Genomic DNA, 56,624 nt, shown 5'->3' with positions numbered 1-56,624 from the left:
ACGCGGTGGAGTACATGTAGGTGCTCAGCAGTTCGGAGGAGTGGTACGGGCCGCCGCGGGTGAGCGCCCACACCACGTCGAACGAGCGCAGCGAGTCGATGACGATCACCGACAGGACGACCGCGTTGACGCTGCGCAGCTGCGGCAGGGTGATGTGCCGGAACTGCTGCAGGCGGGTGGCGCCGTCGACCTTCGCCGCCTCGTAGAGCACGGGGTCGATGCCCTTGAGGCCGGCCAGGTACAGCACCATCACGTAGCCGACCTGGCGCCACAGCGCGGGCACGATCACCGCGTAGAAGGCGGTGTCCTGGTCGGCGAGCCAGGCATGCTTCCAGCCGCCCAGACCGATCGCTTGCAGCACGTTGTTGATCAGGCCGTCCGGCTGGTACATGGCCTGCCACACCAGCGCGGTCGCGACCAGTGAGAAGACCACCGGGAGGAAGAGCGCCGCCCGGTAGAACCCGATGCCGCGCCGCTCCTGCTGGAGCAGCAGCGCGGCACCGAGCCCGAGGGCGGCGGAGAGCCCGCCGAAGAGCAGCAGCCACAGCACCGTGTTGATCGCGGCGGTGCGGAAGACCTCGTCGTGCACCATCTCGCTGAAGTTGCCGAGGCCGACGAACTTCGGGGCCGACAGACCGTCCCATGAGGTCAGGGAGAGGTAGAAACCCTGGAGGGCCGGCCAGAAGACCCAGAACGCCTCGGCGAGCAGCGGGACGAGGACGAAGGCCAGGACCACCGGGGGCACCCGCGTGGCCCTGGACCGTCGTGTGGAGCCGATCAAAGCCATTGTCACTGGCTCCAGATCTTCTGTGCGCTGCGCTGCCACGTGGTGAGGATGGAGCCGATCTCCTTGGGCTTGGCCAGGTAGTGCACGAGCGCCGTGTCGGCGGTCGGCTGGAGCGCGTCGCTGGAGTCCCGGTTGAAGAACTGCGTCACGTCGGTGGCGCTTGCGATGAGTTTGCGGCCCTTGAGGACCAGCGGGGTGCCGGCGTCCTTGGCGTCCGGGTGCGTGGGCAGCGCGGTGCCGGAGGAGTTCTTGAGGTACAGCTCCTGTGCCTCGGCGGAGGCCAGGTAGCGCAGCAGCTCCTTGACGCCGTCGGCGCGCTTGGTGCGGGCGCTGGCGAAGTAGCCGTCCGTGGGCGCCTCCTCGGCGACCGGCACCTTCGGGTCGATGATGGGGAACTGGAAGAAGTCCAGGTCACCCAGGGCGTCCTTGGGGGCGGCGTCGGCGAAGAAGGTACCGATGAGCATCATGCCGGTGCGGCCCTGGAGGAGCGAGGTCGTGGCGTCCTGGAAGGGGATGGCCGTGCCGTTGGGGTCGAAGAACGGGCGGGCCTCGTCCCACTTGTCGAAGACCTTGCGGACCTCGGGGTCGTCGAAGCGGTGCTTGCCCGCCAGGAGTTCGCGGTGGTACGCGGCGCCGTTGATGCGGATGTTGAGGTAGTCGAACCAGGTGGAGGCCACCCACGGGGTGTCGCCGCCGGCGCCGAGGCCGATCGGGGCGACGCCCTTGCTCTTGAGCTTGTCGCACAGGTCGAGGAACTCGTTCCAGGTCTTGGGCTCCTTGACGCCCCACTTGGCGAAGTTCGACTTCCGGTAGAACACGCCCCACCAGTAGTAGCTGGTGGGCACGAAGACCTTCTTGCCGCTGGAGGCCGAGGTGCACAGCTTCTTCAGCGCGTCGGAGTAGCCGGCGAGCTCGGGCTTCTCCCATATGTCGTCGAGGCCGAGGAGCAGGTCCTTCTTGGCGTACGACTCGGCGACGGAGCCGGGGTACCAGGTGTAGGCGTCCGGCGGGTTGGCCGAGGTGAGGTAGGTCGGCAGCTGCGTGCGGAACGTCTCCGACGCGACCGTGTTGAGCTGGGCCCTGGCGTCGCCGCGCTTGTCGAAGGCGGCGACGACCGCCTGCATCGCGGTCTTGGCCTGCGGAGAGGAGAGGTTGGACTGCAGGGTCACCGGGCCGCCGGACTTTCCTCCGGAGGCGGACGGGCTCTGGGTGACGCAGCTGCTGAGCAGCGCGCCGGCGCCGACAGCGCCGGCTCCTACGAGGAATCTGCGGCGGTTGGCGTTGAAGGCGGTCATCTATGTACTCCCTAAGTGCCCACGGAACGGAACTGAGGCCCCCTGACGGCCCGGCTCCCCCTGCGGCAGGCACAGCCTGTCGCAGGGGTCCGGGCACCGTCAAGATTAATTACTAATTTATTTCTTGGAGGGTGTGCCTCCGGGCCGAACAAAGCCAGGAGGCACACCTGTTGGTGCCGGGTGGTGAGAGGTGGGGCGGAGCGAGCGCGCCGAGCTCAGAGCTCGGTCTGGTGGACGCGGCCGTCCACCCCGCGGTAGGCGGCCAGCACGCCACCGTCCGGCCCGGCTACGGCGCCGAGCGCGCCGTCGAAGGCACCGCTGACGAAGTCGGTGTCCTTGCTCCAGCCGGCCCAGCCGCCGTCGGCGGTCCAACGGCGCGTCCAGAGCGTGTAGTCCCCGGCCCGCGCGTACAGGTGGACGGTGCCGCCGGAGGCCACCAGGGTCGGGCTGCCACTGGTCGTGCCGCCGAGGGCCGTCCAGTCCGACCAGGTGCCGGAGGTGTCTCGGATGCGTGACCACACCGAGTCGTCAGAGGTACGCACGGCGACGTGCAGCCGCCCGGCGTCGTCGACGACGGCCGACGGACGCCCGTAGACCGGCCGGCTCTGCGGGGCGCCGAGCGAGGTCCAGCCGGAGGCCGGGCCGCGCGACCACACACTGCCGTCCGCGCCGCGCGCGAACAGGGTCCAGCCGTCCGGTCCCCCGAAGGCCGCGGTCGGCGCGTCCGTCAGCGTCCCGCCGAGGCTCTGCCAACGCCCCCAGCGCCCGTTCGCGTACACGCGCCGGTAGGCGGTGTCGTCGGTGCCGCGCACGAAGACGTCGATCCGTCCGCCGGCCGAGGCGTACGCCGCGGGCTGGCCCAGGATGCGGCCGTGTGTCGGACCGCCGAGATCGGTGGTGGTCCGGGACGTGGACCAGTCACCGCCGCGCGCGGTCTGCGCGCGCAGCGCGCCGTCCGTGCCGCGGGTGAAGACGGTGAGCGTGTCGCCGTTGCGCACCAGGGCCGGGCTCGCCGACGAGCGGCCGGGAAGCTGCGCGCCGGGAGCCTCGTCAGTGCCGGTCAGCTTGAGGAAGGCCGTGCCGTGCGCGGGGACGCGCACCGTGTACGAGCCGGTGAAGGTGCCACGCGAGGCACGGGCCCGCAGGTCGCGCACCGCGACCTTGCCCGCGAGGCCGGCGTCCGCGAAGGTCACTGTGCGGTCCTGCGCCTGGTCGGAACGGTTGAGCAGGACGACCGCCCGCTTGCCCGCGCCGCTCAGCACCTTGCTGTAGACGTCCCCGGCCGAGTCCGTCGCCACCCGGGCACCCTGAATGCCCAGCGGGTCCTGGTCGACGGCAATGATCTCGGGGTTGCGCAGGGTGTCGATCATCGACTGCGGCAGGGTGCGCGGGTCACTGCCGAGCACGAGGGGTGAGGCCATCTCGGCCCACATCACGAACTGCGTGGTGGACTCCTCCGCCGTCAGCTCGTAGCCACCCTCGGCGAGCTTGCGCATCGGGATGAGGTAGTCGGGGTCGTTCCAGTGCCCGGGCCCCTGGGCCTCGGGGTGCCAGGCGTTGGCATCCATGTTGCGCAGGATGTTCGGCCACTCCCCCGCGGTCGGGGTGCCCCAGGCGATGTCGGTGCCGGTGCGCCAGGAGTCGGCTGTCGTCGGACCGTAGACGAAGGTGTTGTGTGCGTCCTGCTCGGGGGTGTGCGGCATGCCCCAGTCGTCGGTGAGCGGGTTGCACAGGTTGAGCAGCATCTTCCGCCCGGACTTGGCTACGGCGTCGCTGAACTCCTTGAAGGCGGGGCCCGGGTCGAGCCCCGCGCCGATGCCGCAGAGGAAGTCCACCTTGATGGCGTCGACCTTCCACCCGGCGAACTGGCGGGCGTCCTGCTCGTAGTGGCCGCGACTGCCCAGGCCGCACCACTTCCCGCCGTCGTACTCACCCGCGTCGGTGTAGATGCCCGCCTTGAGGCCGCGCTTGTGAAGGTACGTCACCAGCGCGGGGACGCCGGAGGGGAAGCGCGTGGGGTTGGCCACGAGCCGGCCCGTCTCCGGGTCGCGCGGCTGGTCCGCCTGCCAACCGCCGTCCAGCCAGACGATGTTGTAGCCGCTGTCGCGCAGCCCGCTGCTGACGAGATAGTCGGCGACCTTCTTGACCTGGTCCTCCGTCGGCGCGCCGAGCCCGTAGTAGGTGTTCCATCCCATGTACGGCGTGGGGGCGAGGCCGCTGTCGTAGTACTGCGGCGCGCCCTGGTCGTCCGCGGCGTGTGCCGCCGGAACCACCGACCCGACCAGCACCACGGCACCGAGCGCCACCACGGTCCGCCGCGGTCGCGCCATCCCTGCACGATGCGAAGTCACTGAATTCTCCCGAGAGTTGGGGGTACGGGGCACCCCGCTCCGGTCGTACCTGGGCGTCGGTGCCACGGCGGAAACTGTGCCCAGGCCCCTCAAGCCTGTCAATATTAATTGCTAATTAACTTAAAAACTGGATCTCGCGGTGACGTAGACACCACCCCCGGGACGGTTTCCGCAGGCCCCGGCGGTGCCCCGTCCCCGGCTGATCGCCGACGAGGCGGGCGGACACGGAATTGTTTGGAACCCTCACGCGCTGATGAAGCCAGCGGGCATGGGATGCCGCCGGTGTGCGAGCCGAGCAGCCCGAGTGACCGAGGCGACAGACATTGGAGGGGCCGACATGGCAGCGCAGACGCAGAGGGCCGTACTGGCGGGCGGATGCTTCTGGGGGATGGAGGACCTGATCCGCCGGCTCCCGGGCGTGACAGCGACCCGGGTCGGATACACCGGGGGTGACGTGCCGAACGCGACGTACCGTAACCACGGCACCCACGCGGAGGCCATCGAGATCCTTTTCGACCCCGAGAAGACCGACTTCCGCGCGATCTTGGAGTTCTTCTTCCAGATCCACGACCCGAGCACCAAGAACCGCCAGGGCAACGACATCGGTCTCAGCTACCGCTCGGCGATCTACTACGTGGACGACGAGCAGAAGCGGATCGCCGAGGACACCATCGCGGACGTGGACGCCTCCGGACTGTGGCCGGGCAAGGTCGTCACCGAGGTCGAGCCGGTCGGCCCCTTCTGGGAGGCCGAGCCCGAGCACCAGGACTACCTGGAGCGTTACCCCGATGGCTACACCTGCCACTTCCCGCGCCCGGGATGGCGACTGCCCGCCCGCGCGGAGGGCTGACCCCACGGAGACTGACCGCGCGAGGTGGCAGTCGGCTCACCCAGCGTGAGGAAGAAGGGCGCGTGCGTCGGCGACCGGACCGGTCGCCGATGTCCGGGATGCACAGTCGCCGATGTCCGGGGTGCACATCAGGGCATGGTGCGTCCGGGCATTCGGGTCTGGTCGTTCGAGGGCCGTGTACCGCCGACATGGTCAGGGGCGTTCATGCTGGCCAGCAGACGCAGGCGTTCTTCGGAGGCGCTGCCGGGCCGTGCGTGGTAGGTGATCAGCGTTTGCCCGCCAGTGCCCGGGACCAGCAGCTTTTCGTAGTGCAGTTCCAGCGGGCCGGCCTGGGGGTGACGAAGCAGGCTGGTGCCCGTGGTCTTGTGCTTGACGTCCTGCCGGGCCCAGAGAGTACGGAAGCGCTCGCTGCGCAGGGAGAGCTCTCCGACGATCTCGACAAGGCGCGGGTCCTCGATGTCCGCGCCGACCACCGAGCGCAGGTACGGGACGACCCGGGCGGTCATGTCTTCCCAGTCCTGATGGAGTTCCCGCATCTCGGGTTCCAGGAACGCGGCCAGAATGCCGTTGTGTCCCGGCGCGTTGAACGGTGAGAGCGCTATGGCGAGGCTGTTGGCGGCCAGGACGTCCATGTATGTGCCGTGGATGTACGCCGGGGTGAGTGGCCAGGAGTCGATGAGCGTGCGCATGCCGTCGCCGACCTGCTCCGGCTTGCGGGGCTGTTTGCGCCGCGGGCTCTTGCGTGTGGCGATCTCCAGCAGGTAGGTCGTCGCCTCCTCGTCCAGTCGCAGGGCCCGGGCGATGCTGCGCAGGACCTGCTCCGAGGGGTTCCTGTCGCGGCCCTGCTCCAAGCGGTTGTAGTAGTCGGAGCTGATGCCCGCGAGGAAGGCGACCTCCTCGCGGCGCAGCCCCGGGACACGCCGCCGGTTGCCCTGGTCCCGGGCTTCGTCGGGCTGGACCAGTTCCCTGCGGGCGCGCAGATACCGGCCCAGTGCGTTGGCGTCCGAGGCGGCTGTCATGGTTCCAGCGTACGAACGCGTTCCGGGTTCATGGGTGGCCCTGTCAGTCCCAGTCTCGCCCGGTCCTGGTTCGTCCCCCAGGGGTCGGCGCAGTATGACGGCGCAGTTCGAACGACCGGAGGAACGCATCACATGTCCCAGCTCTTCACGACCCCGCTCGGCCGCGACAGCACCGCCTCGGAGGTGATCGAAGGCGTCGACCTGTCAGGCAGGCGGGCGATCGTCACGGGCGCGGGCTCGGGCATCGGAGTCGAGACCGCCCGCGCTCTGGCGGCAGGCGGCGCCGAGGTCACGCTCGCCGTCCGCCGTCCGGAAGCCGGCGAGCAGGTCGCGGCCGACCTGCGCAAGGCCACCGGGAACGACGCGATCCACGTCGCCCGCCTGGACGTGGCCGACCTGGAATCGGTGCGGGCGCTCACCGCCCGCTGGCAGGGGCCGCTGCACATCCTGATCAACAACGCCGGCATCATGATGCCGCCGGCACTCGAGCGGGGCATCGGCGGCCACGAGCAGCAGTTCGCCACCAACTACCTGGGGCACTTCGCCCTGACCCTGGGGCTGCATCGCGCCCTCGCCGAAGGCGACGGCGCGCGCCTGGTCTCGGTCTCCTCCAGCGGCCATCTCTTCTCTCCCGTCGTCTTCGACGACATCGACTTCCGCTTCCGCCCGTACGACGCGCTCCTCGCCTACGGCCAGTCCAAGACCGCCGCCATCCTCCTGGCCGTCGAGGCGCAGCGCCTCTGGTCCGGCGACGGCATCACGGCCAACGCCCTGCACCCCGGCGCGATCGCCACCAACCTCCAGCGGCACACCGGAGGCCTGCGGACCCCCGAGCCGTACCGCAAGACGATCGAGCAGGGCGCCGCGACCACCGTGTTCCTCGCCGCTTCCCCGCTGGTCGAAGGCGTCGGCGGCCGCTATTTCGAGGACGTCAACGAAGCGCCTCGCGTCCGCACCCGACCCACCCAGTGGGGCGTCCCCGGCGTGGCCCCCTACGCGCTGGACCCGGCGAACGCCGAGCGCCTGTGGGAGCTGGCGAGCGACATCGTCCGCTGACCGGCAGAAGGCCCGACCAGGGGCGGACATGGGTGATGGAGTTCGGGCCGGCCCTAGGGCCTGTCCGGCGGATCAGGTCGAAGGAAAGTACGGGCGCCTCATAAGCGCAGGTGAGCGGGGTCTGGTGCGTCCAGCTGCAAGGCGGAGGAGGGCGTCGACGCGATGGGGGTCCCCCCTGCTCGAGCGAAGCCGAGAGCTCGGGGGAGTCGGCAACCGACGACAACGCCGCTGGGGGCACCCCCTACTCGAACAGCTTCGGGGAGAGCGTGCCAGACCCCGCGTCTCCGGCATGATCCGCCGGACAGGCCCTAGGGGAGGATGGAATCGACGTACCCTCCGTCGACCCGCAGTGCGCCGCCTGTGGTGGCGGACGCCAGGTCGGAACTCAGGTACACCACCATGTTGGCGATCTCCTCTGGTTCGATCAGGCGCTGCAACAGCGACTGCGGGCGGTGTTCTCGCATGAAGGCTCGCTGCGCCTCGTCCCAGGGAAGGTCACGGTCGACGAGTTGGTACACGAAATCCTCCACACCAGCGGTGTGGGTAGGGCCGGCGATGACGGAATTCACGGTGACGCGGGTCCCTGAGGCGTGCTTGGCGAAGCCACGGCTGACCGCGAGCAGGGCGGTCTTCGACATGCCGTAGTGGATCATCTCGGCGGGGATCACCACTGCGGAGTCACTTGCGATGTATTGGACGCGGCCCCACCCCCGTTGGATCATCTGCGGCAGGTAGGTACGGGTGAGACGGACGGCGGCCAGCACGTTCACTTCGAAGTAGCGACGCCATTCGTCGTCCGTGATCTCCAGCGGGTCCTCGGCGCCGAAGATGCCGAGATTGTTGATGAGGATGTCGACGTCCGGCAGGGCTTCCCGGGCGCCGACGGCGCCTTCCTCGGACGCGACATCGGCGGTGACCGGAAGGAAGTCGCCGTCCGGCACGTCGGCTCTGAGGTGTTTGATGGCGTCCTCGACCCTGTCCCGGTCGCGTCCGTTGACTCCGACCCGGGCGCCGGCTCGCGCGAGTCCGGCCGCGATCGCGGCTCCGATGCCTTGGGTGGATCCCGTCACCAGCGCGGTCCGTCCCGTGAGGTCCAGGCGCATGTCTTTCCCTTCCCGACGTGGGTTCGGCGACTGTCAGCCGTCATGGCACTTCTTCTCCTCGGAGTGACCGATCATGTCCGGAAACCCTGGGATGGGGCAGTACGGGTGACTGCCAGCGGCTCGTTCTCGTGTACACCGGGCTGCGCATCCGGGCGATCGACGGCACCTGGGAGCGGGTGTCCACCGCCCCGCTCCCCCGGGCCGACGCTGAAGGTGACCCAATTAAAAAAAGGTAGCGCTCATAAGGCTCGTCGAGGACCGAGCCTGCCTCGTCGTTGTCGCGCGGACGCCAGGTGAACTCCTGGTACTCCAGCCGTAGATCACGATCTTGCGGCGTGGCTGTCCAACCTCGAGCGGGTTTTGGCGCTCACACAGACGCGGGAAAGCCGAACCGTTTGACAAGTCCCGGATCCCCGAACGCGTTGATTGTCGCGATGCCCGCCGGGGTCACGGTGAGCAGGAGGATGCCGTAGGCCTGACCGTCGCGGTATCCGACCGCCGCCGGCCGGCCGTTCGCGCTGGTCGGCAGCAACCGCCACGTGCCCGGCGAGCCCAGGACCCGTTGTACGAGATAGGGAACGCAGGTGGCGCGGCCGGAGAACCAGGTGCGCCAAGGCGTCGCCTCGACCCTGGCATCGACACGCAGCAGCTGTTCGAGCGCCGCGCCGTCGGCCTCCTCGACTGCGGCGATGTAGTGGGCGAGGACGGTGCTCAGTTCGCCGGGCTCGACCGCTTCCTCGACGTCAGGTGGCGCCTGTTCCAGTCGCGCACGCGCGCGCTGCAGCGTGCTCTTGACCGCCGCCGTGCTGATGCCCATCACCTGCGCGACGTCCGCCGCCGGCCACGCCAGGACGTCGCGCAAGATGAACACCGCCCGCTGGCGGCCCGGCAACTGCTGGAGCGTGGCGATCAGCGTGATCCGCAGGCTGTCGCGCGCCGCGACGATCGCTGCCGGGTCGAGCATCGAGTCGGGAATGGGCTGAACCCACTGCGCTTCCGTAGCCATCGGTGGGTTCATGGGGTCGTCGGCAGGTCCGCCGAGGCCCGACGGCAGGAAACGCCTACTACGGTGCGACAACGCGGAAAGGCATGCGTTGGTGGCGATCCGGTGGAGCCAGGTACGCACCGACGACCTGCCCTGGAACTCCTCGTACGAACGCCAGGCACGCAGGTAGGTTTCCTGGACCACGTCCTCGGCGTCGTCCACCGATCCCAGCATGCGATAGCAGTGCGCCAGCAGCTCACGCCGATAGGGTTCCGTGTCCGTTGCGAAATCTCCCATCCCGATCGACATTACGGGGCGTAGGTGAGCGTGACGACGCCTGTCGCACTCGGCGTTGCGGCCACGAACCGCAGCGAGCCCGGCAGCGCACTGTCGAAGAGCCGCTTTCCCTCGCCGACGACCAGAGGGTGGACGCCGAGGTTCAGCTCGTCGATCAGATTGTGCTGGAGCAGAGTTCGCATGAGCGTGGAACTGCCGTACATCACGATGTTGCCGCCGGGCTCCTGCTTGAGCTTCGCGACCGTCTGCGCCGCTTCACCGGTGAGGGCGATGGCGTTCCAGGGCAACGGGCCGCGCAGTGTCCTCGTCGCGACGAGCTTGGGAATGTTGTTCATCGCCTCGGCATACGGCCCGGTGTTGCCCGACCAGGCCTTCTCGATGATCTCAAAGGTCGCCCGCCCCAGCAGAAAGGTGTCGCTCGCCAAGAGCGCGTCGGTGGCCCGCCGGCGCGAGGCGTCGTCGAAGTAGTCCAGTGCCCAGCCGCCGCGTTCGATCTCACTGAATCCGCCCGGATCCTGGACCACGCCGTCAAGCGTGACGAATGCCCCCGCGATGAGCTTGCGCATGATGGTCTCCGTCCTCGGGGGTCGGACGTTCCGGCCCTCGAATATGAAGACTCGGGTCAGCTCCGAAAGGAATCGGTCGGTGTGTCGGGACCGGTCGGGGATTTGCAGCAGCCGCCGTCAGGCTGCCCCCTGCTCCAGCCGTAGACCGCGGCTTGTTGGCTGTTGGGCGACCTGTCAGTGCTATTCCTCGTTGATGACGATGCTGAGACATTCCTTGAAGGGGAAGCTCTCCAGCCGGGGCCAGCCGGGCTCGGTGTGAGTCACCTCAGAGGCGAGTTGCTCGTCGGTGATTGACTGCTCCCCTCCCTGAAGGGAAGGGGATTCCTTCCCTTCAGGGCTGAGCGGGGATTTCTGGCTCAGGCTGCCTCTGGGAGCAGCGCTCCCGGTGGTCTTACGCCCTCGACACCAGCCGGGTTCAGACCTGCCCGGACGAGCATCACGCGGGCGGAGTTCTTGTCTCTGGGGGAGACGACTTTGCACGCGGTGCAGGTGTAGGTGCGCTCGGACAACGGCAGTGCGTGCTTGGTTCTCGCTCCGCACGATGCGCAGTCCATGGTGGTGTGCGCGGGATGCACGAGACGGATGTCCCGTCCGTGCTTGCGGCCCATCTCGATCAGAGCCTTCTTCGTGGCGCCGATCGCGGCGTCCGCCGCCTTGCGCGCCATCGAGGACCTGGCGAGGAACTTCGGCCTGAAGTCTTCGACGGCGATGGCGTCGTGGTCGGTCACGGCCTTCTTCGCCCACTTGCGGCCGGTGTCCTGCCGCTGCCGGGCGATCTTCGCGTAGGTTTTCGCCCGCCACTTCTTCGCCTCGCGGTAGCCCTTCGAGGCGGCCTGCCCCTTCTTCGGCCGGCGCCGGGCCATCATCCGGTCGTAACGCGTCAGCCCAGCCCGCGCCTTACGGCCATACTGGGCGTGCGGCAGATCATGGGCGTTTGAGGTGGTGGTCGCGGTCTCCCTCACCCCCCAGTCCACGCCGAGCACCCGGCCGGTCTCCGGCAGCGGCCGCACCTCGGCGCGGACCACGAACGATGCGTACCAGTGCCCGACGTTGTCCTGGTACACGCGCATCGAGGAGGGTTCGCCCGGCAGGTCGCGCGACCACACCACCCTCAGCACGATCCCACCCGCCAGATGCAGGCGGCCGTTCTTCAGCCGGAACCCGCGCCGGGTGTAGTTCAGCGTCGGCAACGCCTCGCGCTTCTTCTTCCACCCCGGCATACCAGCCCGCTGCCGCTGAGGCAGGCGTTCCCGGATGTCCTTGTGCGCCTTCGCACGGGACCTGCCGAAGTCCCGGATCAGCTGCTGCTGAACAACCGAGCTGCCCTCACGCAGCCACGGCGTACGCGCCCGCGCCCCGGTCAGCATCCGGTCGAGCTGCGCCGGGCCACAGGTCCGCTTCTCCCCCGTGGCCTTGTTGCGCAGGTGGACCGCCTTGGACTTGGCGACACACTCGTTCCAGACCCACCGGCACCGGTCCCACTCCGCCAACAGCCCCGCACCGGCGCTCGACGACACGCGAAGCCGGTACGTGTACCGGGCGTGCCCGGCCCCGTCAGCTTCACTTGGCGTCGTCATGAGGCCACCGTAGCGTCATGATTCGTTTCTCACTCCGGATCCCGGCAGACCTGCACGAACAGGTGACCGCCCGCGCCGCTGCAGACCGGCGGTCCCTCAACTCCGAGATCCTCCACCTCCTGGAGGTCGCCCTCACCGCTCCCCGGCCAGAAGCCGGATCGCCCGGCGGCGATCCGGCTTCTCGTGCCCCGCTGCGCGGGAAACCGGATTCCTCTCCGGCCTGAAGGACGGGGCATCCTCCGGGAATCCCGGTGACTACATGACGTGGCGGACCATCACCTGGCGTTCGCGTCGGACCGTGAGGACCTCGTCGAGCGAGGGTCGTGCCTCGCGGTCCCACGGGATACCGTCCCACCCGGGCGCCTCGTCCCACGGCAGGTCCAACTGGTGCCACGGCACGGCGTCGACGAGGATCATCCGGCCGACCCAGGCAGCGCCGGCGAAGTTGAGGTGCCGCACGGTCTGGATGAAGGACCACTCGTCATCGATGCTGCGGTGGAGCACCGCTTCGGTGAATGTCCTCGCACGCGCGACGGTGCCCTCCCAAAGCCGCTCCAGGATTACCCACGCCTCGCGGAATCCGTCGGCGTCGTCGGGGCGCATCCTCGCCCGTTCGGGCATGCGACGGTTGAGTTCGGCTTCGACGAGCGGTGCGATGTCGACGCCCTTCACGACGACGTTCTTCAGCGCGCCGCTGATCTCGACGTCGACCAACTCGACGCCGCGCATGCGGCTCTCATTGAACAGGGCGCCGCGGACCTGCGCCCCGGTGAAGTCAACTGCGTGCATCCGGGCGGCATTGAGGAACACCTGGGTGAAGGTGGCGTCCCGGAGGCTCACGCGCTCGAAGAGTGCTCCGGTGAGGTCCTGCTCGCGGAACTCGGTCATGGACATCACCCTAGGACCAGCCGGCGCGACGACCTACAAGCCTACGTGGCCGAACAACTCGGCCAGGCAGGCGGCGTGTTGATTCTCGACGACACCGGCTTCGTGAAGAAGGGCATGACCGAACGCGCATCTCCGGCCTGCTCGACGGCCGGGACCACGGTGGCCTGGGGCACTCACCGATTGGCGTACAGCTCGTCCAGTCCCCCCGAGAGTGCGGCGCGTACCTGGCGGGTGACCTCGTCGACCAGCACTTCGGGTTCATCATTGAGCAGCCCCGTCATGGCCGCCTCGGCCACGTCGCCCGCAAGGATTTTCGGGGAGTCGACGTCCGCCGCCAAGTCGGTGTCGACGTAGCCGGCATGCACGCCGACCACCAGCGTGCCCTGCTCCCGCAGTGCCAGCCGGAAGGCGTTCGTCAGCGACCATTGAGCGGACTTGGAGGCCGCATAGCTCGGATACCGTCGATTGGCCACCCACGACGCCACGGACAGCATGTTCACCATCGCTCCCCCGCCATTGGCGGCCAACACGGGCGCGAACGCACGCGAGACAGCCCAGGTGCCGAAGTAGTTGACCTCCATCTCGCGCCTGGCACCGTCCAATGAGCCCTCCAGGAGGGACGGGCCACCGGTGACCCCGGCGTTGTTGATGACAATGCTGACATCATCGGCGGCACGTGCCGCTTCGGCGACCTGCTCCTCGTCGGTGACGTCCAGTCGCAGCGGAGTGAGCCCGAGGGCCAGGACGGCCTTCGGGTCCCGGACACCGGCGTAAACCTTGGCTGCGCCGTGAGCGAGCAGGGCTTCCGTGAAGGCCATTCCGATGCCGCGGTTGGCTCCCGTGACTAGGGCTACCGAACCGTTGATGTCCATGATCATCACTTCCGTCGGCGAATGCGGAAGACTCCCTTCTTCAAGGCTAGTACTCCCGTCGGACTTCTGTATTTCGCCTGGTCAACGACTTGACAATGCCCACGCCGCATGTGATGCGACGCCGCCGCCATCGGAACGAGTTCACGGCGAGGAACGCGTGGGCGAGCATGGCCAGCGTGATGTGCTGGGCTCTCGGCCCCGCCGGCAAGCGTTCCCGGTTGCCTGTCAAGGACTTGGACAGGTGGAGCTCGCGGTCGAGCAAGGCGTGGCCACGGGCAGTGGCGTAGCGGCCGAGTTGTTCGGTCCGGCTGCTCGTGTGATGTTGTCCGGCTTGCCGATGGCGGCGGGCGGGTCGTGGACTGGCTGCGGGCGCTTGGGCCACCCGCCTCGGACCCCGCTGATGAGTTTCTGTCGGCTGCCGGGTCAGTATGGGCATGACTGCTACGAACCAGCCGCCGGTCGTCTCCCGCTCGGAGTGGCTGGCCGCGAACGACACCCTGCGCGCCCGGGAGAAGGCACACACCCGGGAGGGCGATGCGATCGCCGCCGCACGGCGACGGCTTCGCACGGCCCTGTGGACGTCCTCGTCGACACCTGGCCGTGCCACCCCGTGAACAGGCAGCGGGTCGTGGGCGCTGTCCCACGACCCGCTGCCCCGGCCGTTCCGCCGCTCGCACCCGAAGCCACGTCAGAACCGACTACTTCGCGGCGTCGGCCGCTTCGTCCGCCTCCGCCCTTGCCAGCACCGCGTCCAGCGTGGCGTACTCGGCCTCCTCGACAGCCGCGATCGCGAAGTCGATGGCGTCGGCGGCATACTCCTCGGCATCGTCGGCGGCGTTCCGCAGACGCTTCACATCGCGCTCCGCCTTCCGCCTTACGTTCCTCCAGCTTCTCGCGGACCGAGTCCACATGCTCCTGCCAGGAAGTCTGCACGTGGTTCCAGGTTCCGGCGACGTTCGCCTTCGCCCGTTGCCCACTCGCCTGCAGCCTCAGCGCGCTCTGCGCGGCCTTGTCCTTTGCGTCGGCCACCGCGGCCGACAGCTTCTGCCGGTCCTCCGCGGCACTTGCTGACACGGTCCGCTGCGCTTCCTGCGCCTTCTGCGAGAGCTCGGCGAGGCGGCCGGCCCGGCCCGCCCGAGATTGCGGCGGGCGCCTGGTTCTTCTGCGGCGTCCGGTCTGACATGGCGCATCCCTTCCTTGACGGATGTGTGCTTTTCGATGACGGGGCCTTCTGTGGTGGATACCGGGGGAATCAGGGGGAGCGGGCGAGCCGCCTCGGCGGCGAGCGTGACCGCGCCGGCGCCGCCACGCACAAGGTCGGCACCAGCGCCGTAACCTCCGGCCATGTCAGCGGTCCGAACGCCGGGATACGCCGGCGAGACGACTCCTACGACGACAGCCGGCCCGGCTCGCTTCGGTCGATCGACTTCACGAACGGCATACGGATACGCATTCGGCCTTGTATGCAGTCAATTGACCCAAGGGGGGTACCTGGCCCGCGCGTACGCTGGCGGGCGTCTCTCGTGAGCAGCAGATCAAGGAGTGGCCATGGCCCCTGGCAACAATGGGTTCGACGTACATTTTCCGAACGAACAGGCCGTTCTCGCACGGATGCGCGGGACCCAGGACCGGATCGCGGACGCGATCACCACCTTCGCCGGAACAATGCAATTCGTGTATATCCACGCGGCGTGGTTCACCGTCTGGATTGCCTGCAACGAGGGGCTGTTCGGCCAATCCGCGGTTTGGGACCCGTACCCTTTCGGACTACTCACCATGATCGTCAGCCTTGAGGCGATCTTTCTGTCCACCTTCGTGATGGTGAGCCAGAACCGCCAGGCGATGCGCGAGAAGGTCCGCGCCGACCTGGACTTCGAGACCAATATCCGCTCCGAGATCTGGTCGGCTCACATCGGACTCGCCCTCGGAGTCGACCCCAAGCAGATCGAACAGGAGGTGCAGACCCTCCTCGCGCAGAACCAGGCGAAGATGACCGGCACCGAGCAGTCATCTCAGTAAATACGGTGAGACAGAGGCGTGGAGCCGCAGCGTGGTCCTGCGTCCTCTCTCCCCCGGCCCGCATCCCCACATACCGTACGGCGTCTGGGGAGGCATGTCCGAGGGGCAACGCAGACGGCTTCGGCAACTGCGGTCCCGCAGGGTCGTTGCGGCCGAGTCCGAGACGCCGGAGTCTGAGTGAAGGTGCTGCATAGGGAGGGCGTGCGATGACGGAGAACATCGGCGGGGCGGACCCCGAGCGACTGCGGCTGGCGGAGGCCGACGCGGGGCGGGCGGCGTGGCGGCGCTGGGGGCCGTATCTGAGCGAGCGGCAGTGGGGCACGGTCCGTGAGGACTACAGCCCCGGCGGTGACGCCTGGTCGTACTTCACCCACGACCAGGCCCGCTCACGAGCCTACCGCTGGGGCGAGGACGGCATCGCGGGTGTCAGCGACGACAAGCAGCGGCTGTGCTTCGCGCTCGCGCTGTGGAACGGCCGGGATCCGATCCTCAAGGAGCGGATGTTCGGCCTGACCAACGCCGAGGGCAATCACGGGGAGGACGTCAAGGAGTACTACTTCCACCTCGACTCGACGCCCACCCACTCGTACATGAAGTATCTCTACAAGTACCCGCAGGGCGCCTTCCCGTACGACGATCTCGTGACCGTCAACCGGGCCCGCCGGCGGCACGATCCCGAGTACGAACTCCTCGACACCGGCGTCTTCGACGAGGACCGCTACTTCGACGTGTTCGTCGAGTACGCCAAGGCAGGCCCCGAGGACCTGCTGATCGAGATCACCGCGCACAACCGCGGACCCGACGAGGCCACTCTCCATCTGCTGCCGACGCTGTGGTTCCGGCACACGTGGTCGTGGGCGGGCGGCACCGCCGTGCCCGGCCTGCGGCGGACCCCGGGCGCCATCCGCGCCGTGCACGAGGAACTCGGCACGCGGTGGCTGTACTTCACCGGCGAGACGCAGACGCTGTTCACCGAGAACGACACCGACAACGAGCGCATCTTCGGCAGTCCGAACGCCACCCCGTACGTCAAGGACGGTATCGACCGGTACGTCGTCCACGGCGAGACGGTCGCCGTCAACCCGCAGCAGACCGGCACGAAGGCCGCCGTCCACCATGTCCTCACCGTGCCCGCCGGCGACAGCGTCACCGTACGGCTGCGCCTGACCGACACCGAACTCGCGGACCCCTGGGCCGAGTTCCACCAGGTGCTCGACACACGACGGACCGAGGCCGACGTGTTCTTCGAGGGCGTCGTCCCCGACGGCCTGGCCGATGACGAAAGGCGCATGGTGCGGCAGGCGCTCGCCGGAATGCTGTGGAGCAAGCAGTACTACTACCTCGACGTCGAGCGCTGGCTCGCCGAACACGGCGTCGATCCGCTGGCCGCCGACCCCCGTATCCGCAACAGCGCGTGGTACCACATGGTCAACGACGAGGTCATCTCGATGCCGGACACCTGGGAGTATCCCTGGTTCGCGGCCTGGGACCTCGCCTTCCACGCCATCTCCCTGTCCATGGTCGACATCGGCTTCGCCAAATCGCAGCTGGAGCTGCTGCTGCGGCGCCTGTATCTGCATCCCAACGGCCAGATCCCGGCGTACGAATGGAACTTCGGTGACGTCAACCCGCCGGTGCACGCCTGGGCCGTGCTCTTCGTCTACGAGCTGGAGAAACACCGCACGGGCCACGGCGACCGCACCTTCCTGGAGAACGCCTTCCAGAAGCTGATGAAGAACTTCACCTGGTGGCTCAACCGCAAGGACGTCGACGGCAACAACGTCTTCCAGGGCGGCTTCCTCGGTCTCGACAACATCGGCGTCTTCGACCGCAGCGCCCCGCTGCCCACCGGCGGCCACCTCGACCAGGCCGACGGCACCGCGTGGATGGCCCTGTACTGCCAGAACCTCCTGGAGATCGCCATCGAGCTGGCCGGCGACAACCGGGTCTACGTCGAGCACGCGCAGACCCTGTTCGAACACTTCGCCTGGATCACGGTCGCGATGAACCACATCGGCGACGACAACCAGAGCCTGTGGGACGAGGAGGACGGCTTCTTCTACGACGTCCTGCGCCTGCCCGACGGCGGCGCGACCCGGCTGAAGGTCCGCTCCCTGGTCGGGCTGATCCCGCTCGCCGCGACCAGCGTGATCGGCGGCTGGACGGATCAGCGTTTCCCAGAACTGGTCCAGGGCGCACGGGAGTTCGTGCGCGGGCACCCGGCCGTCGAAGCCCTTGTCTCCTCCCACCACGTCCTCGGGCCTGGCGCGGCGGGGCATCACCTGTTCGCCCTGTTCGACGAGGACCGGCTGCGGCGCATCCTGTCCCGCATGCTCGACGAGGACGAGTTCCTCGGCCCGCACGGCATCCGCTCGCTGTCGCGGTACCACGCCGCGCACCCGTACAGCTTCGAGGTGCACGGCGAGCCGTACGGGGTCGGCTATCTGCCCGCCGAGTCGGACTCGGGCATGTTCGGGGGCAATTCCAACTGGCGCGGCCCGGTGTGGTTCCCGGTCAACGTCCTCCTCGTCCGCGCCCTGCTGAACCTGCACGCCTACCACGGCGACGACTTCACCGTGGAATGCCCGACCGGCTCCGGCCGGCGGATGAACCTCTACGAGGTCGCGCACGAGATCTCCGACCGGCTCACCTCGACCTTCCTGCAGGGACCCGACGGCCACCGACCGGTGCACGGAGCCCAGGACAAGTTCGCCAAGGACCCGCACTGGAAGGACCTGATCCTCTTCTACGAGTACTTCCACGGCGACAACGGCGCAGGACTCGGCGCCTCCCACCAGACCGGCTGGACCGGCCTGGCCGCGGTCACCGCCACCTTGTTCCATCTCGTCGGCGCCGGGGACTGGGGCGCCCTGAGGGAGGAGCCGCTGTCATGACGGTGATATACGAGATCAACACCCTGGTCTGGCTGCGCGAGTTGAGCAAACGGTACGGCCGTCCGGTCGCGTTGGGCAACGTGCCCGGCGAGGTCTGGGACGAGGTCGCACGGCCGGGTGTGGACACCGTATGGCTGATGGGCGTGTGGGAGCGCAGCCCGGCGGGACTTGGGATCGCCCTACGGGACGACCGCCTGCTCGCCTCCTTCCGCGACGCCCTGCCCGACCTCACCCCGGCGGACATCGCCGGGTCCCCGTACTGCGTACGGAACTACGTCGTCGACGAGAACCTCGGTGGCCGCGAGGCACTGGCCGCGGCGCGGGCCGAACTCGCCGCGCGGGGCGTACGCCTGCTCCTGGACTACGTCCCCAATCACGTGGCGCCCGACCATCCTTGGCTCACCGAGCGCCCGGACTGCCTGGTCCGGGGCACGCCGGACGACCTGGCCCACGCACCCGAGGCCTTCCTGGAGGCGGGCGGGCAGGTGTACGCGCGCGGCCGCGACCCGTACTTCGCGCCGTGGCCGGACGTCGTCCAGTTGAACGCCTTCAGCGACGACCTGCGGGCGGCGACGGTGGACACGCTGGCGGCGATCGGCGACCAGGCGGACGGAGTGCGCTGCGACATGGCGATGCTCCTCATGAACGACGTGTTCGCGAAGACCTGGGGCGACCGGACGGGCACCCCGCCCGCCGAGGACTTCTGGCCGTACGTCATCCGCAGGGTCCGCGAGCGCCACCCCGATCTCCTCTTCGTCGCGGAGGCGTACTGGGACCTCGAATGGGACCTCCAGCAACAGGGCTTCGACCACTGCTACGACAAACGGCTCTACGACCGCCTGGTCCGCGAGGGTGCCGGTTCCGTCCGCACCCACCTCGGCGCCGGCCTCGCCTACCAGCGCCGGCTCGTCCGCTTCCTGGAGAACCACGACGAACCCCGGGCCGCCGCCGCCCTGCCCGACGGACGGGAACGCGCCGCGGCCGTGGCTGTCGCCACCCTGCCCGGCGCGACCCTTTGGCACGAGGGCCAATTCGAAGGACGCCGCGTACGCCCGCCCGTGTTCCTCTCTCGCCGGCCCCAGGAACCGGCCGACGCGTCCCTGCACGACTTCTACGACCGCCTGGTGACCGCCGCGGCCCCCGTCCGCGAGGGCGACTGGGAACTGCTGACCTGCACGGGGTGGCCGGACAACGACACCCACCACAACCTGCTCGCCTGGTCCTGGACCGGCGACCAGGAGCGCTACCTCGTCGTGATCAACTACTCCGACGGGCCCGCCCAGGGGCGGGTGCCACTGCCTTGGACCGACCTTCACGGGCAGTCGTGCAAACTGACCGAACTGCTCGCCGAGAACACCTACGAACGGGAGGGCGACGAACTGGTCGATCCGGGCCTGTTCGTCGCCCTCGACGCCTGGCACTGGCACCTGCTCTCGCTTGGCCGGTAGGCGACGGGTGGCCCTTGAGGCCCGGCCGCCGGGGCCACCCCCTCCCTCATGACGCTCATGACGCCTGTCGTGTCCTCGCGGGCTTCTCGGAGTCGGCGGCGGCCTGGACCTCTTCAGCGGTCAGATGGGCGTCGGTATGCTCCATCGCCCGGATCGTGCTTGGCTGTCCGGCCAGGAATCCGGTGCGGACGAAGTCGTCCCCCGCCACCGCGTGCAGCATCCAGTTCGTGGCGACGCGGGTCCTGGCCACGAGCGTGGGCAGCGCCAGCAGGTGGTAGCCGCGCGTCACCAGCTGTGCCGGAAGGCCGCTGAGCGGGATGCCCAGCGGCCGGGCGGTCACCGGCACCGACCTGCCTGCCGGGTGCGGCCAGGGTGCGGTCGTCGGCCGGGTTCGTGCGCCGGCCACTGGGTGCGGGTCGGCGCTGCGGGCTCGTGGCGGATTTCTGACATTGATCCGGCCCTTCGATCTTGGGGGGGGTCCCTCCCGGCCTGCCACGAGCCCGCTCAGTCGGTGAGGCCCAGCGCCCCCGCAGCCTGGATCGCCAGCCAGACCTCGGCCAGGGCCCCCGTCGACGTCAGATCACGGTCGGCGAGAGCGCCGAAGCGGCGCAGCCGGTAGGCGAGGGTGTTGGGGTGGATGTGGAGCGCCGCCGCAGCCGTCTCGGTACGGCGGTCGCGCTCCATCCAGGTGCGGGCGGAGACCAGCAGCTGCGAGTCATGGGCCTCGTCGTAGCGCAGGACCTCGCCGAGCACGTGCTCGACCAGCGCGGTCAGGACCGCGGGGTCGTCGGGCAGCCACCGGCCCGTCGAGTCGTCGCCGTATCGGACGACCGGGCGGCCCGACTCCACGGCCTTGGAGACCGCCCAGAGCGCCTCGCGCTGGGCGATCTTCAGTGCGGCGCCCGGCAGGAAGGGGCGGCTGATCCCGGCTGCAACGGCCGGCAGCTCACCGACGGCCACTGCCAGCTCCGGTGCCCCCAGGACGTAACGGTCCTCGCCTCGGGTGAGCAGCAGATGGGGTTGGTCCTCCAGACAGCGCAGCAGCGCCTCGTCGGTGGTGTGGCGCACCACGAGGAGTACGGTGTCGCCCTCGATCGCGTGCCGGGCGAGCCGGCGGCGCGCCGCCTCCGGGTCGAGCACCTCCTGCAGCAGTTCGGCCAGCGTCTCCGCGCCCTCGCGGCGCAGCGTCTCGCGCTCGTTGCGTACCATCGCCAGCCGCAGCGCCGCCACGGTGGCGATGTGCTGGACGACGGCGAGTCCCGAGGGCTGGGCGCCCTGACGCTCGTATGCGACGAGAAAGCCCGCCGGGCCCCCGGGCGCGGGCACCGGGAGGACGAATCCGCCGGGGATCGTCGGTGGGGCGTCGACGGAAGCGGGCAGGACGGCGGGATCCGGTACGGGAACGCCGGGCAGGAGGGGTCGGCCCTGCGGTGTGCAGAGGTAGACGTCGTAACCCGACAGGCCTTCGAGGCGGCGCAGAAGTGTCGGCGTGTCGAGGTTCTCGGCGACCAGCCAGCGCAGCGCGCCGAAGACCTGGAGCTGCGCGCCCAGCCGGTGCCGGGCGTCCTCCTGGGCCGCGGCCGCGATCTCCTGGGCGACAGCGATGAACGGAACGGCGAGCGGCACTTCGAGGACCGGGAAGCCCCGCTCCTCCGCCGCCTGGAAGAACGCGTCGTGCAGCGGGGGCATGTGCAACTGCGCGGAGAGCGCCAGAGCGGATACCCCGGCGTCGTCCAGCCGCTCCAGATAGGCGCGCTGTCCGGCCGCGGTACGGGGGATCGCCAGGCCCGCCGTCATGATCACCTCGGCGCCCAGGAGCCAGGGCGTCGGATCGGCGAGTTCGCTGGCGTGCGCCCAGGACACGGACCGGTTCAGACCGCCGCTGCCGGCCTTCACGGAGAGCTGGAGTGCCGGGAAGGAGAGCAGGTCTCCGACGGTGAGTTTGTTGCTGGCCACATAAAACAGCGTACGGCTCTGTGATGGACACAATTGTCGCTGGTCAGCTGCGGGCCCCAGACTGTGAAACCGTCCCCCTTGTATGAACGGAAGGTGGAGCGCCCGTGACAAGCTCGATCACCGAAATCGAGACCTACGGTGTCGAGCGGATCCCGGACTCGGACCGCACGGCCCGCCCGATCGACCTGTTCCGGCTCGCTTTCGGGGGTGCCAACACCTTCGCGACCTGTGTGCTGGGCGCCTTCCCGATCCTCTTCGGGCTCTCCTTCTGGCAGGGGCTCGCGGCGACCGTCCTCGGCCTCGTGGCGGGTGCGCTGCTGCTGGCCCCGATGGCGTTGTTCGGCCCTGCCAACGGCACGAACAACGCCGTCTCCTCCTCCGCGCACCTGGGCGTGCACGGCCGGATCGTCGGCTCGTTCCTCTCCCTGCTCACCGCCGTCGCGTTCTTCTCGATCTCGGTGTGGTCCTCGGGGGACGCGCTCGTCGGCGGCGCGCACCGGCTCGTCCACGTCCCCGAGTCGGACGTCACCTACGGCATCGCGTACGCGATCTTCGCCGGGCTCGTACTCGTCGTCTGCATCTACGGTTTCCGGTTCATGCTGCTGGTCAACAAGATCGCGGTGCTGGCGGCATCGGCCCTCTTCGTGCTCGGTGCCTTCGCCTTCGCGGGCGACTTCGACCCCGGTTACGCGGGAACCTTCGCCTCCACCACCGACCCGCTGTTCTGGCCGTCGTTCATCGGCGCCGCGCTGATCGTGCTCTCCAACCCGGTCTCCTTCGGCGCTTTCCTGGGTGACTGGTCCCGGTACATCCCGGCCGGGACGCCGCGCCGCCGGGTGATGGGGGCGGCGTTCCTCGCGCAGATCGCCACCCTGCTGCCGTTCCTCTTCGGCCTGGCCACCGCGTCGATCATCGCGTCCAAGGCCGCGAAGTACGTCGACCCGGCCGCCCCGAACTACGTGGGCGGACTGCTCGCGATCTCGCCCGGCTGGTACTTCCTGCCGCTCTGCCTGATCGCCCTGATCGGCGGCCTCTCGACCGGCACGACGTCCCTGTACGGCACGGGGCTCGACTTCTCCAGCGTCTTCACGCGCTTCAGCCGCGTCCAGGCCACCTTCTTCATCGGCGCCCTGTCCATCGCGTTCATCTTCGCCGGCCGCTTCGCGCTCAACCTCGCGCAGTCCATCTCCACCTTCGCCACGCTGATCATCACCTGCACGGCACCGTGGATGATCGTCATGACGCTCGGCTATGTCACCCGGCGCGGCTGGTACGACGCGGAGGCACTGCAGGTCTTCAACCGCCGCCGGCGCGGTGGCCGCTACTGGTTCACGCACGGCTGGAACTGGCGCGGCATGTCCACCTGGCTCGTCTCCGCCGTCGTGGCGCTCCTCTTCACCAACCTGCCCGGCCAGTTCGTCGGCCCGCTGGGCAACCTCGCGGGCGGTACGGACATCTCGCTGCCGGTCGGCCTCGCCCTCGCGGTCGTGCTCTACCTCGCCCTGCTCACGCTGTTCCCCGAGCCGCGCGCCGTGTACGGACCGGCCGGACCCCGCTTCGTCCGGGCGTCGGACGCCCCGGTGCCGCCGATCACCGGCGGTACCGAGGAGACCGTCCCCGAACCCGCCGTGGCCCACTGAGGCCCCGCCGTCACCCCCTCGTAACCGACCGCCCCGCCGTTCCGGCCCCGCCGCCGAACGCCCGTGACCAGGAGCCGTGCATGAGCACCACCACCGTCCAGGAAGTCCGGACCGCCGCGGACGCGCTTGTCGCCGCCTTCGCCGAGGGCCGCCTCGACGACTACTTCGGCGCCTTCACCCCCGACGCGACCTTCATCTTCCACACCACCCCGCAGCGGCTCGGCTCCACGGCCGAGTACCGCGCGCTCTGGCAGCAGTGGGTGGAAGAGGACGGCTTCCGCATCCTCGGCTGCACCTCGTCCGCCCAGCTGATCCAGCACTTCGGCGACACCGCCGTTTTCAGTCACGACGTCGAAACCCAGGTCGCCACCCATGCGGGCGAGGAGACGGTCCACGAACGGGAGACCATCGTCTTCACCCGCGCCGACAACGGCGGCTGGGTCGCCGTCCACGAGCACCTGTCCGCCCGTACCGCCGCCTGACCAGGAGAGACGTTCCATGAGCACCACCTTCCGCAATTACATCGACGGTGCGTTCGCGGACGCCTCGGACGGCCGCACGCTCGATGTGGTGGACCCCACCACTGGTGACGTCTACGCGACCTCCCCGCTCTCCGGGGCGGCAGACGTCGACGCGGCGATGGCGGCCGCGGCCGCGGCGTTCCCCGTCTGGCGCGACACCACACCGTCCGTGCGGCAGCGCGCGCTGCTGAAGATCGCCGACGCGATGGAGGCACGGACCGACGAACTGGTCGCCGCGGAGAGCCGGGACACCGGCAAGCCGCTCCACCTCACCCGCAGCGAGGAACTCGCCCCCGCCATCGACCAGGTCCGCTTCTTCGCGGGCGCGGCCCGCATGCTGGAGGGCCGCTCGGCCGGCGAGTACATGGAGGGAATGACCTCCATCATCCGCCGCGAGCCGGTCGGTGTGTGCGCGCAGGTCGCGCCGTGGAACTACCCCCTGCTGATGGCGGTGTGGAAGTTCGCCCCGGCGCTCGCGGCGGGCAACGCGGTGGTCCTCAAGCCCTCGGACACCACCCCGGCCTCCACGGTGCTGATCGCCGAGATCATCGGCGGTGTCCTGGAGGAGCTGGCACTGCCCGGCGGAATCTTCAACGTGGTCTGCGGCGACCGTGAGACCGGCCGCCTGATGGTGGAGCACCCGACCCCCGCGATGGCCTCGATCACCGGTTCGGTGCGCGCCGGCATCCAGGTCGCCCAGAGCGCGGCCAAGGACGTGAAGCGGGTCCACCTGGAGCTCGGCGGCAAGGCCCCGGCGGTGATCTTCGAGGACGCCGACCTGGCGAAGGCGGTCGAGGACCTGGTGGTCGGCGGCTTCTTCAACGCCGGTCAGGACTGCACGGCCGCGACCCGCGTCCTGGTCCACGAGTCGGTTCACGACGAGTTCGTCGCCGCCCTCGCCAAGGCCGCGGCCGACACCAGGACCGGGCTGCCGGACGACGAGGACGTGCTCTACGGACCGCTGAACAACGCGGGCCAGCTCGCCCAGGTCAGCGGCTTCATCGAGCGCCTCCCCGAGCACGCCAGGATCGAGGCGGGCGGCCACCGGGTCGGCGAGCGGGGCTACTTCTACGCCCCGACCGTGGTCTCCGGGCTCGAGCAGGACGACGAGATCATCCAGAACGAGGTCTTCGGCCCGGTCATGACCGTCCAGTCCTTCACCGACGAGGCCCAGGCCGTGCGCTACGCCAACGGCGTCGACTACGCGCTGGCCTCCTCGGTGTGGACCAAGGACCACGCGCGGGCGATGCGGATGTCGAAGAACCTCGACTTCGGCTGTGTGTGGATCAACACCCACATGGCCCTCGTCGCCGAGATGCCGCACGGCGGGTTCAAGAAGTCCGGCTACGGCAAGGACCTCTCCGCGTACGGCTTCGAGGACTACACCCGGATCAAGCACGTCATGACGTCGCTCTGACATCCAGGAACCCTGACATCCAGGAACCCGTCGGCCGTGCTCGAAGCCTCGGCTGCCGGATGAAGAGCTGTGCGACCTGGGGCCCGTCTGTTGGATCAGGCCCGGGTGTCCGGGCGGATCCTCCGGGGGCGCTCAGGTCGCTCGCCCATGCAGGCGGCTCGTGGATCTACCCACCGGGTCCGATGCGATAGGTTCCCGGTGTCTGGCCCATGGTGCGGCCGAATGTGTCGATGAACGCACTGGTCGTGGCCCATCCGCACTGTCGTCCCGTTTCGCTGACGCTCGCTCCCTCCGCCAGCAGCACCATGGCGTGGAAGACCCGGACGTTGGTCCTCCATTGCGGATACGTCATGCCGAACTCGGTTCTGAACAGCCGGGCCAGGGTGCGCTCGCTCACGCCGATGCGCCGTGCGAGCCAGGCGGCGGTCCGCGGCTGCCGCAGATCCTCGGTCACCAGCGAACACGCCTGCCGCAGCAGGGAGTTGGTGGGGGTGGGCAGCGTCAACGGCTCGACGAGGGCCCGCCGCAGCCGGTCCCGCAGCACGGCACGCAGACGCCGTGCCTCCTGCTCGGACAGGGACGGTTCACTGCACGCGATGATCAACTCGCGCACCAGGGCGTCGACGGCCACGACGACCGGCGTCCGCGACCTCAGCAGCATGTCGTGGGCGGCGAAGCCGAGCGTGTGCACAGAGCTGTGCCCGTGTACCCGGTGCTGATGCCAGGTGCCCGCGGGAATCCACATGGCACGCGCGCTGGACGCCACCCAGGACGCCTCACCCGTCCGCACCGCCAGCACGCCGGCGCTGACGTAGAGAAGCTGGTGATAGCCATGCTGGTGGCGGCCGATGACCTCACCCGCGAGGTGGGCATGGGTGCTGTCCTTGGGTTCCGCCGCCGCCTTCTCCGCCTGACTGTTTTCCGACATATGACGGCAGATTAACGGAAGCGGCGCACCGTGCGGTCCTGCGAGCGTGATGGTCATGCCCACGACGTCTCACACCCCGCGTGATCTTCCTCCCGCCGCCCCGCCGACGCTCAGGGCCCGGCTGGCCTCCGGTCTGCGCGGCGTCGCCCTCGACACCCGCCCACTGGCCCACCCCGTCTTCCGGCGCCTGTTGATCGGGCAGAGCGCGGCATACGTCGGGACCATGGTCACCGGCGTCACCATCCCGGTGCAGGTATACGCACTGTCGCAGTCGTCGCTGTCCGTGGGGCTGACGGGACTGGCCGGTCTCGTGCCGCTCGTGGTCTTCGGCCTGTACGGCGGCGCCATCGCCGACCGGTTCGACCGCCGTCTGCTGTACCTGGCCTCGGCATGCCTCACCTGGGTGACCACACTCGCCCTGCTGCTTCAGGCAGTCGCCGATCTGCGCTCGGTCCCCCTCATCCTCGCCCTCGTCGCCGTCCAGGCCAGCGCCTTCGCCGTGTCGTCCGCCGCCCGGGGCGCGATCATTCCCCGCATCGTTCCCACGCCTCTGGTACCCGCCGCGAACACGCTGTACTTCACCGCAGGCAATGTCGGGCAGGTCGCCGGGCCGCTTGTAGCGGGCATCCTGATCTCGCTGCCGAACGGCTACTGCTGGGCATACGGCGCCGACGCCGTCCTGTTCTCTCTGCTGCTGTACTCGGCCGTTCATCTGCCCCCGATCATGCCGACCGGGTCGGGGCCCCGGACCGGTGGGCTGCGCTCGGTCTTCGACGGGCTGCGGTTCATCGCTGCCGCCCCCGTTCTGTGGATGTCCTTCGCGGTCGACATCGCGGCGATGACGCTGGCCATGCCCACCGCCCTGTTCCCGGAAGCGGCGCAGGTGCGTTTCGGCGGAGGAGTGGGGCTGCTGTACTCGGCCATCGCCATCGGGTCGGTCGCGGCGGGGCTGTTCAGCGGATGGATCGGACGCGTGCGCCGCCAAGGCCGGGCGCTGGCCATCGCCGTCACCGCCTGGGCGGCGGCCATCGCCCTCGCGGGCACCGTCCACCACCTCCTCGCCGCCGCGGCCCTACTGGCCGCGGCCGGAGCGGCGGACCTCGTCAGCGCGGTCTACCGCGAGACGATTCTGCAGACCTACGCACCCGATGCCATGCGCGGCCGTCTGCAAGGCGTCTTCACCGTCGTCGTCGCCGGCGGTCCCCGCCTCGGAGACCTGCGCGCCGGCGCCATGGCCTCCGCCACCGGTCTCGGCGTCGCGTGGACGGGCAGCTCGCTGCTCTGCGTGATCGTCGTCAGCGTCGGCGCACTGCTTGTACAACCGTTCTGGCGCTATGACGTCACCTCGGCACAGCCGTGAGGACGGGCTCCGGCACCCGGACACGTACGGCACACATGCGAGGGGCCCGGAGAATCCGCACAACAGCGCCACACGGACTGCACACAGGCTTTCGAAAGCCTCGTTAGCGTTGCTGGCTGCTCGATCCCACGTGCGAACGTGACCAGGCCCGACGGGGCGACGGCAAGTCAACTCAGGAAGACCGCAAATGGACTACTGCTCCTCGTGTCGCCGGCATCTCAATGGCGCCCTGGTGTGTCCCGGGTGTGGTGCCTACGCTCCGGACATCGCACCGGCCACCGCCGACGGTGACGTCGTCCCGGCCTGGGCCGGCATGGCGACGACGGGCACAGCGGTGAGCGCGTCGGTGCCGTGGGAGTACACGGCCTCGGACACGTGGCACGACGGCCGTCTTCGTGACGAGGCAGCGGTCGGGGCCGACCTGGAGGAGGCTGCGCAGACCGACGCGTACGGCGACTTCGAGGGCGCGACGCCCGCACCGCAAGGGCGGGCGGCGCGGCGTCGCCAGCTGGCCCGCTGGAAGAAGAACCAGCGCCGGGCCGTGGTCGCGACTGCCGTCGCACTCGTCGGAGGTGGCCTGACCGTCGTCTCGATGGACCGGAACTCCGCCGGCCGAGCACAGGCGGCCTCAGCGCCGGAGATCACGACCATGGGCACCGCGGACGAACAGGCGGCTGAGCAGCCCCGCCCGTCGTCGACACACCCTGAAACTCGCCTGTCTTCGCACACTCCCCCCGCGCAGTCGCTCACGACCGACCTTCCGCGCCGGGAGTCCGCCGCTGCCCCGTCCCACGTCGCGCCGCCGAGCGCTCGGCCGTTCGATGCTGCCTCTCCTCATCCGACGGCGACGTCGGCGGCCCCGCAGCCTCGGACCGCCTCCCCGTCCTCCGTTGGAACGGTGCCCGACCGCACCACTACGGCGGCGAACGAGACGTCCGCGCCAGCCGGCTCCGATGACACGGCCTCGGGAACATCGCAGACGAGCCCCGCGCCGGCAACGACTTCACCCTCGCAGATCTGCCTGCTCCTGGTGTGTCTCGGTTGAATCGCCCCGAGCCGCGCCTCCCGCATACCGAGGAACGGCCGCCTGCTCGTCCGTGAAGGCATCCCGGCTCGAACCGCAAAGCGACTTGAACAAAGCGAGCCGAATCCACGACGCCGGCCGTCGCACATCCGCGTCGGCCCGTCGCGGTGCGACGCCGTGCCCACCTCGTACCCTTCAGGACGGACAGCCATGAAGGCGCAGGTCAGACCCTAGTTGGTCCGAGCTCCTGAAGGTACGCCTCGAGCTCGGCGGCCCCGGCCAGCATCGCGCGCCCGCGGGCGGACAGCCGACCGTGCCAGTCGCGCAGGGCGGCCTCCAGCGGCTCCAGGCCGCCGGCCGCCCGCACCTGGGCGATGAGCGGGGCGATCTGCTCCAGCAGGTAGCCGCCCCGCCTGAGCTGGTGGGCCAGCCGGGCATCCCGCACGTCGGCCTCGTCGTAGACGCGGTAGCCGGTCTGCGGGTCGCGGCGTGGGCTCACGAGCCCGGCGCGCTCCCATGTGCGCAGCGTCGCGGGTCGGATCCCGAGTTTCCCTGCCAGCGGCCCGATGAACGTGCCGTCGGTCCCAGACACCGCGGTCGGCTCGGGCTCGGACGACCCCGTGGGCTCCAGGTCGCGCAGGGCGCTCTCGACGGCCTGGAGGGTCCGGCGGTCGTCGAGGAGTTGGGCGTGGCTCTCGTCGATCAGGCGGAGCGCCTCCTCAGCCGCGCCCTGGTTCACCGCCCGCATGATCGACGCCGCCGTCTGGTGGCCGTGGCCGGGCACCAGGGCAAGAAACGCGCGCAGGGCCCCCGCGTGCAGCTGGGTGTAGGTGCGGTAGCCGTGGGGCGTGCGACCGGCGGCCGGAAGGATGCCGGCCTCCTCGTAGTTCCTGATCGCCTGCGTGGACAGACCGTGCCCGCGCGCCAGATCGACCGGCCTGAGTCGCTCGCCGTTTTGAAGGTTTCGTCCCATGAGCCTGCCGATATCGCGGAAAAGTCTCAACCGAAGGTTCAACGATAGCGTTGAAGGCATGGCCACTGACATCAAGGACACCGCCCAAGCCGTCGAGGCCGCCGCCGTCATGAGGCTGCTCCCGGCCCGGCCCCGGCTGCTCGCCCTGGGCGAGCCCACCCACGGCGAGAACGCTCTGCTCGACCTGCGCAACGAGCTCTTCCGGCAGCTTGTCGAGCAGGAGGGCTACCGGACGATCACGATCGAGAGCGACTGCATGATGGGCCTGGTCGTCGACGACCACGTCACCTCGGGCACGGGCACCCTCGACGAAGTCATGGAGCAGGGAATCAGCCACGGCTGGGGCACCTTCGCGGCCAACCGCGAGCTCGTGCGCTGGATGCGCGCCTACAACGTCCGCGCCGACAGCGACGGCCGACCCGCGTCCGAGCGGCTCCGCTTCGCCGGTTTCGACGGCCCGCTGGAGATCACCCACGCCGCGAGCCCCCGGCAGTCCCTCACCGCACTCCACGGCTACCTCTCGGCCCGGGTGGACGCGGACCTGCTCCCCTGCACCGCGGACACACTCGACCGCCTGCTCGGCACCGATGACCGGTGGACCGATCCCGCCGCGATGATGGACCCGGCCCAGTCCACGGGGCAGTCGGCCGAGGCCGGCCAACTGCGGCTGCTCGCCGACGATCTGGTGGCACTGCTCGACCAGCAGACGCCGCACCTGCTCGTGACGACCTCGAGGGACGACTGGGACCGGGCGCGCCTGTACGGGCGCACCGCGACCGGCCTGCTGCGCTACCACCACTGGATGGCCGACACCTCACCGGCCCGCATGACCCGGCTGGTGGGCGTCCGGGACCAGATGATGGCCCACAATCTCCTCGCGGTCGCCGAACGGGGCCCGGCACTCGTCCACGCCCACAACTCCCATCTCCAACGGACCAAGAGCTCGATGCGAATGGGCGGCATGCCGCTGGAGTGGTGGAGCGCCGGTGCGCTGGTGAGCGCCCGGCTCGGCGAGGAGTACGCCTTCGTGGCCACGGCCCTCGGCACGATCCGGCACCAGGGAGTGGACACGCCGCCGCCGGACACCGTGGAAGGACTCCTGTACGCGCTCCCGGAGGACCGCTGCGTCATCGACGCCCCGCGGCTGGCCACCACCCTCGGCGAGACGCGGCCCGCGCCCCGCGTCTCCCCCTGGTTCGGCTACGCCCCGCTTGACCCGGCCCACCTGGCGGACAGCGACGGCATCGTGTTCGTGAGGGACGTCCCGCAGAGCCGGCCCCGGCCGTTCAGCGGAATGGGTCGAGCCGACACCTGATGGCAGAAAGGCACTCAATGTGCGTTATCCGGCGACCGCGGATGATCCGGGCGCGATGGCGGTCGCGGTCAGGCTCCTCGGCCATCTCGAAGGCCATCCGGTCCCCGGTGTAGTTGTTGACCAGCAGCAGAACGCCCTTCGGGAACGTGACCAGCTTGACCGTCTCGTAGACGAAGTCGGCCGGCGGCGCGGCGAACACATCGCCGGGACAGGCCGCGTCGAGCATCCCCTTGCCGACGGTCATCACATGCGCCGGCTCGTGACCGGACCCGGAGCCCTGCACGATGGAGACCTTGGTTCTCCTGCGGGGCGTCGGCGCGCATGATCAGGTTGGACTCGGGGACGTACTTCAGCGTGTCGGGGTTGGTCAGGGCCAGCCCCTCCAGCATCTCCGCAACGTAGTCCTTCGGGTCGTTGACGAACTTCTTCATCCCGTCACTCCTTCATCCCGTCACTCCTTCGTCGTGCCGGTCCCGGATGCCGGGAAGCGGTCCGGGAGCCAGGTCCGTCGCCCGCCGTCAGTCGTGTGCGCCCCATTGGGCGGCGACGCGCTCCGCGATGACCGCGACCGCCATCGCGCCCGGATCCGGCGAGCCGATACTGCGCTCACCGGTGTAGCTCTGGCGGCCGCGTCGGGCCTGCATGGATGTCCTCGCGTCGGCTGCGGTCCGGGCCGTCGCGGCGGCCGGCCGGGCGAGTTCCGTCGCGTCGGCCCCCGGCCCGCCCTCGGCCAGCCGCTGTTCCAGGGCATCGGTATCAGCGCGTCCAGCAGTCGGCGAGCACGATCTCGAAGCCGCGAGCAAGGAAGTACCCCAAGTCCCCGTCACCCGCGACGGCGTCGAGGTCACCGAATGGCCTCGCCGACGTCGCAGGTGTCCAGCCGGCGGTGGGATGTGCCTCCCTGTACGTCTGCCCCGACCGCGGGTCACGGCGTCTTTTCTTCCAGCGTTCGCAGCGGATCCGCGGCGAGGCGCACCGGCTCTGCGAGCGCGGCCTCGTAGGCAGGGCGGGCGAAGACGTACGGGCCCATGGCAAGCTCCCCCCACTCCTTACGGAAGGGCTGCCGGAAGGATGACCAGGTGACGGTCCCGGGAGTGGTGGTCATGACCGTCAGCAGGGGCCAGCAGCCCCACAGACCGCAGGAGCAGCCCAGGACCGGTGTGGTGCCGGTGGAGGGATCGGCGAACTCCGGGACCGGGTCACCGAGGAAATGGCGTACGGGGTCGTCGATCTCGGACAGACCGAGGCCGCCGTGCTGGGCGAGCAGGAAGCGTTCCTCCTCTTCCGGGCCCTCATTCTCGCTCTCCTGGCGCCAGAGGCCGCGAGTGGCCTCGGCGGCGTACACGCGTAGATCCGTGCCGTCGACACGGAAGCCCCACTGGAGGTCCGACGGCTGCTCGCTGATCGGGTAGTTCAGGAACTCGATGCACTGCATGGCCGTCATCCTGAGGGGAGACGACCGTCCACGCGACATCATTTGGTGAGCGCGGGCAGGGGTTCTCGTGTCCGTGGCGCGTACCGGAGATGGTGCGGGACTTGAGAGCCCGCACACCAGCCGATGAGCCCCCTGACACGACCCGAGACGAAGATACGGACAGTGTTTGAAGCTCAGTAGGCCCTCCAGTGGCCCCCGACCAGTGCGGCGTGCGTGCGGCCGGGGGCGGGTCCCCTCAGTGCACCGTGACCGATGCGGTGGTGGCCGATCCGTCGGTCCAGCCGTGGCGATGGGCGGTCACCTTCACGGTGATCTTCTGGCCCTTGTCGGCCTTCACCAGCACGTAGGTGGACTGGGTGGCACCAGTGATGGTCTTGCCGTTGCGTTTCCAGGAGTAGGAGTACGAGGTGGCTGTCGGCGACCAGGTGCCGTGGGCGACCGTCAGCCTGTAACCGACCTTGGCGGTGCCGCTGCGGGAGGGCGCCTTGGTGGCCTTCAGGGATGGGCCGACGGTGACCGTGGCGGCTGGTGACGTGGAGTTGACTGAACCAGCGCCGTTGCTGACCGTGACCTTGCACGAGATCTTGTGGGTGTAGTCGTCCGAGGTCAGGGTGCGGGTTGTGCCAGTGGCGCCGGAGATGGTCCTGCCGTCACGCAGCCATGACCACGCGTCTGTCGTGTTGAAGCCGGACCAGGCCGCGGAGCACGTCAGCTTGGAACCGGTACGGGCGGTCCCGGTCACCGTGGCCTTCGTGGTGATGTTCGGCTTGGTCAGCAGGCTCTGCGACCGGCTCCACACGCGGGACGTGTAGCGGTCGGCGGACCCGGGGACGTAGACGGCCGTCCGCTCCAGCACGGTGGCCCGGCCGTCCGGTCCGGCCGCCACCTCGGCCGTCAGGGCGTACATGTCGGGGACGGCGGCGACCGGCGTGCTGTTGAGCGCGGTGGCCTTGCTCCAGGTGCCGCCGGCCCGGACGGCCCACTCCAGGTAGTGGTCGTCGCCGTTGTCGGTGCCGGGTGTCTGTGGCCATACGACCTGTACGGTCCCGTCCGCGCCGATGGACGCGTCCACCTGCCAGTCGACGTAGCCGGTGGAGAGCGTCTTCGGCGCGGACCAGGCGCCGGTGCTCGCGCTGCGGGTGACGGCCTGGACGATCGGCATCCCTGCGCTGCCGGTCCAGCCCGCCCACACGTAGGTGACATCCCCGTTCGGTGCCACGAGTGGACCGCTGTCGTCGTTGTCCTGAACGACCGGCGCGGCGGTCTGGACGGCCCCCCAACTGCTGGTAGGGGAGGGCCTGCTGAGGGACTTCAGCCTCTCGACCCCGTTGGTGGCGCTCTGCCACAGCACGGTGGTGGCGCCGTTCGCCGCCATCGACACCTCCACGTCGGTGGACTTGGCGTCCGCGCCGGGCAGGGCGGCTGGGCTGCTCCAGTCTCCACCGGGAGTGGCCCGGGTCACGATGGAATCGACATGGGAGTCACTGGTCCTGTCCCAGGCGTCCCAGACCGTCGTGGCCGCTCCATCGGGAGCCACCGCGAGTGAGAACTGCTCGATGGAGCCGTCGGAGAAGGACCCCAGACGGTGAGGCGCCGACCAGGCCGTCGCGCCGGGGGCGAGCGTGGCGGTCATCGCCTCGTAGTTCCAGAATGCGTCGCCCTGGTCCCATACGGCGGTGACGGTGCCGTCCGCCGCCGCGGCCAGCTGGGGCATCGACAGGTCCAGTCCGGCGTAGGCCGTGAGCGTGATCGGATCCGACCACCGAGCCGTCGCCGGGTCCCAGCCGGCCGAGACGGCGGCCAGCGAGCCGTCGGTGTAGGTGCCGGTCGTCCAGGCCGCCTCGGCGTGCCCGTCGGCGGTCACCGTCAGCACGGCCGGGGCGGTGGCGTTGCCGCTGGTGAACAGAGTATGGGGAGCAGCCCACTTGTCGCTGCCCGCGGGCCTGACGACGGCCTGAATGTCCCAAGTAGTGGCGCCGGCCGCCTTGTTGCGCCACAGGGCGAATGCCGTACCGTCCCCGGCCACCTGGACGTCGATCAGGCTCTGCTGACCGTCGGCACCGGTCAGGCTGACCGCGGGGCCCCATGGGCCCGCCGACGCCGTGTATCCGACGGCGCCGGCGGGCAGAGCGGTGCCCACCGCAAGTGCGGCCGCCGTTGCCGCCGCGCAGGCGGCAACAGTGGCTCGCGGTCTCGGTATCTTCACTGCCACTACGGCTCCTGTCTCGGACGGGCGCGCCTCTCACGCCCGACAATGCGGTTGAACCTCGGGGTGGGGGGCCTGTGATCGAGCGGAACCACGTCCGGTCAAAGCCTGGCGCCGGAACACTGCGTGGCCGCCTCCGCCACCTCACGCCGCCACAGTGCTCCCGCAGGTGGATGCGTTGACGACAGTACCCAGCGGGGGCTCGCACTCTCCCGCGCGCGGCAGTCTAGGAATGATCAAATCTTCACCCGCCACCCAGAGAGTCGACCCCTTATCGTCCCTGATCCGTCGGTACGCACCGAGACTTGAGACACGCTTTACACGACGCACGCAACTGCCGCCCATCCCGTCGCTGTCTGACAAGGAGTCGGGCCCCGTCAGGGCCGAAGAAGCGAGAGAGCGGGGCACGTCGTGGGACGGCGCAAGGGCGGCATAGGGATCGCACTCGTCACAGGTGTGATGCTGGTGGGCACGAGTGCCTGCGGCGGAGGCAGCAGTGACAAGGCGGGCGGGGACGACGCAAAGGCGTCGGGAAAGCCGAGTGCGAGCGCCTCTCCGTCACCGACGAAGCCCGCGGGCCCGCCGATGCTGCTGGAGACGATCACCCCACAGGCGGGAGCCACGGTCGGCGTGGCCATGCCGATCTCGGTGGTCTTCACCAACCCGGTGGCGGCAAAGGCACGGGCCACGGTGGAGAAGCACATGAAGGTGAGCGCCTCGCAGCCGGTCGCCGGCGCCTGGCACTGGTTCGGCGACAGGCGCGCCGACTGGCGACCGAAGACGTACTGGCCCTCCGGCACGAAGGTGAAGATCGACGCTGACATGAACGGCGTCAGCAACGGCAACGGACGCTACGGCGTGCGTAACTACACACACGCCTTCCAGATCGGCGACGACGTGCGCGCGGATGTCTCGGTGACGGGACACACCATGAAGGTGACCCGGAACGGCAAGGCGGTGCGCACCCTGTCGATCAATGCGGGCAGCGCCGAGTATCCGACGTGGAACGGCACGATGGCCGTCATCGACAAGCAGGAGAAGGTCCACATGACCTCCTGCAGCGTCGGCATCAGCTGCGACAAGGGCAGCCCCAACTACTACGACCTGACGCTGCCCTGGGACATCCACCTGACCCAGTCCGGCACGTACGTGCACTACTCGACCGGCGACCCGAATCCGGGCAGCGGCAGCGCCCGCGGCTCGCACGGCTGCGTCCACCTGTCCATGTCCGACGCCAAGTGGTTCTACGGCCAGGTCAAGCAGGGTGACCCCGTCACCATCACCGGCTCGCCCCGTGCCAAGGCCCCGGCCGACAACGGCTACGCCGACTTCAACCTGGGATGGGACCAGTGGCTCGCGGGCAGCGCGTCCGGGACGGAGACGACCGCGACGCTGTGATGCGCTGCGGTGGCGGCGCCAACCCCGGTGACTCGCCGCCGGGTCAGAGGTACTTCGTGAAGATCGGTGACAGGTGGGTCGTCACCTGATCGACGTATTCGGGGACGTCGTAGAGGGAGACGTGTCCGGCGCCGTCGATGACGGCCAGCTCCTTGGGGCTGTTCACCCGCGGCAGCAGCTGCTCGGCCTGCCACAGGGAGCCGGCCTTGCCGCCGGCGACCATGAGCAGCGGCTGGGTCAGCAGCGTCTCGACCTGGTGGAACGCGTCGAAGGTAGATGTTGGCGACGCTGGTGAACAGCATGCGGTTGTCGGAGCGGGGGTGCCGGGCGCGGGGTGTGCGGTAGTAGTCGTGGGCCTCGGCCATGTCGGGGACGGTTGTCTCGTCCACGGTCTCGGGCACGTACGGCACGTGGGCGGCGTCGGCGCCCTGGGCCTCGGCGGCGCGCTGCTTTGCCACCGCGTCGAGGGTGGCGAGGTGGGCGGCGACGGGCTCGGAGCCGTCCCAGCCCAGGCGGTAGGCCGCGCCGATGTCGATCGGGCTGACGGTGCCAACGGCCTTGATCCGGCGGTCGGTCATCGTGGCGTTGACCGCGTAACCGGCGCCGGCACAGATGCCCAGGACGCCGATGCGGCCGGCGTCGACGTAGCCGAGAGTGGACAGGTAGTCCACGGCGGACCGGATGTCTTCGACCCGGGAAGCGGGGTTTTCGAGATGGCGGGGCCGGCCGCCGCTCTCGCCCTGGTGGGAGGCGTCGAAGGCGAGGGTGACGAAGCCCTCGCGGGCGAGCTTTCCGGCGTAGAGGCCGGCCGTCTGCTCCTTGACGCCGCCGCCGGGGTGGACGGACACGATCGCCAGGTACGACCGGCCCTCGGAGAAGCCGTCCGGGAGGTAGAGGTTCCCGGCCATGGTGTTGCCGGCGTTGATGAAGGTGACGTTCTGCACGGTGATGTCCTTCGCTGATCTGTCCGGGAGAGTGGCCGTGAGGCCACCGCTCCCCTGATCGAGGTGAAAGCCCGCAGAGCCGGTCCGAAACCGTGCAATGCGCGGGCAGACCACCATGCAATCGGCGCATCGGCGAACGAGGGGGTCACTGCTGAAACGCGCCCTGGCAGGGCACCCCACCGAGCTCTGCGGCTACCTGGCCTGGAAGGCATGGACCACCGCAGCGAGATCCGCGAGTTCCTGACCTCCCGCCGGGCCAGGATCACCCCCGACCAGGCGGGACTGCCCAGCTACGGCGCCCGCCGGGTTCCCGGGCTGCACCGCGCGGAGGCCGCCCAGCTCGCCGGGGTCAGCGTCGAGTACTGCGCCCGCCTGGAACGAGGGAACCTCGCAGGGGTGTCCGACACCGTCCTGGACGCGCTCGCCCGCGCCCTGCGTCTGGACGACACCGAGCGGGCCCACCTCTACGACCTGGCCCGCGCCGCCAGAACAAGTCCGCGCCGACGCCGCAAACAGGCGTATCCGCAAGGAGTGCGCCCCAACGTCCAGCGGCTCCTCGACGCGATGACCGACACCCCGGCACTCGTCATCAACGGCCGCACGGACGTGCTGGCGAGCAACGCACTCGGCCGGGCCCTGTTCGCGCCGCTCCACGACACCACAACGCGGCCTCCCAACCACGCCCGGTTCATCTTCCTCGACGCCCGCTCCCACGACTTCTGGGACAACTGGGACCACGCCGCGGACGACGCCGTGGCCCTGCTGCACACCCAGGCCGGCCGGGACCCCTTCGACACGGACCTGACCGCCCTGATCGGTGAACTGTCCACCCGTAGCGAGGACTTCCGCGCCCGCTGGGCCCGCCACGACGTACGCCGCCACGCCACCGGCGTCAAACACCTCCGCCATCCCGCCGTCGGCACCCTCCACCTCACCTTCGAAGCGATGGAACTCGTCGCCGACACCGGCCTGACTCTCCTCGCCTACGGCGCCGAAGTCGGCACCGCCTCCGAAGACGGCCTGCGCCTGCTGACCACCTGGGCGGCCACCCGCGATCAGCAGCGGGCGGTTCCTGCTGTCGACGAGACCTAGGCAATCGGCCTGGACCCGTCCGGCGGCCCCACGAACGCCTCAGCCTGTCGCTGTCGCACCCGTGCGCGTCCCGACGGCCCGGAACTGTCGGAGCAGTGCCTCCCCGACCATCCCCGCTCCCCGCTCCGCGACCCGCACCCGCACCCGCACCCGCACCCGCACCCGCACCCGCACCCGCATGAAGAACGCACAGGACGGTGAAGGCGAGCCGGGACGGGCCGAGCGGCGGCGCCTGCGCCGACGCCGCAAGGCCCGCCTGAAGATCGCCCTCCTCGGGCGGTCCCGCGGTGGCCTGACCAGCATGTTCCACCTCGCGACCCACCGACGCCGCCGGCCGCTCGCGCTTGTCCTGACCGCCGGGCAGGCCGCCGACAACCGCGGCCGCGACATAGAGCGCAGCCTCGGAACCGCGTCATGATCGCTGCCGAAGACAGGCAGACGCATTGGCGATGGTCATGCACAACTTCCCCGTACGGAGGAGCGGGGGCCGACCCGGTCGATACGGCCGGAGCCGGTCGCAGCGACGGGGCGGCCCGGCGGTTCAGGGCTTGAGGATGAGCTTGCCCGTGGTCTGGCCGGTCTCCAGAAGACGGTGGGCCTCGGCTGCCTCGGCGAGGGGCAGCGGTTGAGTGGCCGGTGTGCGCACCTCGCCCGAAGCGACCCATCCCACCAGGCGGTGCAGCGCCTTGCCCGCCTCCGGCAGCCGGTGCTCGAACCAGATGCCCAGGTTGAAGCCGATCAGGGACTGGCTGGGAGCCGGGTCGTACAGCAGCGGAGCCAGTGCGGCCGGGTCCAGGCCCTCGGTGGTTCCACTGACCGAGCCCAGGACGACCAGACGTCCGAACGGGGCCAGGGCGCGCAGCGTCTGGGCCAGGCGGGCCGGGCCCGACATCTCCAGCGCGCCGTCCACCCCGACACCGCCCGTCAGTTCCCGCACCTCTTCCGGCCAGTCGTCCTGGGTGTAGTCGACGGCGTGGTCGGCCCCGAGGTCGAGTGCGATCTGACGCTTGGCCGGAGTGCTGGCGCCGGCGATCACCGTGTCGGCGCCCAAAAGCTTCGCGATCTGCACGGCGTACTGGCCGACACCCCCGGCCGCGGCGGGGATGAAGACGCTCTGGCCTTTTCGGAGCTCGATGAGCTCGGTGAGGATGACGGTCGCCGCCAGTCCCGAGACGACGATGCCGGCCGCGGCGTCGGAGTCGAGCCCTTCAGGAATCGGGATCAGGCTCGGGGCGTAGGCAAGCGCCAGCTCCGCGTATCCGCCGGAGCCGTCGGCACCGACGCTGCCGAACACCTTGGTACCGACCGCCGGGCCATCCACGCCGGGCCCAAGGGCGACGACGGCGCCCGCCACCTCGGCACCCGGCACGAAGGGCGACGGCGTGGCCACCGGGTAGACATCGCCGCGGCGGCGCATGACGTCGGAGAAATTGACCGCAGCGGACTCCACGCGGATCAGTACCTGGCCGGGCCCCGGCTGCGGATCAGGGAGCTCTACCTGCCGCAGCACCTCAGGGCCGCCCTGCTCGGTCATCTGGATTGCCTTCATCGCTGTACCTCACATCGGTTACGGATGATCTTGAACGGGACGAGAAACAAACTCATGGGTGGCGGCACGAGATCACTCCTGGCTCGACCCACCCATTAGCTGTCCTGGACAGGATAATGCTCGACATCATGGATCTATTCCATGGAGGTGGAGAGATCTGGGCGGCCGAAGCCGACACCCACGGAGCATCAACCCATCGGCGGCATCTATATGTCCCAGACAGTAATATGGTCGACACGAGACCAAGAACCACGCGGAACGCTCCATCGCCGCGGCAGCGACTCACACCGATTCGACTTGGAGACCAGCTGATGCGTACGCCCACACCCCCCGCCGACCCGCCGCAGAGCACGTTCCGGCTGGGCGGCACGCTCACCGTCCCCCGCCTCGGTTTCGGGGCGATGCAGCTCCCCGGCCGCTGGGGCGGCCCCGCGAGCGATCGCGCGACCGCAGTGGCAGTCGCACGTCTCGCCGTCGAACTCGGCGCGTGCCACATCGACACCGCGGCCTTCTACTTCACCGGCGACAACCGCGCCAACGACATCCTGCGCACGGCGCTCCACCCCTACACCGCCGACCTGTCGATCGCCACCAAAGTCGGTCCGATGCGCCTGCCGAGCGGGGAGATGCACGGCGAGGCCGGCCCCGCCCAGCTGCGAACGGAGGTCAAGCGCAACCTGACCGAACTCGGCCTCGACATCCTCGACCTCGTCTACCTGCGGGTGCTCACCTCCGCTCCGCTCGGCGACCGCTTCGCCGTCCTTGCCGAACTGCGCGACGAGGGACTGATCCGGCATCTGGGCGTCAGCAACGTCACCAGTGAACAACTCGCCGAGGCCCGTTCGATCGCGCCGGTCGCCGCCGTTCAGAACCGCTTCGGCGTCCTGGAGCAGAGCGACGCCGCGCTGGTCGACGAGTGCGCGCGAGCCGGCATAGCCTTCATGCCGTTCTTCGCGCTGGGTGGCGGCCACAGCCCACTGGACGATGGTGACCTGCTCGACGTCGCGGAACGTCACGGGGCCACCCCTTTCCAGGTGGCCATCGCCTGGGGGCTGGCTCGGTCCCCCTCGATCGTGCAGATCCCCGGCACCGCTTCTCTCAGCCACCTGCGACAGAACATGGAGGCCGCGCGCATCACCCTCGACCAGAACGACATGGCGCTCCTCACCCGGCGGTGACCCCTCACCGCGCAGCGGTGCCCGCCGGCCGTCGCGAACCGGTCCGAAGCCGCAGCACAGTAGGATGATCCATGACTTCACGACAGCCCGGACGGGGAGGCGCCCCCTCCGCCACCGCTGCCGGCAGCGGCCCCATCAGCAACGCCCTGATCCGGGTAACACGGCTGCACGTCATGCAGGCAAGGCAGTTGTTCCGGGCCGTCGGACTGCACCCCGGCCACGAACTGCTCCTGATGCACCTGTGGGACACCGGACCCCAGCGGCAGGCGGACCTCGCCGTGGTCTTCGACACGGACTCGGCCGCCATGACCCGCACCGTGCAACGCCTCGAGCGAGCCGGGTTCGTCCGCCGCCGACCCGACCCGAACGACGGGCGAGCCACGCTGGTGGAGACCACCGCCGCCGGCAACGGACTGCGACGCTCGGTGGAGCAGCTGTGGGCGCAACTCGAAGCGATCACGACCGCCCGGATGACACCCGCGCAGCAAAAGACACTGTTGGAAGGACTCGAACAGGTCGAGCACAACCTGGCCGCCGGTCACGGCTCCCCAGAGCACGAGCCCATCCGCTCCCAGGACGATCGTGCGGGTGGCAATTGATCAACCGCGTACTCACCCACGGCATGAAGTCCCGTCAGGAGTCTTGACCGACGCCGGCAGGGCGCCCACAGTACTCATTCATACGCATTACTTATGCGCATTACTGATACACATCAGTATCGTGCACGGCGGTCGTGCCCGGCCGGGTGAGGAGCATGGTGGAGCAGCCCAAGAAGCGGTCCCGGCGCGGTCGTACCCCCGCGGCGGCGGGACGCACGCCCCGGCCGCGGCAGGCGGAGGTCGCCCGACTGGCCGGGGTCTCCCAGGCCACGGTGTCGCTCGTGCTGTCGGACAAGGGGCAGGGCTCGGCGATTTCGGACGAGACACGGCAGCGGGTGCTCGACGCGGCCCGCAGCCTCGGCTACGTACCGGACCCCGCCGCGCAGCGGCTGGCCGCGGCCCGCAACAACCTGCTCGGCGTGTTCAGCTTCACGGCCACGTTCCCCACCGACGTGCAGCACTCGTACTACCCCTTTCTCGTCGGCGTGGAGCAGGAGGCCGCCGCGCGCGGCTACGACCTGGTGCTCTTCACGGGCTCGAGTTCCGGAGGCGCGGGGGCGTCGGGGCCCGACGCGCTGAGCAGGGTGCGACTCGCCGACGGCTGTCTCTTCCTCGGTCGGCACGCTCCGGTAGCCGAGTTGAAGCGGATGGTCGCCGACGGCTTCCCGGTCGTGCACCTCGGGCGCCGCGACGAACTCGAAGGGCTGCCGTGGGTGGGCGCCGACTACGTCAGCGCGAGTGGCGAGGTCGTCGCCCATCTGGCGGCTCTGGGGCACCGGCGCATCGTGCTGGTCCGCGAGGACGACGACGCTCCGGCGTCGACGGACCGGCAACAGGGCTTCCTGGAAGGGCTGGAGGCTGCCGGGCTCGCGGGCGGGCCCGAGGCCGTCTTCCGCTCGGCCGACTCCGAGGGCGACCTCACCCCCGGGCGACTGCGCCACTGGCTGGCCGAGGGCGTCACCGCGTTCGTCGCGGAGGAGACCGACACCGGGGCCGCTTGGCGTGCGCTGTGCCGGGCCGTCGACGAGGCCGGCCTCACCTGCCCCGACGACCTGTCGCTCGCCCTGCTCGGCAGTCCGCCCGGCGATCTCGCCGACGGTCCGCAGGCCACCGGATTCGACATCCCCCGGCCCGAGTTGGGCGCGGCGGCGGTCCGGCTCCTCGCCGCCCGCGTCGCCGGCGTGGAGGCCGACGAACCCCTGGTCGCCTGTGTCTTCCGGCCCGGTGCGACCACGGGGAGGCCGCCGAAGCAGGGCTGACCACCGCACGATCGCACCTCCGTGGCCGAGAACACCCAGCAAGGAGAAGCGTGATACCGGAAGCGGACATACTCATCGTCGGCGGTGGACTCGGCGGCGTGGCCGCCGCACTCGCCGCCTGCCGGGCCGGACGCAGCGTCGTGCTCACCGAGGAGACCGACTGGATCGGCGGACAGCTCACCTCGCAGGCCGTACCGCCCGACGAGCACCCGTGGGTCGAGCAGTTCGGGACGACGACCTCGTACCGCCGACTGCGCGAGGGCATCAGGCAGTTCTACCGGCAGTGGTACCCGATGCGCTCGGAGGCGCTGGCGCTCACGGACCTCAACCCGGGCGCCGGACGGGTCAGCAAGCTCTGCCACGAGCCACGGGTGGCGCTGGCCGTGCTGGAGGCCATGCTCGCGCCCCACCGGGCGGCCGGACGCCTGACCGTCCTCACCGACCACCGGCCCGTCGCGGCCGAGTCCGACAACGATGTCGTACCCCGTCGGCCGCCACGCCCTGGGCGACGAGCTACCTGTACTACGGGCCGCACAACGCGCCCGGCGGCATCTGCCTGGCCTACGGCGACTCCCTGGAAGGGCCCTTCACGGAATACCCGAACAACCCGATCGTCGCCAACAACTGGCAGCCCCACTACTCCGTCAGCCACGTCGCGTCCCCGCACGTGATGTGGCACGCGAGCACAAAAGAGCTGTGGCTGTACTTCCACGGCGAGAACACCACCACGCGCCTGGCCCGCTCGAAGGACGGCATCAACTTCACTTACGACAAGGTCGTCCTGTCCACGTCGATGCTGCCGAGCGGCACCACCGAGACGTCGTACGCCCGTGTCTTCCCGCACGAGCTGCCCTCTCGCGGCGCCCACTACGTCATGGTCTTCATGCTGAACAACACCACCGACCACCGTGACATCCACTGGGGTTGGTCGGCCGACGGGCGCAGCTGGACCTACGACCAACAGCCCCTGATCCGCCACTCCGACGTCAGTGCCGTCAACGTCGGCGGGCCGCATCTGCTGTACCGCGACAACAGCACCTACGTCGTCTACAACAAGGACAAGGAGAGTGGCGGCGACCTGATGATCACGGAGGTGGGCAACGACTTCAGCAGGCGTAACCACCTTGGAGTCTTCTACAACTCCCGCAGCAGCGCACCTGAGAACGGTCGCGCTGCCGCCCCCTCGTTCGGCACCGACGGGGGCGTGCCCTACATGATCTACGAAGCAGGGGAACGGCTCTCGAGCTCCATCGCCATGGCCCGCGGCTGACAGCAGCGTTCATGCTCCGTCGAAAGACATGCGAGCGATGAGTCCGTGTGCGCACTTCGTCTCAACGCCTGGGCCGCCGGCGGCCCGGGCAAAGGCAGAGGCAGAGGCAACGCCACTGCCTCCGAACACGGCCTACGCGGACTCACGCAGCCTCAGCTCCGCCCCCACCACCAGTTCGTCCTGGCCGAGCGGATCCTCGCCGGTCAGCAGCCGGGCCGTCTGTTCCACGACAAGCGCGCCGAGCGCCCGCGTGTCCAGGGCCACGGTGGACAGCGGCGGCTCGACGAGCGCCCCCAGCTGGAGGCCGTCGAAGCCGATCACCGCGAGGTCGCGAGGAACCGCGCGTCCGAGCCGGCGCGCTCCGCGCAGCGCGCCTATGGCGACGATGTCGTTGAAGGCGAACACGGCTGTCACGTCCGGGTGCTCGGTGAGCAGGACCTTCAGCGCGCTCTCCCCGCCCTCCACGCTCTGGTCGGCGCGGCTCACCGGGCCGGCGTCGAGCCCGCAGGCGGCCATCGCGTCGGCGAACCAGGCGTGGCGGATGCTGGGCTCGGACCTGCCCGCGTGGTCGAGCATGCCGATGTGCCGGTGCCCGGCCTCGACGAGGTGCGCGATGGCCGCGCGGACGCCCTTCTCGCCGTCGATCCGGATGGAACTGAACCGTTCGGTGCGGTGCTCCCGGTCGATGAGTACCACGGGAAGCCCGCGTGCCAGTTTGTCGATCTCGTCCTCGGGCTGGCTCAGATAGCCGACCACGGCGTCCACCTGGGAGGCGATCACCTGGAGCGTGCCGCGCTCCTCCTCGATGCGGTCACCGGTGTCGTAGACGACGACGTGCCAGCCACGGGACCGCGCCGCGTCCAGAGCGGCCGCGGCGACCTCGGTGAAGAACGGGTTGAGCAGGTCGGGGATCACCAGCCCGACGCTGATGGTGTCCTGCCGCACGAGCCCCCTGGCGAACCTGCTGGGGCGGTACCCCAGCGCGAGCGCCGCGTCGAGGACGCGCTGCTTGGTGGTGACGTCGATCTCGCCCTTGTCGTTGAGCGCCCGCGACACCGTCTGCCGGGACACTCCGGCGGTCCGGGCCACATCGTGAATCGTCACTCTGCGGGGTCCGGTCCCCGACGACGCCATCACTACCTCCGTACCTGTGCCGACGCCGGCGCGCCGTAGGGACACTGAGTATGCACCGGGCCGAAGCCATGGTGCGACCTTTTGCGCGGGCCCTCGACGATCATGGCCGTCGTGAGGCCTTCGCCGGTGGCGCCAGGCCATCACCGGTGGTCAGCGGCGTCATGTGTGCTCTCCTTAACCTGCCGGACCCATGGACGACTCAAGAGTCTTGACACTCGGCCGTGCCGCGGCGCAGACTCCGAATCAATTCATAGCACGCTCCCGTGAGCGCTCCCGTGAACGTTCACGTGAACGCTCACGGACTATCCCAACCAGAAGGCATTCCCCGCCTGAGCTGTCAACGTCGACCCGCCTAGCGCCGCCGCTAGTCGTTCTCTGGAACGGAAAACATGAGCAAGAGAGTCACGCGCACCCGTCTCGCCGCCGTCGCCGCGGCAGCCACTCTCGTCGTACTCGCCGGGTGCTCGTCGCCCGCTCCCTCGGACAAGGCGTCCGCGGCCTCCTGTACCCCCGCCAAGGGGGAGGTCACCCTCCAGTACTGGAACACCGTTCCGGGCATGGACAAGGTCGTGGACCTGTGGAACAAGAAGAACCCGGACGTCCAGGTCCAGACGAAGAACATCTCCAACGACCAGTACGGCACCCTCGGCAACGCCCTCAAGGCGGGCAAGGCGCCGGACCTCGCTCAGGTGGGCTACGACGAGCTCCCCAACCTGCGCACCCAGAACGCCTTCGTGGACGCCTCGGCGTGCTCGGCGGCCACCGCGGCCAAGTCGAAGTTCGTGCCGTGGACCTGGTCCCAGACCAGCTTCGGCGGCACGGGCGTCTTCGCCCTCCCGCAGGACACCGGCCCGATGGCCCTGTTCGTGCGCAGTGACATCTTCAAGAAGCACGACATCGCGATCCCCACGACCTGGGACGAATACGCGGCGGCCGCGCAGAAGCTGCACAAGGCGGACCCCAACCTCGACATCACGTTCTTCGACCCGAACAACGCCGAATGGTTCAACGGGCTCCTCTGGCAGAACAGCGCCCAGATGTACAGCTACTCCGGCGACAAGTGGCACGTCACCGTCGCGTCGGACCAGAGCAAGCAGGTCGCCGACTACTGGCAGAAGCTGATCGCCGGCAAGCTCGTGCGCACCGACCTCGCCAACGGTTCGACGCAGATGTACGCCGCGTACCAGAAGGACCAGATCGCCAGCTACGTCGGCGCCGCCTGGGGCTACAGCATGTTCCGCGACAACCTGCCCAAGCAGGCCGGCAAGTGGTCGATCGTGCCGATGCCGACGTGGGGCGCGAACGGCGCCTCCGGTGACTGGGGCGGTTCGACCGTCGCGTTCATGAAGGGCAGCAAGCATCTCTACGAGTCGGTCAAGTTCAACACGTGGCTGAACTCCGACCCGGAGGCGCTGGCGCTGGAGAACCAGCTGGGCGGCCTCTACCCGGCGGCCGACGCGGGGCTCAAGCTGCCCGCGCTGTCGAAGGGCGTGCCGTACTACAACAACGAGAAGATCTTCGACGTCTTCGCCGATTCGTCCAAGAAGGTCGACACCGAATTCGCCTGGGGCCCCGCCCAGAAGACGGTGAACCTGGCCCTCCAGGACGCGATGGCCAAGGCCGCGGCCGGTGACGGCACGCTGTCCGACGCGCTCTCCGCCGCCCAGGCCGCCGCCCTGAAGTCGATGAAGGCCCAGGCGATCCCGGCCACGGCGGGCAAGTGACCACGGAATGACCGACATCGCACCTCGCGCGGTGACGTCAGGTGGCCGCCGCCGTCTCAATGGCGGCGGCCCCCGGGCGGGCACCGTCATCGCGTTCCTCACCCCGTTCTTCCTGCCGTTCGTGCTGTTCTACCTGGTGCCCGTCGGCTACGCGCTCTGGCAGAGCTTCCGCGTCGTGCGCCGCACCGGAGGGCAGTACGGGACCTCGTACACGACTTTCGGCGCATTCGACCAGTACACGCAGGTGTTCCAGAACAGCGAGTTCTGGAACAGCATCGGCCGCATCGGGCTGTTCGGCATCGTGCAGGTGCCCGTCATGCTGTTCGTCGCGCTGGTCATGGCACTGCTGCTGGACACGCCCCTGCTGAAGCTCAAGGCGTTCTTCCGTATCACCGCGTTCATGCCGTACGCCGTGCCCGGCGTCATCGCCGCGATCATGTGGTCGTACCTGTACTCGCCGCAGCTCAGCCCGGTCGTCGACCTGTTCCAGCGCATCGGCCTGCACCCCGACTTCCTCGGTCCGGGCGCCGTGCTGTGGTCGGCGGCGAACGTCTCCACCTGGCTCTGGACCGGCTACAACATGCTGATCATGTACTCGGCGCTCCAGTCGATCCCGCAGGAGCTCTACGAGGCCGCCAAGATCGACGGCGCGACCAACTGGACGATCGCATGGCGCATCAAGGTCCCGATCATCGCCCCGTCGATCGTCCTGACCACGGTGTTCTCGATCATCGGCACACTCCAGCTCTACGCCGAGCCGGCCGTGCTGCGTCAGATCTCCTCGAACATCTCCAGCACGTTCACCCCGAACATGCTGGCGTACGCGGTGGCCTCCGGGAACAACTACCAGCAGGCCGCGGCCATTTCGGTGGTCATCGCCGTCATCACCTTCGTCTTGAGCTTCGGGTTCATGCGACTCACCTCGAAGAAGGCGGGACTGTGAGCAACCCATCCACGATCCGCGAGAGCCGGGGCAGCCGTACGGCCGTCATGGCCCTGATGTTCCTCCTGGCCGTCTACTTCCTGCTGCCGGTCTACTTCCTGATCGTCGCGGCGACGAAGCCGCAGGGTGACCTCGCCGCCACCAACGGGCTGGCGTTCTCGCACTTCAACCTGTTCGAGAACCTGCGCGTCCTGTTCACCCGCAGCGACGGCATCTTCGGGCGCTGGGCCCTCAACACCGTCATCTACGCGGTGCTGGGCGCGGCCGTGGGCACCCTGATCTCGGCCCTGTGCGGCTACGCGCTGGCCAAGTTCCGCTTCCGGGGCAAGGAGTTCCTCTTCTCCGTCGTCCTCGGCGGTGTCCTCGTCCCGACCACCGCGCTCGCCCTGCCGTTGTTCCTGCTCTTCTCGGCGACCGGGATCGTCAACACCTACCTCGCGGTGTTCCTGCCCAGCATCGTCAGCCCGTTCGGTGTCTACCTGGCGCGCGTCTTCGCCAACGCCGCCGTCCCGCAGGAGCTGATCGAGTCGGCGCGGCTGGACGGCGCGGGCGAGTTCCGCACGTTCTTCTCGGTGTCGTCCAGGTTGATGACTCCGGCCCTGGTGACCATCTTCCTGTTCCAGTTCGTGGCCATCTGGAACAACTTCTTCCTGCCGATGGTGATGCTCCAGAAGGAGTCGCTGTTCCCGATCACGCTCGGCCTGTACGAGTGGAACGGCCAGACCGCCCGGGCCCCGCTGCTCCAGGAGTCCGTGATCACCGGCTCGCTGGTTTCGATCGTGCCCGTGATCATCGTGTTCATCCTCCTCCAGCGGTTCTGGCGCACCGGGCTCGCCGCCGGTTCCCTCAAGTGACCGCTCTCCCCCGCACGTCCGCACAGAAGGTCCCCCTCACCATGCAGAACTCCGCCGTCTTCGTGCCCCATTTCCACTGGGACAGGGAGTGGTACGAGCCGTTCCAGGTGTTCCGGCACCGGCTCGTCACCGCCCTGGACACCGTGCTGGAGACGGCCGAGGCGAACCCGGACTTCCGGTTCACCGTCGACGGGCAGATGGCCGCGGTCGAGGACTACCTGGAGATGCGGCCGGAGAACCGCGACCGCCTCGTGGCGCTGGTGCGCGAGGGCCGCCTCGCCATCGGACCGTGGCTGATCCTGCTCGACGAGTTCCTCTGCTCGGGCGAGACGATCGTACGCAACCTGCAGATGGGCTGGGCCGCGGCGGAGCGACTGGGCGGTGCGATGCCCGTCGGCTATCTGCCGGACATGTTCGGCCACATCGCGCAGATGCCGCAGATCCTCGCCCGCGCCGGGATCGAGCACGCGGCACTGTGGCGCGGTGTGCCCGGTTCCGTCGACGGCCACGCCTTCCGCTGGCGCGCGCCGGACGGCTCCGAGGTGCGCACCGAGTTCCTCTTCGACGGCTACGACAACGGTCTCGACGTCCTGCTGGTGCCCGACCGGATCGGCCGCGCCCTCGGCGACTACGCGCGGATGACCGCCGCGCGCTGGGGCGGTGACCCGGTGCTGGCGATGGCCGGCACCGACCACAACGCGCCCGACCCGCGGCTCGCGGACTGGCTGCGGCGCGCTTCCGACGACGAGCGCGCCATCACGATCGCGACACTCGACGAGTACATCCGCGAGCACGTGCGGGACGAGGTGTCCGCCGTCGTCACCGGCGAGCTGCGCAGCCATGTCCGCGGCAACATCCTGCCCGGCGTACTCTCCGTGCGGCTCGGGCTCAAGCAGCGGATGGCCGTCGCCGAGCGCACCGTCGACCACGCCGAGCGCGTGAACGCCCTGTGGTCCCGGCGGGACGACGCGTCGTTCCTGTCGCTCGCCTGGCACAAGATCATCGAGTCGACGGCGCACGACTCGGTCGTCGGCTCGGGCACCGACGAGACCTGCGACCAGGTCGACGCGCGCCTGGCCGAGGCCGCGCAGACCGCACGAGCCGTGCGGGACGCCGCGCTCGCCGAGCCCGCCGCCCGGGTGCCGAGCGACGCACACCTCGTCGCCAACCCGCTGCCGTTCGCCCGTATGGCGCTGGTCGAGGTGGACGTCGTGGCACCACCGGCGGGAGCCGGCCTGGTCGCGACCGCCGCCGACGGCTCGACGCACCCCGTGCAGTTGATCTCGCAGGCCCCGACCGTGCTGAGCGACGAGCGCATGGACGCCTCCCAGCTCGAACGCGTCCTGCGCCGTATCCACCGCCGCGAGCTCTTCGGCCGGCTGATCGACCACTACGAACTCACCCCGAACTCGCTCGTCTTCCACCTCGCCGAGGTGCCCACCAGCGGACCGTTCGACCTGCTGATCCTGCGCCGCGAGGTCGCCGAGGCGGCCGCCGCGCACCCGGGCGAGTGGCGGGTGCTGACCCTGGAGGAGGCGCGGGCGACCGCGCTGGTGCCCGTGCACGTACCGGCCTCCGGGCTGGCGAGCTTCCGGGTCGCGCCGAGCGAGTGGCCGGCCGCCCCGTCGTCCACGCTCGCGAACGCCACGGCGACGCCCCGGGGCGTGTCCAACGGCCTGGTCGACGTCGAGGTCGCCGCCGACGGCACCCTGACCGTGACCGGGGCCGACGGCACCGTCCTGAGCGGCGTCGGCCGCCTCGTCGACGGCGGTGACCGCGGCGACAGCTACAACTACGCGCCCCCGGCGCGGGACGTACTCGTGTCGGAGCCCGTGGAGACGACCGTAGACGTCCTCGAATCCGGCCCGCTGCGTTCCCGGCTGCGGGTCACCCGGGTCTACGCGTGGCCCGCCGCGCTCTCCGCCGACCGCGATCTGCGCGCCGACCGGACCGTGGCGACTCCGGTGGAGACGCTCGTGGAGGTGCGCGCGGGCGAGCCGTTCGTCCGGGTCTCCACGTCGTTCCTGAACCAGTCCGCCGACCACCGGCTGCGTTTCCACGTGCCGCTGCCCGAGCCGGTGGCCGTCTCCGCGTCCGCCGGGCAGTTCGCCGTGACCGAGCGCGGGCTCACCGCCGAGGGCGGCTGGGGCGAGTACCCGCTCCCGACCTTCCCGGCGAGCTCGTTCGTGTCGGCCGGACCTGCGACCGTGCTGCTCGACCACTCCAGCGAGTACGAACTCGTCGACGGCGGTGCGGAACTGGCCGTCACCCTGCTGCGCGCGATCGGCTCGATCAGCGTCAACATCCACCCCCTGCGTGACGAGCCCGCTGCCACCGAGATCCCCGCGCCGGGTGCGCAGGACCTCGGGATGCGGATCACCAACCGCTTCGCCGTGCTGCCCTCCGCGACCGGCTGGCAGGGGGCCGACGCGGTCGCCCTCGCCGAGGAGTTCCGGGGCGACGTGCTCGTCACCCGCGGCACCGCGCCCGGCGGAGGCGACCTGCCGGGCGACGCGACCGGGCTCCGGGTCGACGGCAGGGATGTCCTCGTCTCCAGCGTCCGCCGCGTCACCGACGACGGGCGCGGGTCCGGAACCGAGGTGCGGCTGGCCGCGATGAGCGCCACCGGCTCGGTCGTCCGGGTGACGGGCGCGTTCACGGAGGCGACGACGGTCGACCTGCTGGGCAGACCGCTCTCCGCGCAGGCGGAACCGTCCGGCGACGGCCTCGAACTCGCCCTCGGCCCCTGGGAGATCCGCACCGTGGTCCTCCGCTAGCCCACCCAAAAAAACAATCTCCCCACTGCCACCAAGAAAGTTGTGACCTCTTGCCCTCCGAGCTTTCCGCGTACGTTTCGGACCCCACACCCGGGCGCGGTGCGCTACGCCCGGCACGCTCGTGGCTGGACTCCGACGCTCCCTCGCTCTCGCTGAACGGAGCCTGGCGTTTCCGGCTGTCGCCCACGGCGTCGGTGGCACAGGACTTCGCGGCCGAAGGATTCGACGACCACGGCTGGGAGAGCATCCCGGTGCCCTCCCACTGGGTGCTGGAGGGCGACGGAGCCCATGGCCGGCCGATCTACACCAACATCCAGTTCCCGTTCCCGATCGACCCGCCCCACGTCCCGGACGAGAACCCCACCGGCGACTACCGGCGTCATTTCGCCATGCCCGCCGACTGGTCCGACGCCGAGCGGATCGTGCTGCGGTTCGACGGTGTCGAGTCACTCTTCCGGGTCTGGGTCAACGGTGTCGAGATCGGCAGCGCCGGCGGCAGCCGGCTCGCCCACGAGTTCGACGTCACGCGGGCGGTGCGTCCGGGCGACAACGTCGTCGCCGTGCGGGTGCATCAGTGGTCGGCGGCCAGTTACGTCGAGGACCAGGATCAGTGGTGGCTGCCGGGCATCTTCCGCGACGTCACGCTGATCGCCCGGCCGGCCGGGGGCATCGAGGACGTCTGGCTGCGGACCGGGTTCCGCGACGGCCGCGGGCGTGTCGAGGCGGAGATCACCGCCGAGGCGTCCGCGTTCCCGGTCACCCTGCGCATCCCCGAACTCGGCGTCGAGCAGGTCTGGGCGACCGCGGCCGATGTGAGGCCGGTCGACGCCGGCGAGGTGGAACCCTGGTCGGCCGAGCGGCCCCGCCTGTACGACGCCACCGTGTCGACGGCGGCGGAGAGCATCGCGCTGCGCGTGGGCTTTCGGACGGTCGAGATCCGCGGTGACCGGTTCCTGGTCAACGGCCGTCGTGTCGTGTTCCACGGGGTCAACCGCCACGAGGCGCATCCCGTGCGGGGCCGGGTCTTCGACGAGGAGCACGCCCGCGAGGACCTGGCCCGTATGAAGCGGTTCAACGTGAACGCGATCCGCACCAGCCACTACCCGCCGCATCCGCGTCTGCTCGACCTCGCCGACGAACTCGGCTTCTGGGTCGTGCTCGAATGCGACCTGGAGACGCACGGCTTCGAAAAGGGCGGCTGGGCGGGCAACCCGAGCGACGACCCGGCGTGGCGGGAGGCGTACCTCGACCGCATCCGGCGGACGGTCGAACGGGACAAGAACCACCCGAGCATCGTGATCTGGTCGCTCGGCAACGAGTCGGGTACCGGTAGCAACCTCGCCGCCATGTCGGCCTGGGTGCACGCCCGGGACGCCGAACGCCCCGTGCACTACGAGGGCGACTACACCGGCGAGTACACCGACGTGTACTCCCGCATGTACGCGTCGGTGCCGGAGACCGAACGCATCGGCAGGGACGACACGGACACGCCGCTGCTGAACTGCACCCCCGCGCAGAGCGCGCGGCAGCGGGCCAAGCCGTTCCTGCTGTGCGAGTACGCCCACGCCATGGGCAACGGGCCGGGTGCGCTCGACCAGTACGAGGCGCTGGTGCACGAACATCCGCGGCTGCACGGCGGGTTCGTCTGGGAGTGGCGCGACCACGGCATCCTGGCCACGGCGCCGGACGGCACGCCGTACCACGCCTACGGAGGCGACTTCGGGGAGGTCGTGCACGACGGCAACTTCGTGATGGACGGCATGCTGCTGAGCGACGACGTCCCGACGCCCAGCCTGTACGAGTACAAGGCGGTGGTACAGCCGGTCCGTTTCGTCTTCGACGGCGACAAGGTCGCGGTGACGAACCTGCGGCACTCGGCCGACACGTCCGACCTGCGCTTTCGCTGGCGAGTCGAGCACGACGGAACGCCTGTGGACGCCGGGGACCTGGAGGTCCCGGTGGTCGCGGCGGGCGAGTCGGGGTGGGTGTCCCTCCCGCCGGTCCCGGTGGCGCCCGAGGGCGAGACATGGCTGACGATCGAGGCGGTCCTGGCGACCGCCGCGCCCTGGGCCCCCGAGGGCCATGTGGTGGCCACCGTCCAGTCGGACCGTTCGCCGGACGTCCCGGTGCCCGCCGTCCGGCACCGGACGGGCTGGCGACCGGACGCCGGAACGCTGATTCTCGGGGCCGCCCAGTTCGTGGACGGTTCCCTCGTGAGCCTCGCAGGCCGCGCCGTGACGGGGCCACGGCTGGAGTTGTTCCGCGCCCCGACCGACAACGACGAGAGCCCGTCGGACGGTGTGGAGGAGAGCGACGCGAGTGTCGCGGGGGTGTCCAACGCCGAGCTGTGGCGTCGCGACGGTCTCGACCGGCTGACCGCACGTCGCGTGTCGGTGGAGCGACCCCACGACAAGGCGGACGCGCTGCGCACGCTCGACAAGGTCTCCGCGGCGAACTCCGCCCTGTTCGTGATGGTGGAGTCCGTCTGGTCGCTGGAAGCCGGCGAGCTGGAACTCCGCGTGGAGATCCAGCCGTCGAGCGGCTGGACCACGGTGTGGCCGCGGATCGGAATCCGCTTCGACCTGCCCGACGGCGCGGCACCCGTCGACGGCGCCGAGTGGTTCGGGCTCGGCCCGTCGGAGTCGTATCCCGACAGTCTGCGGGCGGCGCGCACCGGCCGTTTCTCCTCCGGCATCGACGACCTCTCGGTCGACTACGCCCGTCCCCAGGAGACCGGACACCGGTCCGGGCTGCGTCGGCTGACCCTCACGAGCACGGGTGCGGAGGTGTTCCGTGTCGAGGCCCTGCCCGACACACACGGACGGCGGCCCGGCTTCACGCTCAGCCGCCACACGCCCCAGGAGCTCGCACGGGCCGGACACCCGTATGAGCTCCCCGCCTCGACGACGAGCCGTCTGACCATCGACGCGGCGCAGCACGGACTCGGTTCGCGGTCATGCGGCCCGGACGTGTGGCCCGAGTTCGCCCTGCGTCCCGAGGCCCGCACGATCAGGCTGCGCATCTGGGCGGGCTGACCTACCCGGCTCCTGACCGACGGAGCACCGAACCGCAAGGGCACCCGTGTCGGCCGACCGCAGCACAGCGGCCGGCTGGCACGGGTCTTGTGCATGAGCCACCGGTGACGCGCCTCCCCTCGATCACGTCGTTCACTAAAACGAACGATATGTTCACCAGGCCCAAGAGGTTCGGTATAGTGAACGCATGGTTCATTCAGTCGGGGCTTTTGGGGCCGGCATCCGCGTGCCCTGCACCGCAACCCACAGGAGCCGCTGATGACGCCCCCTCCGTCCGGCCGCCAGCCGGTCAGCAGTACCGCAGCCGCGGTCGGCGCGAAGATCCGCCTGCGCCGCCAGCAGCGCGGTATGAGCGCCGCGGAGATGGCCCGGCGCGCCGGGCTCAGCAAGGCCACCTTGTCGCAGCTGGAGGCCGGCAACGGCAATCCGACGATCGACACCCTGGACGCGATCGCGATCGCCCTGCGCATTCCGATCGCCGACCTGCTGGCGCGTGACGCCGACACCGGGCCGGTCTTCCGGCCCGGCACGGACATCGAGCCCGGCGAGGTCTCCCGGGAGCTGCTGCGCCGCATCAGCAGCGGCAACAGCCTGGAGATCTGGCGGCTGCGTATCCCTCCCGAGACGGAGCTGCCGGGCGTCCCGCACGCCACCGGCACGATCGAGCACCTGCTCATCGCCACCGGGCACGTCACCGCCGGCCCCGTCGACGCCCCGCAGGATCTGGGCCCCGGCGACATGCTCGCCTTCGCCGGGGACGCCCCGCACTTCTACCGCACCGGCGCCGAGGAAGTGGACATCACCGTCGTCTTCGCCTCCCCCATCAGCACCTGAGTACCAAGGAAGAACCTTCCATGAGCACCGCCATCGCCACCACCCCCTCCAGCCGTGCCTTCATCAGCGACAACATGGCCGGGGCATCCCCTGAGATAGCGCGGGCGGTGGCCGACGCGGCCGCCGGGCAGGTCCTGCCGTACGGCAACGACCCCTTCACCGACCGCGCCCGCCGCAGGCTCAGCGAGATCTTCGAGCGGGACGTCGACGTCTTCCCCGTCTCCACCGGGTCCGCCGCCAACGGCCTGAGCCTGGCCGCCCTCACCCCGCCGTGGGGCAGCGTGCTCTCCCACCCCGGCAGCCACATCAACACCGACGAATGCGGGGCTCCGGAGTTCTTCACCAACGGCGCCAAGCTCGTCGGTGTCCCGGGCCCCGACAGCAAGATCGACCCCGAAGCGCTGCAGGCGGCGGTGCGCCGCCGGGCCGGTGACGTGCACAGCGTGCAGCCGTCCGCGCTGAGCATCAGCCAGGCCACCGAGAGCGGCAGCGTCTACACCCTGGAGGAGATCCGCCGCCTGTCCGCCATCGCCAAGGACGCGGGACTGCGCGTCCACATGGACGGCGCGCGCTTCGCCAACGCCCTGGACCATCTCGGCGCCACCCCGGCCGAGATGACCTGGAAGGCCGGCATCGACGTCCTGTCCTTCGGCGCCACCAAGAACGGCGCGATGACCGCCGACGCCATCGTCTCCTTCGACCCCACGCTCGCCGCCGAACTCGCCTTCCGCGGCAAGCGCGCCGGCCAGCTCGCCTCCAAGATGCGCTTCCAGACGGCCCAGATCGACGCGTACCTCACCGACGGCCTGTGGCTGCGCAACGCCCGCCAGGCCAACGCGATGGCCACCCGGCTCGGGGACGGCCTCAAGGCCATCCCCGGCACCGGTCTTCTGGCCACACCGCAGGCCAACATCCTCTTCTGCCGCCTGCCCCAGCAGGCCACCGAGGGACTCCTCGCCGAGGGCTACGCCTTCTACCACGACCGCTGGGAACCGGGGATCGTCCGGTTCGTCACCGCCTTCTCCCACAGCGCCGACGACATCGACCAGCTACTCGACGCCGTCCGGCGCCACACCCGCTGACCGACGGCCGACGGCCGACGGCCGGGGGCAACGTCTCGGTCACACCGACGCCATAGGCAAGGGGGAACCACGAGCGGGGTTTCCACCTTGATCGTGGACACCGGTTGTCATGCAGCGATGGCCGGCGTAGTTGATCTCTGTTCGAAGGCGACCGGCGCGAGGTAGCCGAT

Annotated in this window: 46 protein-coding genes and 4 pseudogenes (1 of these 50 running past the window's edge); 28 read left to right on the top strand and 22 right to left on the bottom strand. The window is 69.7% G+C overall.

Annotated elements, in window-relative coordinates:
* From ACFZDJ_RS48540 to ACFZDJ_RS48530, 3 genes are all read right to left on the bottom strand, one after another.
* Window positions 1–787, bottom strand: partial view of a carbohydrate ABC transporter permease gene (locus ACFZDJ_RS48540; protein ID WP_168504689.1) — the 5' portion only. It extends 113 nt beyond the left edge of the window; only the first 787 of its 900 coding nucleotides appear in the window; it begins with the start codon at window positions 785–787; its stop codon lies beyond the left edge, outside the window.
* 2 nt (window positions 788–789) lie between these two features.
* Window positions 790–2,082 (bottom strand): extracellular solute-binding protein, encoded by a 1,293-nt coding sequence (locus ACFZDJ_RS48535; protein ID WP_390939653.1) that lies wholly within the window; start codon window positions 2,080–2,082, stop codon window positions 790–792.
* Between the two features lie 215 nt (window positions 2,083–2,297).
* The gene (locus ACFZDJ_RS48530; RefSeq protein WP_391069202.1) at window positions 2,298–4,412 is read right to left on the bottom strand and encodes a glycoside hydrolase family 27 protein; all 2,115 of its coding nucleotides are present in this window, start codon (window positions 4,410–4,412) and stop codon (window positions 2,298–2,300) included.
* Window positions 4,413–4,770: 358 nt separating this feature from the next.
* Between ACFZDJ_RS48530 and msrA the strand changes: the two genes are divergently transcribed.
* The gene (gene msrA, locus ACFZDJ_RS48525) at window positions 4,771–5,283 is read left to right on the top strand and encodes a peptide-methionine (S)-S-oxide reductase MsrA (RefSeq protein ID WP_075029982.1); all 513 of its coding nucleotides are present in this window, start codon (window positions 4,771–4,773) and stop codon (window positions 5,281–5,283) included.
* 128 nt (window positions 5,284–5,411) lie between these two features.
* Here msrA and ACFZDJ_RS48520 read toward each other — a convergent pair whose 3' ends face one another.
* Entirely contained in the window at window positions 5,412–6,302 is an 891-nt protein-coding gene (locus ACFZDJ_RS48520) for a helix-turn-helix domain-containing protein (protein ID WP_391069199.1), read from the bottom strand.
* Window positions 6,303–6,434: 132 nt separating this feature from the next.
* Between ACFZDJ_RS48520 and ACFZDJ_RS48515 the strand changes: the two genes are divergently transcribed.
* Window positions 6,435–7,358 carry an SDR family NAD(P)-dependent oxidoreductase gene (locus ACFZDJ_RS48515; protein WP_391069196.1) on the top strand — a complete coding sequence of 308 codons (924 nt, stop codon included), beginning with the start codon at window positions 6,435–6,437 and terminating at the stop codon, window positions 7,356–7,358.
* Between the two features lie 308 nt (window positions 7,359–7,666).
* On the opposite strand, the gene ACFZDJ_RS48510 is transcribed toward ACFZDJ_RS48515, so the two are convergent.
* From ACFZDJ_RS48510 to ACFZDJ_RS48495, 4 genes are all read right to left on the bottom strand, one after another.
* Window positions 7,667–8,461, bottom strand: coding sequence for an SDR family NAD(P)-dependent oxidoreductase (locus ACFZDJ_RS48510; RefSeq protein WP_384920922.1), 795 nt, complete (start codon window positions 8,459–8,461; stop codon window positions 7,667–7,669).
* 367 nt (window positions 8,462–8,828) lie between these two features.
* Complete coding sequence (locus ACFZDJ_RS48505; protein ID WP_391069193.1) at window positions 8,829–9,743, bottom strand: RNA polymerase subunit sigma-70; 915 nt, start codon at window positions 9,741–9,743, stop codon at window positions 8,829–8,831.
* A gap of 11 nt (window positions 9,744–9,754) precedes the next feature.
* Window positions 9,755–10,309 (bottom strand): dihydrofolate reductase family protein, encoded by a 555-nt coding sequence (locus ACFZDJ_RS48500; protein ID WP_391069190.1) that lies wholly within the window; start codon window positions 10,307–10,309, stop codon window positions 9,755–9,757.
* 356 nt (window positions 10,310–10,665) lie between these two features.
* On the bottom strand, window positions 10,666–11,886 hold the full coding sequence (locus ACFZDJ_RS48495) for an RNA-guided endonuclease TnpB family protein (RefSeq protein ID WP_391069187.1): 1,221 nt from the start codon (window positions 11,884–11,886) through the stop codon (window positions 10,666–10,668).
* Between the two features lie 17 nt (window positions 11,887–11,903).
* Between ACFZDJ_RS48495 and ACFZDJ_RS48490 the strand changes: the two genes are divergently transcribed.
* A complete protein-coding gene (locus ACFZDJ_RS48490) occupies window positions 11,904–12,110 on the top strand; it encodes an Arc family DNA-binding protein (protein WP_391069184.1) in 207 nt (68 codons plus the stop codon).
* A gap of 31 nt (window positions 12,111–12,141) precedes the next feature.
* Here ACFZDJ_RS48490 and ACFZDJ_RS48485 read toward each other — a convergent pair whose 3' ends face one another.
* Both ACFZDJ_RS48485 and ACFZDJ_RS48480 read right to left on the bottom strand, forming a co-directional pair.
* On the bottom strand, window positions 12,142–12,774 hold the full coding sequence (locus ACFZDJ_RS48485; RefSeq protein WP_391069181.1) for a pentapeptide repeat-containing protein: 633 nt from the start codon (window positions 12,772–12,774) through the stop codon (window positions 12,142–12,144).
* Window positions 12,775–12,947: 173 nt separating this feature from the next.
* Window positions 12,948–13,646, bottom strand: coding sequence for an SDR family oxidoreductase (locus ACFZDJ_RS48480; protein ID WP_391069178.1), 699 nt, complete (start codon window positions 13,644–13,646; stop codon window positions 12,948–12,950).
* Between the two features lie 434 nt (window positions 13,647–14,080).
* Here ACFZDJ_RS48480 and ACFZDJ_RS48475 point away from each other — a divergent pair.
* Window positions 14,081–14,209: pseudogene (locus tag ACFZDJ_RS48475) on the top strand (DUF899 family protein); the annotation flags it as partial.
* Window positions 14,210–14,344: 135 nt separating this feature from the next.
* Here the strand turns inward: ACFZDJ_RS48475 and ACFZDJ_RS48470 are convergent.
* On the bottom strand, window positions 14,345–14,500 hold the full coding sequence (locus ACFZDJ_RS48470) for a hypothetical protein (RefSeq protein WP_391069175.1): 156 nt from the start codon (window positions 14,498–14,500) through the stop codon (window positions 14,345–14,347).
* 694 nt (window positions 14,501–15,194) lie between these two features.
* Between ACFZDJ_RS48470 and ACFZDJ_RS48465 the strand changes: the two genes are divergently transcribed.
* The 3 genes from ACFZDJ_RS48465 to ACFZDJ_RS48455 all read left to right on the top strand — a co-directional run bounded on the left by ACFZDJ_RS48465 (window position 15,195) and on the right by ACFZDJ_RS48455 (window position 20,007).
* Window positions 15,195–15,665: a DUF1003 domain-containing protein gene (locus ACFZDJ_RS48465; protein WP_391069172.1), complete on the top strand. Its 471-nt coding sequence runs from the start codon at window positions 15,195–15,197 to the stop codon at window positions 15,663–15,665.
* 206 nt (window positions 15,666–15,871) lie between these two features.
* Window positions 15,872–18,559 carry a glucosidase gene (locus tag ACFZDJ_RS48460; RefSeq protein WP_391069169.1) on the top strand — a complete coding sequence of 896 codons (2,688 nt, stop codon included), beginning with the start codon at window positions 15,872–15,874 and terminating at the stop codon, window positions 18,557–18,559.
* Window positions 18,556–20,007: an alpha-amylase family glycosyl hydrolase gene (locus ACFZDJ_RS48455; RefSeq protein ID WP_391069166.1), complete on the top strand. Its 1,452-nt coding sequence runs from the start codon at window positions 18,556–18,558 to the stop codon at window positions 20,005–20,007. The genes ACFZDJ_RS48460 and ACFZDJ_RS48455 overlap by 4 nt, the downstream gene beginning before the upstream one ends.
* A 55-nt stretch (window positions 20,008–20,062) precedes the next feature.
* Here ACFZDJ_RS48455 and ACFZDJ_RS48450 read toward each other — a convergent pair whose 3' ends face one another.
* Both ACFZDJ_RS48450 and ACFZDJ_RS48445 read right to left on the bottom strand, forming a co-directional pair.
* Window positions 20,063–20,347 carry a hypothetical protein gene (locus ACFZDJ_RS48450; protein WP_391069163.1) on the bottom strand — a complete coding sequence of 95 codons (285 nt, stop codon included), beginning with the start codon at window positions 20,345–20,347 and terminating at the stop codon, window positions 20,063–20,065.
* Between the two features lie 164 nt (window positions 20,348–20,511).
* Window positions 20,512–21,963, bottom strand: coding sequence for a PucR family transcriptional regulator ligand-binding domain-containing protein (locus ACFZDJ_RS48445; RefSeq protein WP_168504734.1), 1,452 nt, complete (start codon window positions 21,961–21,963; stop codon window positions 20,512–20,514).
* Window positions 21,964–22,067: 104 nt separating this feature from the next.
* Between ACFZDJ_RS48445 and ACFZDJ_RS48440 the strand changes: the two genes are divergently transcribed.
* The 3 genes from ACFZDJ_RS48440 to ACFZDJ_RS48430 all read left to right on the top strand — a co-directional run bounded on the left by ACFZDJ_RS48440 (window position 22,068) and on the right by ACFZDJ_RS48430 (window position 25,541).
* A complete protein-coding gene (locus ACFZDJ_RS48440) occupies window positions 22,068–23,603 on the top strand; it encodes a cytosine permease (RefSeq protein WP_391069160.1) in 1,536 nt (511 codons plus the stop codon).
* 80 nt (window positions 23,604–23,683) lie between these two features.
* Window positions 23,684–24,085: a nuclear transport factor 2 family protein gene (locus ACFZDJ_RS48435; protein ID WP_390941438.1), complete on the top strand. Its 402-nt coding sequence runs from the start codon at window positions 23,684–23,686 to the stop codon at window positions 24,083–24,085.
* Between the two features lie 16 nt (window positions 24,086–24,101).
* Complete coding sequence (locus tag ACFZDJ_RS48430; RefSeq protein WP_391069157.1) at window positions 24,102–25,541, top strand: aminobutyraldehyde dehydrogenase; 1,440 nt, start codon at window positions 24,102–24,104, stop codon at window positions 25,539–25,541.
* Between the two features lie 166 nt (window positions 25,542–25,707).
* Here ACFZDJ_RS48430 and ACFZDJ_RS48425 read toward each other — a convergent pair whose 3' ends face one another.
* Window positions 25,708–26,469 carry a helix-turn-helix domain-containing protein gene (locus ACFZDJ_RS48425; protein WP_391069154.1) on the bottom strand — a complete coding sequence of 254 codons (762 nt, stop codon included), beginning with the start codon at window positions 26,467–26,469 and terminating at the stop codon, window positions 25,708–25,710.
* A gap of 55 nt (window positions 26,470–26,524) precedes the next feature.
* Here ACFZDJ_RS48425 and ACFZDJ_RS48420 point away from each other — a divergent pair, with 55 nt between their 5' ends.
* Both ACFZDJ_RS48420 and ACFZDJ_RS48415 read left to right on the top strand, forming a co-directional pair.
* On the top strand, window positions 26,525–27,829 hold the full coding sequence (locus ACFZDJ_RS48420; RefSeq protein ID WP_391069152.1) for an MFS transporter: 1,305 nt from the start codon (window positions 26,525–26,527) through the stop codon (window positions 27,827–27,829).
* 187 nt (window positions 27,830–28,016) lie between these two features.
* Window positions 28,017–28,874, top strand: coding sequence for a hypothetical protein (locus ACFZDJ_RS48415; protein WP_391069150.1), 858 nt, complete (start codon window positions 28,017–28,019; stop codon window positions 28,872–28,874).
* A gap of 202 nt (window positions 28,875–29,076) precedes the next feature.
* Here the strand turns inward: ACFZDJ_RS48415 and ACFZDJ_RS48410 are convergent, their stop codons facing one another.
* Entirely contained in the window at window positions 29,077–29,826 is a 750-nt protein-coding gene (locus ACFZDJ_RS48410) for a MerR family transcriptional regulator (protein ID WP_390941430.1), read from the bottom strand.
* Window positions 29,827–29,884: 58 nt separating this feature from the next.
* Between ACFZDJ_RS48410 and ACFZDJ_RS48405 the strand changes: the two genes are divergently transcribed.
* The gene (locus ACFZDJ_RS48405) at window positions 29,885–31,141 is read left to right on the top strand and encodes an erythromycin esterase family protein (RefSeq protein WP_391069147.1); all 1,257 of its coding nucleotides are present in this window, start codon (window positions 29,885–29,887) and stop codon (window positions 31,139–31,141) included.
* Here ACFZDJ_RS48405 and ACFZDJ_RS48400 read toward each other — a convergent pair.
* From ACFZDJ_RS48400 to ACFZDJ_RS48385, 4 genes and pseudogenes are all read right to left on the bottom strand, one after another.
* Window positions 31,113–31,436: pseudogene (locus tag ACFZDJ_RS48400) on the bottom strand (dihydroxyacetone kinase subunit DhaK); the annotation flags it as partial. The gene ACFZDJ_RS48405 and the pseudogene ACFZDJ_RS48400 overlap by 29 nt on opposite strands.
* Window positions 31,437–31,659: 223 nt before the next feature.
* A complete protein-coding gene (locus ACFZDJ_RS48395; protein WP_391069144.1) occupies window positions 31,660–31,968 on the bottom strand; it encodes a DAK2 domain-containing protein in 309 nt (102 codons plus the stop codon).
* Between the two features lie 98 nt (window positions 31,969–32,066).
* The gene (locus tag ACFZDJ_RS48390) at window positions 32,067–32,576 is read right to left on the bottom strand and encodes a hypothetical protein (protein ID WP_391069141.1); all 510 of its coding nucleotides are present in this window, start codon (window positions 32,574–32,576) and stop codon (window positions 32,067–32,069) included.
* A 235-nt stretch (window positions 32,577–32,811) separates the two neighbouring features.
* The gene (locus ACFZDJ_RS48385) at window positions 32,812–34,782 is read right to left on the bottom strand and encodes a hypothetical protein (RefSeq protein ID WP_391069138.1); all 1,971 of its coding nucleotides are present in this window, start codon (window positions 34,780–34,782) and stop codon (window positions 32,812–32,814) included.
* 459 nt (window positions 34,783–35,241) lie between these two features.
* Between ACFZDJ_RS48385 and ACFZDJ_RS48380 the strand changes: the two genes are divergently transcribed.
* On the top strand, window positions 35,242–36,180 hold the full coding sequence (locus ACFZDJ_RS48380) for an Ig-like domain-containing protein (RefSeq protein WP_391069362.1): 939 nt from the start codon (window positions 35,242–35,244) through the stop codon (window positions 36,178–36,180).
* Here the strand turns inward: ACFZDJ_RS48380 and ACFZDJ_RS48375 are convergent.
* Window positions 36,102–37,124 (bottom strand): dienelactone hydrolase family protein, encoded by a 1,023-nt coding sequence (locus tag ACFZDJ_RS48375; RefSeq protein ID WP_391069135.1) that lies wholly within the window; start codon window positions 37,122–37,124, stop codon window positions 36,102–36,104. The genes ACFZDJ_RS48380 and ACFZDJ_RS48375 overlap by 79 nt on opposite strands.
* A gap of 210 nt (window positions 37,125–37,334) precedes the next feature.
* On the opposite strand from ACFZDJ_RS48375, the gene ACFZDJ_RS48370 reads away from it, so the two are divergent.
* Together ACFZDJ_RS48370 and ACFZDJ_RS48365 are read left to right on the top strand one after the other, a co-directional pair.
* Window positions 37,335–38,216, top strand: coding sequence for a helix-turn-helix domain-containing protein (locus ACFZDJ_RS48370; protein WP_391069133.1), 882 nt, complete (start codon window positions 37,335–37,337; stop codon window positions 38,214–38,216).
* A gap of 211 nt (window positions 38,217–38,427) precedes the next feature.
* Window positions 38,428–38,592 (top strand): annotated as a pseudogene (locus ACFZDJ_RS48365) (IS5/IS1182 family transposase); the annotation flags it as partial.
* 165 nt (window positions 38,593–38,757) lie between these two features.
* Here ACFZDJ_RS48365 and ACFZDJ_RS48360 read toward each other — a convergent pair.
* Window positions 38,758–39,765, bottom strand: a complete 1,008-nt coding sequence (locus tag ACFZDJ_RS48360; RefSeq protein ID WP_391069130.1) for a zinc-binding dehydrogenase — start codon at window positions 39,763–39,765, stop codon at window positions 38,758–38,760.
* A 311-nt stretch (window positions 39,766–40,076) separates the two neighbouring features.
* Between ACFZDJ_RS48360 and ACFZDJ_RS48355 the strand changes: the two genes are divergently transcribed.
* The 5 genes and pseudogenes from ACFZDJ_RS48355 to ACFZDJ_RS48335 all read left to right on the top strand — a co-directional run bounded on the left by ACFZDJ_RS48355 (window position 40,077) and on the right by ACFZDJ_RS48335 (window position 44,071).
* Window positions 40,077–40,943: an oxidoreductase gene (locus ACFZDJ_RS48355; protein ID WP_391069127.1), complete on the top strand. Its 867-nt coding sequence runs from the start codon at window positions 40,077–40,079 to the stop codon at window positions 40,941–40,943.
* Window positions 40,944–41,014: 71 nt separating this feature from the next.
* The gene (locus ACFZDJ_RS48350) at window positions 41,015–41,542 is read left to right on the top strand and encodes a MarR family transcriptional regulator (RefSeq protein WP_390941412.1); all 528 of its coding nucleotides are present in this window, start codon (window positions 41,015–41,017) and stop codon (window positions 41,540–41,542) included.
* A 155-nt stretch (window positions 41,543–41,697) separates the two neighbouring features.
* On the top strand, window positions 41,698–42,801 hold the full coding sequence (locus ACFZDJ_RS48345; RefSeq protein WP_391069125.1) for a substrate-binding domain-containing protein: 1,104 nt from the start codon (window positions 41,698–41,700) through the stop codon (window positions 42,799–42,801).
* A gap of 50 nt (window positions 42,802–42,851) precedes the next feature.
* A pseudogene (locus ACFZDJ_RS48340) lies at window positions 42,852–43,217 on the top strand (FAD-dependent oxidoreductase); the annotation flags it as partial.
* On the top strand, window positions 43,157–44,071 hold the full coding sequence (locus ACFZDJ_RS48335; protein WP_391069360.1) for a hypothetical protein: 915 nt from the start codon (window positions 43,157–43,159) through the stop codon (window positions 44,069–44,071). The pseudogene ACFZDJ_RS48340 and the gene ACFZDJ_RS48335, both read left to right, overlap by 61 nt.
* Window positions 44,072–44,203: 132 nt before the next feature.
* Here the strand turns inward: ACFZDJ_RS48335 and ACFZDJ_RS48330 are convergent, their stop codons facing one another.
* Window positions 44,204–45,205 carry a LacI family DNA-binding transcriptional regulator gene (locus ACFZDJ_RS48330; RefSeq protein ID WP_384921002.1) on the bottom strand — a complete coding sequence of 334 codons (1,002 nt, stop codon included), beginning with the start codon at window positions 45,203–45,205 and terminating at the stop codon, window positions 44,204–44,206.
* Between the two features lie 389 nt (window positions 45,206–45,594).
* Here ACFZDJ_RS48330 and ACFZDJ_RS48325 point away from each other — a divergent pair, with 389 nt between their 5' ends.
* The 7 genes from ACFZDJ_RS48325 to ACFZDJ_RS48295 all read left to right on the top strand — a co-directional run bounded on the left by ACFZDJ_RS48325 (window position 45,595) and on the right by ACFZDJ_RS48295 (window position 56,454).
* A complete protein-coding gene (locus ACFZDJ_RS48325; protein WP_391069122.1) occupies window positions 45,595–46,929 on the top strand; it encodes an ABC transporter substrate-binding protein in 1,335 nt (444 codons plus the stop codon).
* Between the two features lie 7 nt (window positions 46,930–46,936).
* The gene (locus tag ACFZDJ_RS48320) at window positions 46,937–47,872 is read left to right on the top strand and encodes an ABC transporter permease subunit (RefSeq protein WP_390941400.1); all 936 of its coding nucleotides are present in this window, start codon (window positions 46,937–46,939) and stop codon (window positions 47,870–47,872) included.
* A gap of 47 nt (window positions 47,873–47,919) precedes the next feature.
* Complete coding sequence (locus ACFZDJ_RS48315; RefSeq protein WP_248297627.1) at window positions 47,920–48,726, top strand: carbohydrate ABC transporter permease; 807 nt, start codon at window positions 47,920–47,922, stop codon at window positions 48,724–48,726.
* 41 nt (window positions 48,727–48,767) lie between these two features.
* Window positions 48,768–51,503: an alpha-mannosidase gene (locus tag ACFZDJ_RS48310; protein ID WP_391069359.1), complete on the top strand. Its 2,736-nt coding sequence runs from the start codon at window positions 48,768–48,770 to the stop codon at window positions 51,501–51,503.
* A 50-nt stretch (window positions 51,504–51,553) separates the two neighbouring features.
* Complete coding sequence (locus ACFZDJ_RS48305; RefSeq protein WP_391069119.1) at window positions 51,554–54,538, top strand: glycoside hydrolase family 2 TIM barrel-domain containing protein; 2,985 nt, start codon at window positions 51,554–51,556, stop codon at window positions 54,536–54,538.
* A gap of 258 nt (window positions 54,539–54,796) precedes the next feature.
* A complete protein-coding gene (locus ACFZDJ_RS48300) occupies window positions 54,797–55,372 on the top strand; it encodes a helix-turn-helix domain-containing protein (RefSeq protein WP_095856990.1) in 576 nt (191 codons plus the stop codon).
* A gap of 20 nt (window positions 55,373–55,392) precedes the next feature.
* The gene (locus ACFZDJ_RS48295; RefSeq protein WP_391069117.1) at window positions 55,393–56,454 is read left to right on the top strand and encodes a beta-eliminating lyase-related protein; all 1,062 of its coding nucleotides are present in this window, start codon (window positions 55,393–55,395) and stop codon (window positions 56,452–56,454) included.
* Window positions 56,455–56,624: the final 170 nt, after the last annotated feature.

Origin of the sequence: Streptomyces sp. NPDC007896 (assembly GCF_042959425.1) — a bacterium.
Classification (GTDB): Bacteria; Actinomycetota; Actinomycetes; order Streptomycetales; family Streptomycetaceae; genus Streptomyces.
Note: the sequence above shows the minus strand (reverse complement) of the source record. Positions and strands in the feature narration are given on the sequence as shown.

Excerpts from the sequence above, each read along its gene's own strand:
- ACFZDJ_RS48535 (WP_390939653.1), bottom strand. The coding sequence starts at position 2,082 with ATGACCGCCTTCAACGCCAACCGCCGCAGATTCCTCGTAGGAGCCGGC.
- ACFZDJ_RS48530 (WP_391069202.1), bottom strand. The coding sequence starts at position 4,412 with ATGGCGCGACCGCGGCGGACCGTGGTGGCGCTCGGTGCCGTGGTGCTG.
- msrA (WP_075029982.1), top strand. The coding sequence starts at position 4,771 with ATGGCAGCGCAGACGCAGAGGGCCGTACTGGCGGGCGGATGCTTCTGG.
- ACFZDJ_RS48520 (WP_391069199.1), bottom strand. The coding sequence starts at position 6,302 with ATGACAGCCGCCTCGGACGCCAACGCACTGGGCCGGTATCTGCGCGCC.
- ACFZDJ_RS48515 (WP_391069196.1), top strand. The coding sequence starts at position 6,435 with ATGTCCCAGCTCTTCACGACCCCGCTCGGCCGCGACAGCACCGCCTCG.
- ACFZDJ_RS48510 (WP_384920922.1), bottom strand. The coding sequence starts at position 8,461 with ATGCGCCTGGACCTCACGGGACGGACCGCGCTGGTGACGGGATCCACC.
- ACFZDJ_RS48505 (WP_391069193.1), bottom strand. The coding sequence starts at position 9,743 with ATGGGAGATTTCGCAACGGACACGGAACCCTATCGGCGTGAGCTGCTG.
- ACFZDJ_RS48500 (WP_391069190.1), bottom strand. The coding sequence starts at position 10,309 with ATGCGCAAGCTCATCGCGGGGGCATTCGTCACGCTTGACGGCGTGGTC.
- ACFZDJ_RS48495 (WP_391069187.1), bottom strand. The coding sequence starts at position 11,886 with ATGACGACGCCAAGTGAAGCTGACGGGGCCGGGCACGCCCGGTACACG.
- ACFZDJ_RS48490 (WP_391069184.1), top strand. The coding sequence starts at position 11,904 with ATGATTCGTTTCTCACTCCGGATCCCGGCAGACCTGCACGAACAGGTG.
- ACFZDJ_RS48485 (WP_391069181.1), bottom strand. The coding sequence starts at position 12,774 with ATGACCGAGTTCCGCGAGCAGGACCTCACCGGAGCACTCTTCGAGCGC.
- ACFZDJ_RS48480 (WP_391069178.1), bottom strand. The coding sequence starts at position 13,646 with ATGGACATCAACGGTTCGGTAGCCCTAGTCACGGGAGCCAACCGCGGC.
- ACFZDJ_RS48465 (WP_391069172.1), top strand. The coding sequence starts at position 15,195 with ATGGCCCCTGGCAACAATGGGTTCGACGTACATTTTCCGAACGAACAG.
- ACFZDJ_RS48460 (WP_391069169.1), top strand. The coding sequence starts at position 15,872 with ATGACGGAGAACATCGGCGGGGCGGACCCCGAGCGACTGCGGCTGGCG.
- ACFZDJ_RS48455 (WP_391069166.1), top strand. The coding sequence starts at position 18,556 with ATGACGGTGATATACGAGATCAACACCCTGGTCTGGCTGCGCGAGTTG.
- ACFZDJ_RS48435 (WP_390941438.1), top strand. The coding sequence starts at position 23,684 with ATGAGCACCACCACCGTCCAGGAAGTCCGGACCGCCGCGGACGCGCTT.
- ACFZDJ_RS48430 (WP_391069157.1), top strand. The coding sequence starts at position 24,102 with ATGAGCACCACCTTCCGCAATTACATCGACGGTGCGTTCGCGGACGCC.
- ACFZDJ_RS48425 (WP_391069154.1), bottom strand. The coding sequence starts at position 26,469 with ATGTCGGAAAACAGTCAGGCGGAGAAGGCGGCGGCGGAACCCAAGGAC.
- ACFZDJ_RS48420 (WP_391069152.1), top strand. The coding sequence starts at position 26,525 with ATGCCCACGACGTCTCACACCCCGCGTGATCTTCCTCCCGCCGCCCCG.
- ACFZDJ_RS48415 (WP_391069150.1), top strand. The coding sequence starts at position 28,017 with ATGGACTACTGCTCCTCGTGTCGCCGGCATCTCAATGGCGCCCTGGTG.
- ACFZDJ_RS48410 (WP_390941430.1), bottom strand. The coding sequence starts at position 29,826 with ATGGGACGAAACCTTCAAAACGGCGAGCGACTCAGGCCGGTCGATCTG.
- ACFZDJ_RS48405 (WP_391069147.1), top strand. The coding sequence starts at position 29,885 with ATGGCCACTGACATCAAGGACACCGCCCAAGCCGTCGAGGCCGCCGCC.
- ACFZDJ_RS48390 (WP_391069141.1), bottom strand. The coding sequence starts at position 32,576 with ATGCAGTGCATCGAGTTCCTGAACTACCCGATCAGCGAGCAGCCGTCG.
- ACFZDJ_RS48380 (WP_391069362.1), top strand. The coding sequence starts at position 35,242 with ATGCTGGTGGGCACGAGTGCCTGCGGCGGAGGCAGCAGTGACAAGGCG.
- ACFZDJ_RS48370 (WP_391069133.1), top strand. The coding sequence starts at position 37,335 with ATGGACCACCGCAGCGAGATCCGCGAGTTCCTGACCTCCCGCCGGGCC.
- ACFZDJ_RS48360 (WP_391069130.1), bottom strand. The coding sequence starts at position 39,765 with ATGAAGGCAATCCAGATGACCGAGCAGGGCGGCCCTGAGGTGCTGCGG.
- ACFZDJ_RS48355 (WP_391069127.1), top strand. The coding sequence starts at position 40,077 with ATGCGTACGCCCACACCCCCCGCCGACCCGCCGCAGAGCACGTTCCGG.
- ACFZDJ_RS48350 (WP_390941412.1), top strand. The coding sequence starts at position 41,015 with ATGACTTCACGACAGCCCGGACGGGGAGGCGCCCCCTCCGCCACCGCT.
- ACFZDJ_RS48345 (WP_391069125.1), top strand. The coding sequence starts at position 41,698 with ATGGTGGAGCAGCCCAAGAAGCGGTCCCGGCGCGGTCGTACCCCCGCG.
- ACFZDJ_RS48330 (WP_384921002.1), bottom strand. The coding sequence starts at position 45,205 with ATGGCGTCGTCGGGGACCGGACCCCGCAGAGTGACGATTCACGATGTG.
- ACFZDJ_RS48325 (WP_391069122.1), top strand. The coding sequence starts at position 45,595 with ATGAGCAAGAGAGTCACGCGCACCCGTCTCGCCGCCGTCGCCGCGGCA.
- ACFZDJ_RS48320 (WP_390941400.1), top strand. The coding sequence starts at position 46,937 with ATGACCGACATCGCACCTCGCGCGGTGACGTCAGGTGGCCGCCGCCGT.
- ACFZDJ_RS48315 (WP_248297627.1), top strand. The coding sequence starts at position 47,920 with ATGGCCCTGATGTTCCTCCTGGCCGTCTACTTCCTGCTGCCGGTCTAC.
- ACFZDJ_RS48310 (WP_391069359.1), top strand. The coding sequence starts at position 48,768 with ATGCAGAACTCCGCCGTCTTCGTGCCCCATTTCCACTGGGACAGGGAG.
- ACFZDJ_RS48300 (WP_095856990.1), top strand. The coding sequence starts at position 54,797 with ATGACGCCCCCTCCGTCCGGCCGCCAGCCGGTCAGCAGTACCGCAGCC.
- ACFZDJ_RS48295 (WP_391069117.1), top strand. The coding sequence starts at position 55,393 with ATGAGCACCGCCATCGCCACCACCCCCTCCAGCCGTGCCTTCATCAGC.